Source organism: Synechococcus sp. UW140 (assembly GCF_900474295.1).
GTDB lineage: Bacteria > Cyanobacteriota > Cyanobacteriia > PCC-6307 > Cyanobiaceae > Synechococcus_C.
The window spans coordinates 1-55013 of record NZ_UCOB01000008.1 but is presented as its reverse complement, the minus strand read 5'-3'; the positions used below and the strand labels follow the sequence as shown (position 1 = coordinate 55013).

The following is a 55013-nucleotide window of genomic DNA, read 5'->3' as shown; positions in this document are numbered from 1 at the left end:
CTCAACCCCGAGGAAGCTGCTGAGATGGCAGAACACTTCAGCTGGGGTGAATTTCTACCCCTGGCGGGAGCCTCTGTCGCCATCTCATTAACAGGCATCACCATTGCAGTGCTGGCTTATGCCCTGCATCGCATTGATCTTGGAGAACTGGTGGTAGCCCGTGTGCCGACGCTCAATGCCTTCCTGGCCAACAAATGGTATTTAGACGCCATCAACGAGAAACTCTTCGTTCGCGGCAGCCGCAAAATCGCCAGAGAAGTACTGGAAGTTGACGCCAAGGTTGTGGACGGCGTGGTCAATCTGACCGGCCTCCTGACCCTTGGCAGCGGCGAAGGTCTCAAGTATTTCGAGACAGGCCGAGTCCAGTTCTATGCCCTGATTGTGTTTGGCGGAGTGATCGCGATGGTGGTGCTGTTCGGAGCCCTCGGCGGACCAATGACCTGAGCCTGGCCTCACTTGGACGCACCCGCTTGTCTGACGCTGTGTGTCCCAAAGCAGATGGAAAGCTGCCAAGTGCCCAGACGTTTCTACACTCCACGCAGACCTGAAAAGGCTTGCACGTGCTGGAGTTTGCCGTCAGCCCTCCCTTCGATCCTCAGACGGTGGGCATCCCCGCCACTGCGATCGCAGCGGGGGTTCCCTGGCTGAGCCTTTCGATCCTTTTCCCGATCGTCGGCGCCCTGATCGTTCCTTTCTTCCCCGACCAGGGGGAGGGAAAACAAGTGCGATGGTTCGCGCTGGGCATCGCCCTGATCACGTTTCTGATCACCGTTGCCGCCTATCTGGATGGCTATGACCCAGGGGTCAGCGGCCTGCAGCTGTCCGAACGGGTGAGCTGGTTACCGGATCTGGGCCTCACATGGGCCGTAGGCGCGGACGGACTCTCCATGCCGCTGATCCTGCTCACCAGCTTCATCACCGCATTGGCGGTGCTGGCCGCCTGGCCTGTCACCTTTAAGCCCAAGCTGTTCTTCTTCTTAATCCTGGCGATGGATGGCGGTCAGATCGCCGTTTTCGCTGTGCAGGACATGCTCTTGTTTTTCCTGGCCTGGGAACTGGAGCTCATCCCCGTTTACCTGTTGCTGGCGATCTGGGGTGGGAAGCGGCGTCAATATGCAGCCACAAAATTCATCCTCTACACCGCGGGTAGCTCGCTTTTCATTCTGCTGGCAGCCCTCGCCATGGGCTTCTTCGGCGGTGGCACTCCCAACTTCGAATACAGCGTGCTGGCCCAAAAAGGGTTCGGCACTGGCTTTCAACTGCTCTGTTACGCAGGCTTGCTGATCGCCTTTGGCGTGAAGCTACCGATTGTGCCGCTCCACACCTGGCTCCCGGATGCCCATGGGGAAGCCACGGCACCGGTGCACATGCTGCTTGCGGGCATCCTCCTCAAGATGGGCGGCTACGCCTTGCTGCGCTTCAACGCTGAGATGCTGCCGGAGGCCCACGCTCAGTTCGCCCCTCTGCTTGTGGTGCTTGGCGTGGTGAACATCATCTATGCCGCCCTGACCTCCTTCGCCCAACGCAACCTCAAACGCAAGATCGCTTACAGCTCAATCAGCCACATGGGTTTCGTGCTGATTGGAATCGGCAGCTTCAGCTCCCTCGGCACCAGTGGGGCGATGTTGCAGATGATCAGCCACGGCCTGATTGGCGCCAGTCTGTTCTTCCTTGTTGGAGCCACCTACGACCGCACCCATACCCTCCAATTGGATGAGATGGGTGGTGTGGGGCAGAAGATGCGGGTGATGTTCGCCCTCTGGACTGTGTGCTCCCTGGCATCCCTGGCGCTGCCTGGCATGAGCGGCTTCGTCAGCGAACTAATGGTGTTTGCAGGCTTTGCGACCGACGAGGCCTATAGCCTCACCTTCCGAATCGTGATCGACGGCCTAGCGGCAGTGGGCGTGATCCTGACACCGATCTACCTGCTCTCCATGCTTCGCGAGATCTTTTTCGGCAAGGAGAACAGCGAACTGGTGTCGCACACGAACCTTGTGGATGCTGAGCCCCGCGAGGTGTACGTGATCGGTTGCCTATTGGTACCCATCATCGGTATCGGCCTCTATCCCCGCCTGATGACCGACAGCTACAGCAGCTCAATCGAAGCACTTGTGAACCGGGATGTGGTGGCGATGGAACGGATCACCCAACCAACCGCTCCGCTGATTCGTAGTTCACCCATTGTGTCAACCCTCATCCAGGCTCCAGCCATCCCGCAGGCGTAACGAACTTCGTCCGTTCTGCGATCTGAACGGACGACGACCAACAAGGCTCGTAATTTTCAGACGCGACTGCTTGCTGCCATGCGTCAGATCAACTTCGGCCTGATCTTCGCCTTCGGCCTGGCGATGGTGTTTTTCACGCTTGAGAACACTGCTGCCACGACGGTTCATGTCCTGCCAGGACTCAAATACACCTTGCCACTGGCAGCCCTACTGCTGCTGTCTTCAGGCATCGGCGCCGTTTCCGCCTGGTTCTTCGCCACCTGGAGCGGCATGCTCAACACGGTGATCACCGTGGGCAAAGACGAGGAATATCAAGCCCAGCAGGTTCGAATCCAGGAGCTTGAAACCGATCTCAACCGCTATCGCTCCACGGTGGAAACCCAGCTCGGCCTCCTCCCCTCTGCCAAGGCATCCGCGAACGATGACGAGGACAGTGACGTCGAACAACTCGACGTGAGTGCTTCCTGAGGAGGGCGAATCCGCTGGCGCATCGCTGGCGGAGCGGCTGGGGGCTCGATACCTTGCGTTCAGCAAGTGTGTGATGTTGCCCGAGATCAGCCGAAACCAAAGAGCTGATGCAGGAGCACGCCTCGCCATCCGCCTGCTTCAAGATGCAGCCCAGAGGGGGGATCTCGACCCCTGGGATGTCGACGTGATCGCAGTTGTTGATGGCTTCCTCGACCAGCTGCGTCAAAGAATTGACGTGCCTCGCCAAGTGGCTGCAGCCCTTCAAGGGCAGGGAGGCAGCTATGAGAAAGACCTGGCGGACAGCAGTGAGGCCTTTCTGGCAGCGTCTGTGCTGGTGGGTCTCAAGGCCGAAATTCTCGAGGCGGAAACCTTCCCACCGGAACCGATCTTTGAGGAGGGTTTCGAACCTGAGCTGGGAGATCAGGGTTGGCTTGATCCCGACTTCAACCTGCCACGACGACCAGAACGGCATCTGGAAAGACGACCTGTCGCCCCTCCCCCGCTTCGTCGGCCGGTGACGTTGGGTGAACTGATCGAACAGCTGGAATCGATCGCTGAGCAACTCGAGACCGACGAGCTGGAGATGCGGCGTCGGCAGAAGACAAAACGCTTCAGCAACCGCGAAGCCATCGCCCAAGTTGCAGCGCTTGCACACCGTGAAAAGCTGCCGGAAACAACGGCTGCCCTGGGTCAATTTCTGCAGAGCTGGGAAGACGTTCTGCACTGGATGGACTTTGAACAGCTGGTGCAGCGCTGGGGCGAAGTGGCAGCGCCCGATCTCGACACCGACCGCGTCGGTGTGTTCTGGGCGCTTCTGTTTCTGTCCTCTCAGGGACAAATCGAACTTCATCAGGGAGACTCGCTGCATGGACCGCTGCAGCTCAAACGACTCCTGGCTTCAGGCAGCATGGCTCAACTGCCGATTACGCAGCTCAACGTGCCAGCTGTTGTGCCGGCCGGAGAAGCGGTTGCCGCCTGATCTGGCATTTAAGTTGTCCTATCGATCTGAGGCCTGATGCGTCCATGAAGGCGATGATCCTGGCGGCAGGCAAGGGCACCCGCGTGCAGCCGATCACGCATGTGATCCCTAAACCGATGATTCCGATCCTGCAGAAGCCGGTGATGGAATTTCTACTGGAGCTGCTGAAGGAACACGGCTTCACAGAGGTGATGGTGAACGTGTCTCACCTGGCAGAAGAGATCGAGAACTATTTCCGCGACGGGCAGCGCTTTGGGGTCGAGATTGCCTACAGCTTCGAAGGCCGCATCGAAGACGGTGAACTGATTGGCGATGCGCTGGGTTCAGCTGGTGGTCTCAAGAAGATTCAGGACTTTCAACCCTTCTTTGATGACACCTTTGTGGTGCTCTGTGGTGATGCCCTGATTGACCTTGATCTGAGCGAAGCCGTTCGCCGCCACCGCGAAAAGGGAGCGATCGCCAGCATCGTCACCAAGCGAGTCCCTCGTGACCAGGTGAGCAGCTACGGCGTGGTAGTGACCGATGACGCAGGAAAAATCAATGCCTTCCAAGAAAAGCCCAGCATCGACGAAGCGCTGAGCGACACCATCAACACCGGCATCTACATCTTTGAGCCGGAGATCTTCGAACAGATCCCCTCAAGCCAGCCCTTTGACATTGGCTCGGATCTCTTCCCCAAGCTGGTGTCCCAAGGGGCCCCCTTTTACGCCCTGCCGATGGATTTCGAGTGGGTGGATATCGGCAAGGTCCCCGATTACTGGCAGGCAATTCGCAGTGTGCTGATGGGCGAAGTGCGCCAAGTTGGCATCCCCGGCAAGGAAGTTCGTCCTGGGGTCTACACCGGGCTCAATGTGGCCGCCAACTGGGACAAGATCAACGTCCAGGGACCGATCTACGTGGGTGGCATGACCCAGATCGAAGACGGCGCCACCCTGATTGGCCCCTCCATGATTGGTCCTAGCTGCTCGATCTGCGAAGGCGCAGTGATCGACAACTCCATCATCTTTGACTATTCACGGATCGGTGCAGGGGTGCAGTTGGTCGACAAGCTTGTCTTTGGTCGCTATTGCGTTGGCCGCAATGGCGACCATTTCGACCTTCAGGAAGCTGCACTCGACTGGCTGATCACCGATGCCAGACGAGCGGATCTGATCGAGCCATCACCTCAGCAGAAGGCCATGGCAGAACTGCTCGGCACAGATCTCACACCGACACCGGGCTAACACCCGCCTGTTCAAGCACCAGAGGAATCCGTTCCTCCGCACGCACAGCCATCAAATGCACGCCTTGGGCAATCCCCAGGTAGCGCTTGACCTGCTCCGCCGCGATTGCAATCCCCTCGGCGGCAGGATCCTGGGCAGCCTCCAAGCGGGCGATCAGCGCATCAGGAATGCAGGCTCCAGGCACCATGCGGTTGATGAAGGCGGCATTCTTGGCTGATTTCAGCAGAAACACCCCGGCCAGCACCGGCAGTTCCAGGGGCGCAGCCAGATCTGTGCAGAACCTCTCCAGCACAGCCCCATCCATCACCATCTGGGTTTGAAGGAAGCGTGCACCGGCCTCCCGCTTGCGCTCTAAGCGCCTCAACAGACCACTCTGACTAGAGCAGTGTGGATCAGCAGCAGCACCGGCGAACAAAGCCGTGGGGCCGTCGGCCAAATCACCCTTCACTGGGTCCTCGCCGCGGTTGAAAGCTGTGACCTGATGCAAGAGACGCACTGATTCCAGCTCATTCACCGGACGAACCTTGGGCTGGTCCCCGGCGGTGACTGGATCACCGGTCAGGCAGAGAAGATTGCGAATACCGAGGGCATGGGCGCCGAGCAGATCGGCTTGAAGCGCGATGCGATTACGGTCTCGACAGGCGATCTGCAGCACCGGCTCCATCCCGTGATCGAGCAGCAACCGGCACACCGCCAGGCTGCTCATGCGCATCACAGCACGGCTGCCATCCGTGACATTCACAGCATGCACCCTGCCACGCAAGGTTGCCGCCATCGCCAGGGTATGGCGCACATCACCACCTCGCGGAGGCATCACTTCGGCCGTAATGGTTGGCTGACCAGCGGCAAGACTGTGCTGCAGCGCCGTGCTGTCCATCTCTAATCGTCTTCTCCCAGCCGTCACTATGGGCGATCGGGATCACACCGCCAGAACGTGCCTAGGATGAAGGGACGATGGGGAGACGGGGACGATGAGCAGCGGCAACACCCCGGGCTCAATGCATGTTTCCCTGTCTAGCCGCGAGCTTGAGATCATCGAACTGGTGGCTGAAGGGCTCACCAATCAGGAGATCGCCGAACGTCTCACCATCAGCAAGCGCACGGTGGACAACCACGTGAGCAATGTCTTCACCAAAACAGGGTCCAAGAACCGCGTGGCCCTGCTGAACTGGGCCATGGATCACGGCAAGATCTGCCGGGATGGTTTCAACTGCTGCGTGCTCCCTCCCGACGAGAGCGACGCTTCCTAAACACCTGGGCTGCAGGGCGGGGCATTGGCAGCAAGGAACAGCTGGCGAGGGGAAGAGAGAACAGAGCGGCGTATGCCACACAGGCTTCACGGTCTCCACCCATGAAGCGAAGAATCCCATCGGTGTCATAAAGCCCGTACATCGCCGCGTCTCCTGATCCCAGGGTGCATTCCGCGCCGGAGAGGCACGACACCTTCTCCCCAAATCTAAAGCAAATCGAAAGACGCTTTCAAAGTCTTGGGCCATAGCTTCATGGGCTGCAAGGCCAAGGCAGCGTTGCTCCAACGCTTGTCACCGGTGATTTCCTGTCCACACCAGTCAGGAATCACCACAGACGTCTGCATCGATGGCAGCTCCACCTCCGCCAGAACCAAGGGCGCATTCTCCCCCGTAAAGCAATCCACCACCCAGTCACCACCAGGGAGATCAAGGCCATAGCGGATCTTGGTCAGTCGATGGGGCGCAAGCTCCCAAAGCGCTTCCGCATCATCAAGTGGCAATGGATATTCGAACTCATGGCTGGCGAAGCCATCGGCTGGAGCCTTGAGGGTCAACCACGCTGCCTGCTCTGCTCGAATCCGCATCCTCACGGTGATCCCCTGCTCAGACGTGGCCAAATAGCCCTGTCGAAGCGACTGGGGTGCTCCGGCGAGGGTCCGCCACCCTTCCGATCGGACTAGAAAACGACGTTCGATCTCGAGGGGCATGGGATCGCCTCAGTTGGGGGATGGCTCCGAAGCGATCAGGCTTCCCGCCCAGTGAAGCTTCTGCGCCAGTGTTCGGTAATAGGAGGGCTTTCTGTCCAATTGGAGCATCAAGGCATGGTGGGGGGCACGCTGCACCATGCAGCATTCACCTGACTCCAGAACGGCACCTGCCACTCCATCTTTCCAGAGCTTCACAGGCCGTTCTCCTTCCCCCAGTGGCCAAATCATCAGCCGGGAGCGGGGGGGCACCACGACCGGCCGACTCGACAAACTCATCGGACAAATGGGGCTGACGATGATCGCATCGATCCCTGGATGCAGGATGGGTCCACCTGAGGCCATGGCATAGCCGGTCGAGCCCGTCGGCGTGGCCAGGATCAACCCATCACCGCGCACCTGATCGACCACCTCCCCATCGATCTCCAACTCGAGGATGCAAGTGGGGGCGAGGTCTTCTCGATGGGGGCGCAAGTAAAGATCGTTCAGGGCCCAGTGTCGCTCCAGCGCATCGGATGCATCCGCAGGAACCTGGGAGCGGCTGCCGTCCTCCATTGCACAGCGGAGGTCACGGCCGTGATGGACCGTTGCCTGCAGCATCATGCGCTGCTCCAGAGCGAACTGATCATCAATCAGACGCTGCCAGAGCTCAAGCCCACCCAGCATGGTGGAGTCATGGGTGAGGAAACCCAAGTGCCCCCCCACGTTGAAACAGAGAATCGGCACGTCATGCACCGCCAGATGCCGAGCGGCTCCGAGAACGGTGCCATCGCCTCCGAGCACAACAGCCACATTGGGCAATGTGGGCTCGGAGGCCATCAGACCAGGGAAGGGGTTGGCCTTCGGTCCACTCATGGCCAGAGTGACCTCGGCCCCGAGAGAGGTGAGGTCATCAGCGCAGCGCCTGGCTTCCCGCAAGGCAGCCAAGCTATCTGCTCTATAAATCAACCAGACCCGATCAAGGCGCATGGGGCGTAGGCGCCGGAGATCACCAGCGCAGCAGGTTGAAGCGTTCCATATCCACTGTGACGCGATTGCGATAAAGCGACAGCAGAATCGCAAGACCCACTGCTGCCTCGGCAGCAGCCACGGTGATAACGAAAACAGCGAACACCTGGCCCCGAATCAAATCACCATCCACGTAGGAGGAGAAGGCCATCAGATTGATGTTCACCCCATTGAGCATCAGCTCGATACTCATCAGCACGCGCACTGCATTACGACTGTTGATCAGACCCCAGACACCGGTGCAGAACAACACTGCAGCCAGCAGAAGATACGCCTCAAGAGGTACGGATCCGTTCAGCAGCTCAGACATGGGGTACAGATAAAAGGAAGAGATTCAGAACAGCACCGGTTCAGGCGGGGGGCTGATCCACCAAGAGAGGGGTACGGGACTTTTCAATCAGTCCCTGATCAGCCGACTGCCCCGTGCCCAGATCCGTAGCTTGCACATCTCGACGGGCCAAAACGATCGCGCCGATCATCGCCATCAGCAGAAGAACGGACGCCAGCTCAAAGGGCAGAAGGTAATCGGTGAAGAGGTGCTCACCAATCCGAACGGTTGCGCCCTCACCGACAGCCTCGGGGCCAGGCACGGCCCAAGGGGTCGTGAAAGCAACTCTGACCAGCAAGGCAAACAGACCGGCGCAGACTCCTCCGGAGAGCAAGCGACGCGTTGGCAGGCCCTTGATCGGTTCCAGATCTTCCCGTTTGTTCACGAGCATGATCGCGAACAGGATCAAGACGTTCACCGCTCCGACATAGACCAAGACCTGGGCCGCTGCCACAAAACTGGCATTGAGCAGCAGATACAAGCCAGCCACAGCCATGAAAACGCCACCCAGAAGAAAGGCGGAGTAAACGATGTTGCTCAGCAGCACAACGCCCAGGCCGCCAATCGCGATCACAGCGCCGAGAACGAGGAAGCAGATGAGCTGGGTTGAGGCAGCAATCGTCATCCTGCGTTCTCCTCCTTGGTGGTCGTCGAAGAGGATTCTCCCCCATCCGCTGCCGACTTGGGCATCGAAGCCAGCACCTGATCAGGAAGCTGACCAGCCCTTGGACGGTCAGCCGCCACACCATGGGGATCCATCTCACCCACAGGTAGATAGGCGAGCTCCCGAAGTGGCTGCACGGAGGCGTCAGTGGTGACGCTCGTGGGCAGACGACCAAGAGCGACGTTGTCGAAGTTGAGGCTGTGGCGATCGAAAGCTGCCAACTCGTATTCCTCAGTCATCGACAGACAATTCGTGGGGCAATACTCCACGCAGTTGCCACAGAAAATACAGACACCGAAGTCGATCGAATAGTTGCGCAACTCCTTTTTCTTGGTCTGCTTGTTCATCACCCAGTCGACGACTGGCAGGTTGATGGGACAAACCCGAACGCACACCTCGCAAGCGATGCACTTGTCGAATTCGTAGTGAATCCGGCCGCGATAACGCTCGGACGGGATCAGCTTTTCGTAGGGATATTGCACCGTCACAGGACGACGCTGCATGTGGTCAAAGGTGACTGCCAATCCCTGGGTCAGGTTGCGTGCCGCATCAACGGCATCCCTGGTGTAGTCACCAACCTGCTTGAGGAATCCGAACATGGCCTGGGAGGAAGTGGAACAGTGTGAGAACGAGGGGGGCGGGGCTAGGGCGGATTCAACCGCCGAAAGCCACGGGGAAGGCCAATTTCAGTGCAGCTGTCACCAACAGGTTGACCAACGCAAGCGGAAGAAGGAACTTCCAGCCCAGATTGAGCAGCTGATCGATCCGCACCCGCGGGGTGGTCCAGCGCAACAGGATGGCAAAAAAGACCAGCAGATAAGCCTTGAGCACCGTCATCACGATGCCTACGGTGCCTGTGATCACCTGCACAAGCGGTGCATCCACCGACTGGCCCATCCAGCCTGCCAGCCATTCCACCGGAATCGGGAAGCCCCAGCCGCCGAGATAGAGAACCGACACCAACAGGGCGGAAAGCACCAGGTTGATGTAGCTGCCGAGATAGAAGAGGGCGAACTTCATCCCGGCGTACTCGGTCTGATACCCGGCGACCAGCTCTTCCTCTGCTTCCGGAAGATCGAAAGGAAGACGTTCGCATTCAGCCAGAGCACAGATCCAGAAGATCAGAAAGCCCACGGGCTGACGCCAGATATTCCAGCTGAGCAAACCGGCACCGGTCTGCTGGTCGACGATGTCAATCGTGCTGAGGGAATTGCTCATCATCACGACCGCAAGGACAGCCAGAGCGAGGGGGATCTCGTAGCTGATCGACTGGGCCGCAGCCCGCAATCCCCCCAGCAGGGAGTACTTGTTGTTAGAGGCGTAGCCGCTCATCAGCAGGCCAATCGGCTGAATGCTGCTAAGCGAGATCCAGAGAAAAATGCCAACCCCCACATTGCTCACGAGCAGGTTCTGGCCAAAAGGAACGATCAGCCAAGACAAGATGACCGGCACCACCACGAGCACCGGGCCGAGGGTGAACAGCACGCTGTCGGCACGAGCCGGAATGATGTCCTCTTTCACCAGCAGCTTGAGGCCATCAGCTAGCGGCTGAAGCACCCCAAGGGCACCAGCGTATTCAGGCCCAATGCGCTGCTGAACGGCCGCTGAGATCTTGCGTTCCAGCCAAACCGTGACCAGCACACCCACCACAGCCGCCACAAGCACCAGCAGCATCGGCAGGGGCAGCCAAAGCAGATGAGCGACGTCAGGGGAAAGGCCGAGTCCTTGCAATGCCTGGCTGAAACTGAACTCCAGGTCCAGACCGGGGCTCACCAGGGCCGTCATTGTGGTGGCAAGGGAGGTCACCATGTTCAGGGGTGAGATGGAAGCAACTTAGGCGCCCGCAGTCGGGAGGCGGCTTTCAAGCGGTATCCAGCTGCGCTGGGTACTGCCTGTGTAGATCTGCGAGGGACGGAAAATCCTGTTGGCACCGAGCTGTTCCCGCCAATGGGCCAACCAACCTGCCACCCGGGAAATGGCAAACACTGGTGTGAACAGATCGCGGGGGATCCCCAGCTTCCGATAGACGAGTCCGGAATAGAAATCGACATTGGGATAGATGCCCTTCGGTCCAAGCCGGGTTTCGGCAGCAGCCTCCAGGGCGCGGGCGACGTCATAGAGCTCGTCGTGACCGAAGCGCTCAAACATCTCCTCGACAAGAGCCTGAAGAATCACCGCCCGAGGGTCCTTCACCCTGTACTCCCGGTGGCCGAAGCCCATCACCTTGCGCTTGTTCGCAATCGCGTCATCGAGATAAGCCGCCGCCTGATCAGGGGAGCTGATCTCTTCCAGCATGGCCAGCACATCTTCATTGGCACCGCCGTGGAGAGGACCGGCCAAGGTCCCGACTGCGGACGCAACCACGGCGTAGGGATCGGTAAGAGTGCTCGCTGTGACGCGAGCACTGAAGGTACTGGCATTGAGACTGTGCTCGGCATGAAGCATCAGACAGCGATCAAAGATGCGGGCGGCAAACGGATCAGGTTCCCGCTCCGTGAGCATGTAGAGAAAATTGGCGGAATAAGCCAGATCGTCGCGGGGTTGGATCGGGTCCTGGCCTTTGCGGATCAGCTGGAACGCAGCCACCATCGTGGGGATCTTGGCGATCAGCCGCACCACCGCCGCATAGATGTATTTGGGGTCGTCAATCGCCCGACGGGAATAGAACAATCCAAGGGATGCTGCGCTCGACTGCAGGGCATCCATCGGGTGACCGGTGGCCGGGAAGCACTTCATCATGTCCCGCACCCGGAAGCTCACCCGCCGGTGCATCTGCACCTCATGCTCGAATGCCTTGAGCTGATCAGTGGTGGGCAGCTCTCCCCAAATCAGCAAATAAGCCGTTTCCAGAAAGGTGCTCTCGGCGGCGAGTTCCTCCAGCGGATAGCCGCGATAGGACAAACGCCCCTGCTGTCCATCAATGTCACAGATGGACGACTGGGTAGCAGGCACCCCATCGAGCCCGGGGCGGAAGACGATGCCTGTCCGCTCGTGGCGGATCTCCTCAACTGAAGACTGTGCCACCCCCAACCTGCATCGCCAATGCAACCTAATCGGCGCCGCGCAAGAGCAGCCCTGGACGCAACAACAGCTCCAAGCGCGCGGTCCCGACGACAGGCCCCTCGCTGCTTGGCAATCGCAAATGGCAGAAGCCCGCTTTGCGCATGCGCAAGAGCCCTGGTGGGGCTCCGAGAAGGTCAGCGGCAAAAGCGCTGAGATCAGGTTCATGGCCGACCAACAGGCATCGCCCCTGGAGCTGCGGGAGCAGGGCGTGATGATCGCCACCTGGCTTGAGAAACGATGACAACTCTGGTTCAGGTGCGAAGCCGGCACGGTGAGCCAGCCACGCCGTTTCCAAGGCTCGAGCGAAAGGACTCGAGATCAAGCGATCGGCACGCAAACCAGCCCTCACAAGGCGTGTCAGCACAGCCTCGGTGCGTTGTCGACCCCGCTGCGTCAGCGAGCGGTCGGGGTGATCGCGGCCCGCAAGGCGTTCCACAGCGATCCCATGACGAAGCAGGAAGAGATCAACCCAGGTTGAGCAAGGCACGCAAGCGCAGAGTGTCGCCACCAACAGCCTGATCAGCGAATGAAGCCGTGTCATCCGTGGGGTCCGGCCCCACAGCCAGGGCCAACCCCTGCACCTGATCCAACAGGGAGCGACCCGCCACGGTCTGCACCAATGTCCAGGGACGCCAGCGCTGAAGCTGATCACGACTGAGGGGCGCAGCCAGTGCCAGTTGCTGGGGCAGCGGCAGCTGGTGGTGCTCCAGCGCCTTCAATTGCCGTAAGCGCTGTTGGAGTGGCTTGTCATCACGACGCTGCTGCACCGTGTCAAGACTCTCCCCCCACCACTCCTGACGTCCCTCACGGGCAAGGGCCACCGCCAGTTCAGCCTGCAACGACTCCTGACCATGACTTCGCTTGCGCTGTAAGCGGGTCCAAACCGTGAGCTGACCACGTTCAGCATCAAGTGACGAAGCCCCAAGGCCCTCTTGGCTCAGGGCGGCATCGACGGCGTCAAATCCCGGACGCCCTGCCTCAGTCCCCACCAGCCATCCCTGCGGCTGCAGTTCCCACAGCATCGGGCCGTCATTCCGAGCACTGATGGCATCCAGAGCCGGAGAGGCCAAGGCCTTGAGCTGCCCCCGTAGCAATGGGCCAAGCCATTGCGCTTGGGGATCGTCGTTGGCCACCTGCAATAGGGCAGAGGGATTGGTGAGCAGAGCCAGGGCATCGGCGCTCCCCCCTGCGAACTCCAAGAGAGCCTCACGAGCAGCGGCTGCGTCAGGGTTGGAGGCCTCTGCCGCCACCACTGGAGCGCGGAAGCGCAGCATTCCATCCACCGCCAGATCAGCTCCTTGGACGCCTAGAGCCGCCACCAACCCTTCCAGGTCGGAATGGTTCACCAGCTCAGCAGGCATGCCCAGCCAGGAGCCCAGCGCCTGAGGCGATGCCGTCACCAGGGCCACCCCATCGCCAAGCTGGGTCAAGCGACGCTGAAGATCAAGATCGCCGAGCTGATGTTGATCATCGAGCTGGGACACATCGAGAGCCTGCTCCAGCACGCCTCGACCCGAGGCAATCAGCAGGAGATCGTTGTCGATCAAAGCCGTGGCAAGAGGCTGAGGATCGCGCCCCAGCAAGGCCCCACGGCCACTGATCACGCCCATGCCGCGGTAACTACTGACCTGCAGATCTGTACCGGCCAAACTGCGGGTCTGCCAGAAACGCTGCAAAAACCGCCGCGGTCCATCTTGATCCCGACTGGAAAGAGCCAGCACCCAGCCCAGACGTCCATCATCACCGCCCGAATCGAGCAGGGCGAGACTCACTTCAGGCCCAAGCCAGTCGGCCAACTCATCGCTGTACTCCAGACCTGCCAGAGCAAAAGCCCCATCACGCAGCTCTTGCACCGCCTCACGGGCAGCACGGCGCTGCTTCGAGGGTGCAACGGCCTCTGCATAGGCTGGCAATCGACCGGGATCCATGAGCCAATGCAGGCTCAGAGCCGCCTGGCGCGGAACGAACTGAGCTGCCCGAGGCAGCTCCAGCGGTCGCTGGGCTTGGCGCAGAGGACTCTGTCGAGCCATCGTCCACCAAATCCCCGCAGCCGAGGTGAGCAGGAGCAGCACCGAGGCGGCTACAGCGAGAAGAAAAGAGCGGGCCTTCATGGGCCGGCGATCAAGCCACTTGACGACATCTTTGTCCATTCCGGGGCAGATGCCAGGGGGATTCAGAATGAATCGATGATCAACCCCGATGCCGCAGGCCGGCCCAAACCCCTCTCCGCAGTCAATCTCCAACACCTGCTTGAGGACGCGAACCCTCCAAGGGTTGTCGATGTCAGAGAAGAGCAGGAACTGGCTGTCGCAGCGTTCCCAGGTGATGTCTTGCATCTGCCCCTCAGCGCAGCCGATCGATGGATGGACGATCTTCTGGAGCAATTCAATGCTGATCGAGATGTTGTGGTGGTCTGTCATGCCGGGGTGCGCAGCTGGCAATTCGGCTGCTGGCTGCTGGCGCAACGCCCTGACCTAACCGTCTGGAATCTGGAAGGCGGCATTGATGCCTGGAGCCAGCAGGTGGACCCTGGCGTGCCGCGGTACTAAGCGAACACGCCCCGTACGATCGAGGTGGTGACAGCAACCTCTTGGAACCCCTGCCCAGCCGACAACAGGAAGTGCTGCGAGCCACGGTGCACCACTATGTCGACACCATTGAACCGGTGGGCAGCCGCACCCTCGTGAAGCGCTTTGGGCTCAAGGCCAGCTCAGCCACGGTGCGCTATGCGATGGGAGCCCTTGAGCAGCGCGGACTGCTCACCCAGCCCCACACCTCCGCAGGCAGGGTGCCCAGTGCTCGCGGCTATCGCCATTACGTGGACTGCCTGCTACCACCGCCGGGAGCAGCCGCTCAACATTTGGATCAAGAACTGACCCAACTCAGCCTGCGTTGGGCCGCCCTCGACGACCTGCTTCAACAGATGGCCAGGCGCCTCACCGACTTCACAGGCCTGATGAGCCTGATCACCCACCCGACCCGGCTGCAACCCGCGCTCGAAGCACTCCGCCTGGTGCGCAGCGAGGAGCGTCTTTTGGTGATGCTGGTTCAAAACTCAAGCCAGGCGACCCATCTCAACCTGCGACTTCCCCACGGAAGTGAGCATCAGATCGAAGCGATCGAGCTGTGGGCACGGAGGCAGCTGGAGCACAACGGCAATGGCCAGATCGCTTGGGAGTCGCTGCCGCTGGAACTACAGGACTGCGGTCGAGCCCTGCAGGATGCGATCCATAGCCATCAGCAACTGGAGACGCCGCAAGAGTCCAGAAGTGTGTTTCACGGCGTCTCTCGCTTGATCGCCGAGCCGGAATTCAGCCAAAGCGCTCGGGTCTGGCCGCTACTGGAACTGATGGACGAACAACCCACAGCCCTCGCTCCAAGCGACTGTCATCCCTGCGGTGGTGTCTGGATCGGCCAGGAACATCCCCAGGCAGCCCTCCACCATTGTTCCGTGGTGCAGGCTCCCTATCGCAGCGGAGGCGAGGGAATCGGCCAAGTAGCCCTGGTCGGCCCCATGCGCATGGCTTATGCCACGGCTCTGGCAGCCGTGCAGTCAGTGGCCCGGACCCTGGAACGGCTTCTGTCGTAGAGATCCAAACGATTGAGGATCAAGCACCCAGCTCATTCCCTAGTCGCTCTGCCACTGCGTTCACATCCTTGTCTCCACGACCAGAACAGTTCAGGACAACTTCCGTACCGTCACTGAGAGTGGGACAGAGCTGTTCCAACCAGGCAAAGGCATGGGCCGTCTCGAGCGCGGGGATGATGCCCTCGAGTTGGCTCACGAGCTGCAGAGCTGTCAAAGCCTGCGCATCGGTGACAGCGCCATACTCAGCCCGACCGATCTCCCGCAAATAGCTGTGCTCTGGGCCGACGCCGGGGTAATCGAGGCCTGCGCTGATCGAATGGGCTTCCTGGACCTGACCGTCACCGTCCTGCAGGAGCAGACTCATCGCACCATGGAGCACCCCGACACGCCCTTCGGTGATCGTGGCCGCATGACGCCCGGTCTCCACACCATCACCGGCCGCTTCCACCCCGATCAGGCGTACACCCTTGTCCTGCACAAAGGGATGGAATAGGCCCATGGCGTTTGATCCACCGCCAACGCAGGCGACCAGCACGTCCGGCAGACGCCCGAAGGAATCCTGGCATTGTCGCTTGGCCTCCTCACCGATCACTGCGTGGAAGTCGCGCACGAGCATCGGATACGGATGCGGACCCGCAACCGACCCGAGTATGTAGTGGGTGGTTTCCACATTGGTCACCCAATCGCGGATCGCTTCGCTGGTGGCGTCCTTGAGGGTGGCAGTCCCAGCGGTCACAGGTTGGACAGTGGCACCGAGAAGACGCATGCGGAAGACATTCAGCGCCTGACGGCGCATGTCTTCGGCGCCCATATACACAACACAGTCCAGACCGAATCGGGCACATACCGTGGCTGTAGCAACGCCATGCTGGCCGGCCCCTGTTTCAGCGATGATCCGCTTTTTGCCCATACGCAGGGCGAGAAGGGCCTGACCAAGAGCATTGTTGATCTTGTGGGCACCAGTGTGATTAAGGTCTTCACGCTTCAGCCAGATACGAGGACCACCATCGGCGCGACGGTAATGGGCGGTGAGGCGCTCGGCTTCGTAAAGAGGTGTCTCACGCCCCACATAGCTGCGCAGAAGGCGATTCAACTCAGCAGTGAAAGCGGGATCCTTCCAAGCTTTGGCGGCGGCCAGCTCCAGCTCAGCCAAAGCTGGCATCAGGGTTTCCGGCACATACTGGCCGCCATAGCGCCCAAATCTGCCCCGATCGGAAGGCCTGGCATTCACGGCCAGATCCGCATCGGTGGGCTGGGAAGGCAGGGTGCTGGTCACAGAACAAACGACCGCGCATGCGGACGCTGAAGCGTGGGATCAGCGTAAGCAGGCGATCACGCGATGCCGCGGATCACAAGCACTCACTTCGAGGGCATGGAAGCCAGCGGCATGGAGGGCGGCCTCCATATCGAGCCCGAAATACTGCTCGATATACGGCTCAGTGCTCTTGAGCAGGGTGGCCACTGGAGCCGGCAGGGCCTGCAAGACCGAAGAGGCGGGATCCTGATCCACCATCACCAGCACGCCACCAGGTCGCAGTAAGCGGGCTGCCTCCTTCAGCACGGCATGGGTTGCCGTCTGGGGAAGTTCATGGCAAACGAACTGCAGACTGATCAGATCGATGCACCCAGCCTCCAAGCCGGTGTGTTCAGCAGCCGCATGGCGCCACTCCGCCACGACCCCTTGCGAATCACGAACCCTTGCAACGGAGAGCATTTCGGGGGAGAGGTCCAGCCCCACCACCCGTGGCGAAGCCTTCCCCGCCGCCGCCGCACGACCCGCCAGCCAATCGGCCAGGGCCTGGGTGCTGACACCCACCGAACAACCGAGATCAAGCACCTGCTCCAGTCGACCGCTGAGCATGGGTTCCACTGCCTGATGGATCGCATCCCGCAATCGGGCCTGCGCCTGCCCTGGACTGAGTGCTTCCTCAGGCCAGACCCTCAACGCCATCGCATCAGTGGCCTGCTCAGCCTCTGCCGCGGCCTGCCAGCAGAGATTGCCCTCTTCATAAGCGTGAAAGCGCACGCGGTAATAGTCGGGGGGTGACAGCCCAGGGGTGGTGCTCTGAGCGAGCAGAGGTGTCGCTGCATCCCTGAGTTCAGAACGCCGTCGTCGCCAGGGGATGCCGTTGCGTTCAGCGGTACGGATAATCAGCTGCCGCGCTTGAAAAAACAGGGGCCTACGCAGAGCACCGATGCTGATCAGCCGCTCGATCCAACGACCGAGGCCCTGGCTTGAGTCAGCCCAATGAGGAGCAGAGACGGGGACGGTCATCGCAGGAACGGCAGGATGGAGGTGATGACAGGAGGGCAATGCCAAAGGGAGGCTGGCAGGAATTCAGCAGCGGCGACAGTCTGCAGCGCCCAAGTGGTCCGGCAACAGATCCGACCCCCAAGGCTGAGCAGATCGTGCGGGTACAACCGACCCGTGGTGGCCGGGGCGGCAAAACGGTGACAGTGATCCGCGGCCTCGAGCTCGATGCGGCCGGATTCAAACGTCTTCTCAAGAAACTGAAAAGCCGCATTGGCAGCGGCGGCACCGCCAAGGATGGGGTGGTGGAACTGCAGGGGGATCAAGTGGAACTGACCCTAGAGCTGCTGACCAAAGAGGGATACCGGCCCAAACGGGCAGGAGGTTGAGGCCCAGCACGATGAAGCCGAAAGGCACATCTGGGCATAGCTGATGGACAATGGCGATCCGAAAACGCCAGATCCCATGCCCGCAACGCCCACCTACGGCAATCTCACGAACCAGGGAGCCTCCACCAACATCGCCTGGCACCACGCCTCGGTGGATCGGGCAGCCAGAGCCGAACAGAGGGGGCACCGCAGCACCATCCTCTGGTTCACCGGCCTCAGCGGTGCCGGCAAGAGCACCCTCGCCAATGCCGTAAACCAGGCTCTATTCGAGCGCGGGCTCGCCACATATGTGCTCGATGGCGACAATGTGCGCCATGGCCTCTGCAAGGATCTGGGCTTCTCCGACGCGGATCGCGAGGAGAACATCCGCCGCATCGGCGAGGTGGCCAAGCTGTTTCTCGACGCCGGCGTGATTGTTCTCACCGCCTTCGTGTCCCCTTTCCGCGCCGACCGCGACAAGGCCCGGGCATTGGTGGAGAACGGCGATTTCATCGAGATCTTCTGCTCAGCGGACCTAAGCGTTTGCGAACAACGTGACACCAAGGGGCTTTACGCCAAGGCACGGGCCGGGGAGATCAAGGAGTTCACAGGCATTTCAAGCCCCTACGAAGCACCGGAACACCCGGAGCTGTCAGTCGACACCGGTGCCAGCGATCTGGATGCCTGCGTCAATCAGGTGGTCGGTGCCCTGATCGACCAGGGCATTATTCCGGCCCAGGCCTGACCTCGGACTGCCAGGCATCCACAAACGTTTTGGTGCAACTGGCGACGGGAACAGCCAGCAGCAACCCGAGCAAGGAGCCAAAGCCAAACAGATCGCCTGCCCTTGCCCCCAGGGGCAGGACAATCAGGAGCCAGGCCGGTTGCAGCCCAAGCAAATTGCCCATCAGATGAGGCTGAATCACCTGATCGACGATCTGGCCAACAGCGATCGCGGCAGCAAGGATCTCTAAACCAGTGCGGGGATCCTGAATCGCCAGCAAGGCACTAACCGCCACGATCATCAGGGCGCTGGCATAAGGAATCAACGTGGTGAAACCAATCAGCACGGCGAACAGCACCCCATAAGGAATCCCCAAGACGGTGAACACCACGATCTGACCGAGGCTGAGGATCAGCGCCAATACCACCTGTCCAGCGAAATAGCCGCGGAATGTCGCCGTGATGGTGGTGACCACGAGCTCCCGCCACGACTGCGGCAGCCAACGGGCCAGACCGGCGGTCATCGAATCTCCGCTCAGCAGGAAGAACACTGCCAAGACGAGCACAATCACCGTGTTGATCGTGGTGCCAAGCGTCGCTCCAAGGATGGCGAGCAGGCGCTGGCTGAACTGACTGGCAACACGACTGAGGCGGGTGAGCAGATCACTGCTGAAATCACCGAAATCACTGGGGAGTCCCCGCTGCAGAGACCAGTCCTGCACACGGTTAATCCAGTCTTCTGCTGCCGCAAGCCAGCTGGGCAGGGTATTGATCAGCTGGGCCAGCTGATCAAGCAACAAAGGCACAAGCGTGACGGCAGCGAGCACCAGCCCCGTCGCAGTGAGCACAGTCACCAACAGGATCGCCAGCCAACGGGGCAGTCCGCTGCGCATCAGCCAACGAGTTGGAATGTCGAGCAGAAAGGCGATCAGTGCCGCAGTCAAAAAGAGTGCGGGGAAAGGGGCCAGGGGAAGCAGGAGCTGCCGGCACACGTACAGATTGAGCGTGACCAGCGGCAGGGCCAAAGCCCAGCGCAGCCAGAAGGGCCAGGCCATGGCAACGGGCGAATTGGTTTCATTGTGCGCAGACGCTCAAGTGCGTGGCTGGGCGTCAGCGATCGCTCATGCTCTCGAGATAAACACTCGCCCCAAGCTCCAACAAACGGGCATCCTTCTCCACAACCGTGTCATGGAGACTCTGGCGATAGGTCTGCAACCGAGTCGTGAGGGCAGGATCGGCAATCGCGAGGATCTGCGCCGCCAGCAGGCCAGCATTCAGACCACCGCCAATCGCCACCGTGGCCACAGGGATGCCACCGGGCATCTGCACAATCGAATGGAGGGAATCAACGCCCGAAAGAGCCCGGCTCTGGACCGGCACACCAATCACAGGAAGAGTGGTCAGCGAGGCCACCATTCCCGGCAAATGGGCAGCCCCACCCGCTCCAGCCACGATCACCCGCACACCTCGATCCCTGGCCTGCTGAGCAAAAGCAACCATCTCCAGCGGGGTGCGGTGGGCCGAAAGCACCCGCACCTCCACCGAAACATCCAAGTCTTCGAGAGCCTTCACCGCCGGATGCAGGCTGGGCAAATCGGAATCACTGCCCATGATCACCGCAACCTGGGGCTGATCAGACATCGCTTGTGAGGGGAATGAGGTCAAGGCTCTGACAGGGCGAGTGCGAACTGGCGAGACTGTCATCGTCCCGCACGGACACGTTCCGGTCACCTGCCATGCGACGGATCACCAACGTCCGCCTGCCCCGACGTCCTGACGCTACAGATCCTGCAGCGCCGGACTTCTGGTCAATCGAGGTGGATCAACGCCAACGCATTCACGCTCTGACGCCGATGCAGCCGAGTGCGGCGATGGCCGGCGAAGACTGGCAGGGCGACTGGCTCAGCCCCATGGGCGTGGACCTGCAGATCAACGGCGGTCTTGGCCTGGCCTTCCCTGAGCTCCAGGAAGCTGATCTCCCCCGCCTCCTGAAGCTGCTGGATCAGCTCTGGCAAGACGGAGTGGAAGCGATCAGCCCCACGCTCGTCACCTGCGCGGTGGAACCTCTACGCCGATCCTTAGCAGTCCTGCAGGCTGCCAGGACGAAAAAGCGACCCCAACGCTGTCATCTGCTCGGGGCCCATCTCGAGGGTCCCTTCCTTGCAGAAGCACGACGGGGCGCCCACCCCAGAGAGCATCTCTGTGCCCCAAGCCTTGAAGCACTGGACGCACGCATTGGAGGCTTCGAAGCGGAGATCGCCTTGATGACTCTCGCCCCGGAGCTGGAGGGGGCAGCAGCTGTGATCACCCGGTTGCGGGATCTCAACATCTGCGTCGCACTGGGGCACAGCAGCGCCACAGCCGAACAAGCACTCACTGGCTTCGACCATGGCGTGACGATGCTGACGCATAGCTTCAATGCCATGCCCGGGATGCATCACAGGGGCCCCGGTCCTATCGCTGAAGCCTGTCGCCAGGGCGACATTGCCATGGGGCTGATCGCCGATGGCGTCCATGTCCATCCCACCATGGCGGTACTGCTCCAGCAACTAGCGGGGGATCAGCTGGTCTTAGTCAGTGACGCCTTAGCGCCCTACGGCCTGGCAGATGGTCGCCATCGCTGGGACGAACGGGTGCTTCTGGTGGACAACGGAACCTGCCGACTGGAGGACGGCACCCTGGCAGGGGTCACCCTGCCATTGCTGGACGGCGCCATTCGTCTGGCCTCGTGGGGAAACAGGCCTGAAGCGTCGATCTGGGCCGCCACGTTGGCACCACGAGAGGTGCTGGAACCGAGCGCCACATCGATGCCCGAGTCCCTGCCCGAGGCCCTTCTGGTCGGCAGAAGCCTCCACGAGTTGCTGCGCTGGCACTGGGAGAGCAGCTGTCATCAGCTCAGCTGGAGGCACGCTGCTTAGGATCCCCGCGATCCGCCCCCTCCACCGCCCATGGCTCCCGAGCAGCTGCTGAACACCAAGCAGGTCGAAAAGCAGGAGGTGAAGGGCTACTTCGAAACCACTGGCTTCGATCGCTGGAACCGCATCTACAGCGAAAGCGACGATGTGAACAAGGTGCAGCGCAACATCCGCATCGGCCATCAGAAAACCGTGGATGAAGTCCTCGGCTGGATCAAAACCAGCAACGAACTCACCAACGTGAGCTTCTGCGATGCCGGCTGCGGTGTGGGCAGCCTGAGCCTGCCTCTAGCGGCGATGGGCGCTGGCTCAATCCAAGCCAGCGACATCTCGGAAGCGATGGCAAAGGAGGCCGATCGCCGCGCCCGCGAAGCCGGACTCAACATGGCCAAGCTCAACTTCAGCGCTTCCGACCTGGAAAGCATCCGCGGCTCTTTTCACACCGTCTGCTGTCTAGATGTCTTCATCCATTACCCCCAGCCCGCGGCCGAGGAGATGGTGAAGCACCTCTGCAGCCTCACCGAAGAGCGCCTGATCGTGAGCTTTGCCCCTTACACCCCGCTGCTGGCGCTGCTCAAGGGAATTGGCCAACTCTTCCCCGGCCCCAGCAAAACCACCAGGGCCTACACCCTCAAGGAAGCCGGCATCGTCAAAGCCGCTGAAGCCTGTGGCTTCAAGCTGGTGCGCCGCAGCCTGAATCAGGCCCCCTTCTACTTCTCGCGTCTGATCGAGTTCCGCAAGGCCTGAGGTTGAAGCCGCCCAATGGCTGATTGGCTTAACGCAGGCTCAGGGGGCGCAAGCGTCCTTCCCTCAGAACACCGAGCTGAATCGGCCGCGGCGCCCCGCTCCGCGGCAACGTCACCTCAACCCAAAGTGGATCCGTTGGCGAACGGCGCGACGGATCTTTGACGTCGGGAGGGATGAACAGCGCCAGGGGCTCGGTCAACTCCACCAGGGCTTGGCCGTCCCGACGGATCAACTGACCGGCATAGCGCTCACCGTCTCCATCGTTTTGGGCCACCAGCCGGTCACCTTGCGCCTGCAGAATCACGGACTTGGTCGTTGATTCAGACGTCTCGGCGCCCGACAACGGCACGAGCAAACGCAGGCTGACGTAACGCCCGCGAATGGGGAGGTTGGGATCCACCGGTTGCGCCAGCGCCCAGAGCCGCGGTGAGATGAGGCGCTCCATCCAGAAGGTCAAGCCAACCAGCAGCAACAGTCCGGCTTGAAACAGCGCCAGAGACACACCAGAACGCCGCATCGTCATTGCAGGGTCTCCTTCTGAACAGGCAAAAGCGAGCGACGCAAACGGTTCAAGCCCCAGCCCCCAGCCAGAAACAGCAAACCCAAACCGAGCAGGCTCAACGAGCGCTCCAAGCGCCCCATCACTTCAGCGATGTAGAAGCCCATCAAGGTGATGGCAAACAGGGCGGTGCCGAAATTGATTCGTTCAGCACGGGCCTCCGCCGTCCCCCAAGCCATCAGACCGATGGCACCAAGCCCCCACCACAGAAAGCTGAGCACTGTGAGCTCCTGACCTTGCACCTGCAGGTCCACCAGAATCCAGACCAATGCCAGGGCCAACGGCCAGGCCCGATGGCGGCGCAACAGCCAGGCCAGCAGCATGGGCAGCCCCAGCAGGAGCCCCCAGGCCAGCAGCATGGGCCAGGTCGACGGCAGCGGCATTGGTGGCTTTGAGGACGCCGCCAGCGCCAACACAATCAACCCGGGTGGCAACAAGAGGCCCCCGACCCAGAGCAACACGCGCTGGGCAGGGCCAGCGACAGGGCGCATCGGCGCCGTGAAATAGGTGAGGGCCAACAACACACTGCTCACGACCCAGGGAAGCCCGGCCCAGGAACTGAACTCCGGATCGAACCGCTCCAGCTCCATGGCCAGCAGCGCCCCCAGCCAGCCGGGCAGCAGCAAACTCAGCAGCACCAGCTGTGGCCCCTGACGCAGCAGCCACCAGCCTGCCGCCGCCGCGAGTGACCAGAGCAGCAGTCCCCAACGAAGCGACCAATTGAGCTCGAGGTTGAAACTCTGCGCGCAAAGGAACACCCCACCCCCCAGGCTGATCGTTCCAACTGCATGCAGCCCCTTCGACATCACAGGCAGACGCTGGGCAAACCAGTGGCCACCGAGATGCATCGCCACGGTGCACAACCAGAGCAATCCAAACCGGCTGAGCGGTGAGAGCTGATCCCAATGGGCAGCAACAAACAACAGCACACCAGCCGCAAGCAGCAGCGAGCCCACCAGCACCAACAGCCGCACTGGCCAGGTCAGCGCAGGCTGAGCCCTCGCGGGTTGTCCTTCCAGGCGCTCCTGTTCCCAGGCCACGATCGATGCCGCCGCAGCCTCATCAATCAGACCTGCGTTTCGCCAACGTTGAAGGTGAAGGTCCCAGGCCGGGACGGAAGCAGGCAAAGGCTCCAAGGGATCAACGGTTCAAGGTCACCTGGGGGAACAGACTGATCAACAGCAAGGGCGGACGCCCCGGCTCAAGCTTGGCGGTGCCGATCAAGCCAGCGAAGTCCCCTCCCTGTCCCTGAACCGACGCCGCATGCGGCTCCGGGAACAACGCCCTCAAGCTGAACGCCTGTTCGCCTCGAACGATCGAGGATCGCTCCTGAGGTGTGAATTGGAGTGCGCCCATCGCCATCAGGCGCAAGTTGCCCTCAGGGAGCATCACTGTGCCCTGCATATCGGTCAGGTAGCTGTGCGCTCCGTCCTTGGAGGTTCGCCGCTCCACGATCTCTTCACCGCCATACAAAGTGCCGATCGGTTGAGCGCAGTTGTGTGTGTCCTCAGCCTCAACCTCGGCCACGGGCACGACATAGGAAAGACGATCGCCCACACTCACCATCACATCAGCGTTGTGATCCAAAAACACTCCACTCTTCGGAGCGCACAAGGCCAAGCGCAGCAGCCGGGTCGTGGGCGGTTGACCCTGTTTCTTCGGGCTCTGCACCAAACCGCATCCGGCAGTAGCCGTCAGCAAGAGTGCAACGGAACCAGCAAAAGACAGACGCAAGAGAGATTCAGTCGCTCTTGCCAATGCTGGCAAAGACAGCATTCAAAGCATCAAGGCTGGATCAGGCTTGACCGAAAATCTCAAGTATCGATCTCCTGAGTGATCAGATCCTGTTCTGTGGTGTAAACGGGCGCTGCATCCACATTGGAATGGGCGCGACGCCGTTGAGCAGCCAGCTGGCGTTTGACATCCAGAGAGCCGACGTGGGTCTGCGCCCATGCCGCCCAGCGCTGACGCAGACGGTTGCGAGCCTGGATCACCGCATTGCTCCGCCGCAACACAAGCGCTCGTAACAGCGGCACCCCGAGCAGCAGCAGCGCATAACTGAGACCCAACTCAGCAATGACCACCAGGATGGTCGAAACAGGCAGGCTCCACTGCAGCAGCACCAGCGAAAGGAGCAGCAGGGTTCCGGTCAGAGCGGCATAGCCGAGCCGCTGATCCTGGCTGGCCCGACTGAAGCGAATGCGGCGTTCCCGCAACGGCTGGGCCGGGAAGGGTGTGTCTGCAGATGTGCTGCCCTGCAACGCATGGAAGTGATAGATGAGCTGCCCCTGCTCCGACACCTCCGGCCGACCATCAAAGTGCAGCAACACGGGCAGCATGGCCTGATCGGCCCAGTCGGAGCCGAGCTGACAGTCGGACGGGGGTGCCGGAAGATCCAGCAGAGGGGCCAGATCCTCCGCGATCACCACGCCACCGCGCCGCTGCAGCACTGCCCCGATCCGCTTCCAGCGCCGCTGCTCCAAGCCGCTGTTCGGATCCCCGTCGCCGAACAGAATGGAATACACCGACTCCAGGAATGCGACTCGCTTTGGCGCGGTCTGACCTTCGGCCCTGGGGTAGCTGCCGGGGGAGCCATACCAGAGCTGATCGCTGCACACCGCCACTGCCAGACGGACCAGCAGCTCCAGGCTGCCACCGATGACCGCACCGAGCACATCGCCGGCGTCATCATCCAAACGGGCCAGCATCACCAGCCCAAGCGCCAGCACCAACACACTGACCACGAGCACCAACAGCACCAGCACCACACCGAAGGCGCAGCGGACCAATCGGAACACAAAAGCCCACAACCGCCGCAGTCCCGCCCGCGCTCGCAGGCGCCAGGAACGAGAGTGAAGCAATCGACGCAGATGGGCTGGGAATACATAGCTCACCTCCCCAGCCCCACTGACCCGCAGCTGGGCACCACTCGCGACTGCTAGAGCCAGCAGACGAGGCTCCACCACAGCCAATGGCAGTCCAACATCGACAGCGGCCTCAGCGCTGGTGAGAGCAATACTGCGATCTCCAATCCGTTCGAGCAGCCTTTGGTCAGTGGGCGTTGCTCCCACCTCGGCCATCAACCGTCCCTCCTGCCAAGGCCATCCAGACTGCCACCAATCATGAAGTCCGCGGGTAGCGGTGCCTCCAAACAAAGGCCTCCATCACCCTCAATCGGGAGCCCTTCCAGACGCCAGGCATGCAAGCGATAACCGCCCTCTCCAGGCGTCACAGCGGGGTTGATCTTTAGACCCTCCAGATAGAGAGAATCACCCAACAGAGGACTGCCCAGCTGGGCGAGATGGATACGAATCTGATGAGGACGGCCCGTGGTGATCGCCACCTGGAGGAAATCCCCCTGCTCCCGGCGATCGAGCAGGGTGAGGTGGGAATGCGCCTTCAGCCGCCGTCGCACCGGCTGCTCATCAGGCAACTCCGGACCCCAAACCCAACCGAGCAGGGGATGGGGCCGTTCGATCACGTCGGTCTTGACATCAAGAGTCATGCCCAAGTCGAGATCTTCCAATCGACGGCTCCAGGTCAGATAGAGCTTGCAGGAACCGGCATCGGGGCGGAAGTGACGGGAGAGTGAAGCCCGGGTGCCGGCGCGCCGTGCACACACCTGCAGACCTGATGTGAACCGACCAAGGCGATGCACAGGCCTGGGGGGCCGCGACTCGCCAGCCTCCTGGCTGCGCTGCTCCATCAGCGCCGTCAAGGTGTGCTCAAGAAATCCACCACCTGGCATCACAGGCAGACCCGACGGCTTATTGATCACCAGCAGATCACCGTCATCGTGAATCGTCTCCCACTGATCAGGCACCGCTGCCTCCAGCCAAGGCGGACGCTGCCAGTGAATTTGGTCGCCCGTGGCCATGGCGGCATCAACGAGTAATGGCTCGCCATTGCAGGTCAACTGCCCGGCCTCCAATCTCTGAGACCAAACCGATGCCGGCGAATGGCGATGCCGGGATGCGAGCACGTCACTGACACGATGCCCGGCCTCATCAGCCACAACCTTGTCGCGATAGGTCCATCCTTGATTGAACGCAGCCGGTCGCCATCCCGACGGCACCGCCATCAATCCACCAAACGGTTCTGCAGGGCAAAGCGCACCAGTTCAGTGCGACTGGAAGTGCCGGTCTTAATGAACAGGCGGCTCACGTACTTCTCAACGTTGCGAATCGAGGTTTCCAGTTGGCGGGCGATTTCTTTGTTCATGAGCCCCTCCGCCACGAGCTGAAGAACGCTCGCTTCTCGGGGGGTGAAACTGAGCTGTGGCGTATCAGCGGCAGCGGCGGCCTCAGCTGAACCTGAGAGCATCGAGCGGATCTCGTTGATCTGCCGGGCCATTTGTCCGACGTCGGCATCGGCAAAGCGAGCGGCCTCTGTCAGCAAGCGGTCCTGTCGGCTCACCACATTGCGCACACGGGCCACCAATTCATCCGGATCGAACGGCTTCGGGATGTAGTCATCCACTCCAGCCACATAACCCTGGGTGCGGTCGGCGGTCATGCCCTTAGCGGTTAGGAAGATCACAGGGGTACCCCCGAGGCGCTCGTCGCCACGCATCTTCTCGAGCAAACCGTAGCCGTCACAGCGAGGCATCATCACGTCGCTGATCACCAGATCCGGCATCAGCTGCTGTGCCTTCTCCCAGCCGTCCAGGCCGTCCACCGCAGTGGTCACCTGAAAGCCCTCGTCCTCGAGATAGGCCTGCACCGCTGTGCGAAGTCCGGGCTCATCATCCACCAACAGAAGCCTTGGGGTCGGACGAGAGGACGCTTCAATCGACTGGGAATCTGCATCCCCTGGAGGAGTGGAGGTCATGGCCCTGACAGGTTCTCAACGGAATCTAGGGGTGTTGTCTCTTAGGGGAGACGCAGTGTCTCGATCGATTCGGCAAGAACAGTGGAATAGCCAAGCCCCCGTGCTGTGTCTGTGAGGGTGGATGGATCGATTCCAGCCTGTTCGGGCTGGCAGGCCGCCCACCACACCAGATGGTCCTCTCGGTTGGCTGTGGTGACCAATCCACCAGGATTGAGGCGACGCACATAAATGGCCTCAGCATCACGGGTGACCCGCAACGGGCTCTCAGTGCTGCAGTTGACCGACTCTGTCGGCACCACGAGATCATTGGGGAATTCCTGCCAAAGCTTGTAGCGACGGAGGTCTGGATCAGTCGCGTCAGAGGAAACCGAAAAGATCCCCAGGGTGAAGGTTCCACCGTCGATCGTTCTGGTCTCCAGGATCGTCATCTCCTGCGGACGCATCCGTTTCATCTTTTCGAGCAATTCATCCCGTTCGATCGCGCCAGCGGATTGGCCAATCCAGCCACAACCAACCAGAAGGATCAGACTGAGCGTTCGTTGAACGGCGCGCATCGCATCGGGAGCTGAGGTCACACCATGCTGCCAAGCCCTCCCAAACGCAACGCCAGGGACGAGCAGCCTGTGGCACTGGACTTTCAGGCCACGACACCTTGCGCTCCTGAGGTGGTTGAGGCGATGGAGCCCTGGTGGCAGATCCAATGGGGTAACCCCTCGAGCCGTCAGCATCGGCTGGGTCTAACGGCAGCAGCGGCGGTCAGTGATGCCCGAGACCGCCTCGCTGCCTGCCTGGACGTGGATCCAGAGCAGTTGATCTTTACCAGCGGTGCCACGGAGGCCAACAATCTGGCCCTCCTGGGCCATGCCCGGGCGATGGCAGAGCAAGCGGGCCGCCCGGGCCACCTGATCAGCGTCTGCACCGAACACCACGCTGTTCTTGATCCCCTGAAGCAGCTGCAGAGGGAAGGGTTCCGCCTCACACTCCTAAAACCAGAAGCAGACGGCTTGGTCACCCCCGGCCAAATGGAAGCAGCCCTACAGCCCGACACGATGCTGGTGAGTGTGATGGCTGCCAACAATGAGATCGGCGTCATTCAACCCCTGGAGCAGCTGGTAGGCCTCTGTCATGCACAGGGCGCCAGGCTGCACAGCGACGCCGCCCAGGCCTTCGGACATCTGCCTTTCCACCCCAAGCGCCTTGGCGTGGATCTCGCCAGCATCAGCGGCCACAAGCTTTACGGCCCGAAGGGCATCGGTGCCCTTGTGATCGGAGAAGGGATCAAACTCCAGCCCCTGCAGTTTGGAGGCGGACAGGAGCGGGGTTTGCGGCCGGGAACGTTACCCGTGCCCCTGATCGTGGGCCTGGCCCGCGCGGCAGAGCTCGCCCTTGAGGATCTCAATGCGCGGAGCATCCGGATGGGGGAACTGCGCAACCAGCTTTGGCACGGCCTTCAGGAACAGGTCCCAGGCGTACGGCTCAACGGTGCAATCGAGCCGCGACTGCCCCACAACCTCAACATTCAAGTGACGGGAATCAACGGCAATCGCCTGCAGCAATCCCTTCGGGGCAGGCTGCACTGCAGTAGCGGATCCGCCTGCAGCGCCGGCCACCCCTCCCATGTACTACAAGCTCTTGGCCTCAGCCGGGAGGAAGCCCAGGCCTCTCTCCGACTGAGCCTGGGCAGGATGACCCAGGAGGAGGAGATCAACCGCGCGATCCAAACCATCAGTGACGTGGTGAAGGGTTTGCGACAGGGCCACTGAAAACAACCGTTCAAATCGCTACGTTCCAGCGAGAGTCCTTTTGCTCAACACCAGGGTCATGACCGATTCCAGCGGCAGCTCCAGGCTGCAGGTGATGAAAGCCGTCGAAGACGGCTGGAACGCCTTCACGAAGTCACCCTGGCCCTTCGTGTTGTTTGTCCTTCTTTTTTGGGTCCTTTCGGCACTCTTCCAGGCCATTGCCAACGTGGTCGTGGCCTTCTCCGGCAGCACTTCCACCACGGTTCAAATCATTGGTTTAGTCGTGTCTTGGCTGGGCAGCACGATTATTAGCCTCTGGGGTGTGACCGGGCTGATCCGAGGTGCATGGAAAGCCCTTGATGGCGAGAAGCCCAATTTCTCGGAGTTAATCCGCTTGGACGGAGGAGCCGCCGGTCGACTGTTCATTAACCAGCTCGTGCTGGCGCTCATTCTCGGCATCATCGTCTGGATCAGCCTTTTGATCAGTGGCCAAGTAGCCCAGCTCAATCAGGCCCTGGTCTTCATCCCCGCCATTACAGCCGCCGTCGTGTTCATCTATCTGGCGGTGAACCAGAAGTTTCTGCCCTGGATCGCCCTAATCCAGGATGGCAACCCCTTCGACACGATCCAAAGCGGACGTTCCGGCGTGGATCCTTCCTGGTGGTCGGTGGTGCTTCTTGTCATCATTGAGGCCTTCATCCTGCTCGTCGGGCTGGGACTCTGTTGCGTCGGCCTACTGGCGGCATTCCCTGTGGTGATTTTCATCTCCACAGCCGCCTACCGACAGATCTTTGGCAGTGAGGACAGCACGGGATTCCTCAGCTGATCTGCGTGGGGGGCCGACGACGGGCCAGCCGCAGTTTGGCGCTGCGGCTACGGGGATTCGTCTCCTGTTCCTGCTCATCCGCAGTCAATGGCTTACGCGTGATCCGCTCAAGGCGTTCGTCCTGCAAAAAAGCGGTTTTCACCCGACGGTCCTCCAACGAATGGAAGCTGATGATCGCCAGCACTCCACTGGGCTGAAGCCAATCGGGAGCCAGCTGAAGCAAACGATCCAGCACGCCAAGCTCATCGTTCACGGCAATGCGCAGGGCCTGAAAGGTACGTGTCGCCGGATGAATCCGCCCTCGACGAGCCTTCGGTGGATAGCAACCCGCCACCGCGTAAGCCAGAGCTGCGGTGCCTGCATACGCACCATGGTTAGACAAATCGTTCTTGATCCGACGAGCGATCCGGCGTGACAAACGCTCCTCCCCATAGGCGTAGATCAGATCCGCCAACGCGGCTTCCTCGAGTCGCTGGATTAAGTCAGCCGCGGTTTCCCCGTTTGCCTCCGGATTCATGCGCATGTCGAGCGGGCCATCGAGTCGGAAGCTGAAGCCCCTGGCCGCCACATCCAACTGCGGACTACTCACCCCCAGATCCGCCAACACCAGATCCACAGGTTGGTCAGGCCGGAAATCAGCGAAATTGGTCGCTACCACGGTCGCCCGCTCCCCATAGGGCTGCAGGCGTTCCGAGGCAGCAGCCCGGGCTGTGGCGTCCTGATCGAGGCCGATCAGTTGCAACCCCGGGTAACGATCCAGCAGCAGAGAACTGTGGCCAGCACCCCCCAGGGTGGCGTCGATCAACAGGCCGTGCTGCCAGGGAGCATCGGCACTGGCGGCTAATGCCTGGAGCAGCGGAGCCGCCAACACCGGCACGTGAACGAACCCCTCTCCAGGGAGCTGTGACTGATCGGGCATGGGTCCTTCCTAATATCTCGATGCGTTCGCATTGCCACGGCCCCATGACGCAGCTGGAAACGCGCACGGAGCCGATGGTGGTCAACTTCGGCCCCCATCACCCCTCCATGCACGGGGTATTGAGGCTGGTGGTGACCCTCGACGGTGAAGACGTGGTGGATTGCGAGCCAGTGATCGGCTATCTCCACCGCGGCATGGAGAAGATCGCCGAAAACCGCACGAACGTGATGTTTGTGCCCTATGTGAGCCGCATGGACTATGCGGCAGGCATGTTCTACGAAGCGATCGTGGTCAATGCCCCGGAACGCCTGGCAGACATTCCGGTACCGAAACGGGCCAGCTACATCCGGGTGCTGATGCTTGAGCTGAACCGCATCGCCAACCACCTTCTCTGGCTTGGCCCCTTTTTGGCAGACGTGGGCGCTCAGACCCCGTTCTTCTACATCTTCCGCGAGCGGGAGATGATTTACGACCTCTGGGAAGCAGCGACAGGCCAGCGCCTGATTAACAACAATTATTTCCGAATTGGGGGTGTTGCCGCAGATCTACCTTTTGGCTGGCTGGAAAAGTGCCGCGATTTCTGCGACTGGTTTGGCCCGAAGATCGATGAATACGAAAAGCTGATTACAAACAATCCGATCTTTCGACGCCGCATCGAAGGTTTGGGAGTGATTAGCCGCGATGAAGCCATCAACTGGAGCCTGTCCGGGCCCATGCTGCGTGCATCAGGCGTGCCCTGGGACCTTCGCAAAGTTGATCACTACGAGTGCTACGACGACTTCGACTGGAAGGTCGTCTCAGAGAAAGAAGGTGATTGTTTCGCCCGCTACCGCGTTCGGATCGAGGAAATGCGCCAGTCTCTGCGCATCCTGCGGCAGGCCTGCGAGATGATTCCTGGAGGCCCCACAGAAAACCTGGAAGCCAAACGAATGGCCGAAGGCAAAAAGAGCGAATTCGCTGGATTCGATTACCAGTATGTGGCCAAGAAAGTTGCTCCAACCTTCAAGATTCCCAATGGCGAGCTCTACACACGATTGGAGTCTGGCAAGGGCGAAATCGGAGTCTTCATCCAGGGCAACAACGATGTAACCCCCTGGCGCTTCAAGATCCGCGCTGCTGATAGCAACAACCTGCAGATCCTTCCCCACATCCTCAAAGGCCACAAAGTGGCCGACATCATGGCGATCCTGGGCTCGATCGACGTGATCATGGGATCCGTGGATCGTTGAGAGCGACCACAAAGAACCTTCAGTGATACGAATACATTGATGTGAACACGTTTTTAAGGCGTCTTCAACACGCTGGATTCCTGATCCCGAGCGTGTTGACTGGTTACCTCTGGTTCAAGGGTCATCACCCAGGCCTGCCTGGCTTCAGCTGCCTGCTACAGCGAAGCACAGGCATTCCTTGCCCAACCTGCTATCTCACCCGCGCCACCTGCAGCGCCTTAGCAGGACAGTGGGAGACCTCACTGAAACTTCATGCCTTCGGACCCATCATGGCCGTTGTCCTCGTGGCCTGGGCTCTAATCGCACTGCGCGATCAACGATTTTTCCCAAAAACTCTTGCAACACGCCCATTAATCATTGGCCTACTTACATTGATCAGCTACTGGCTAGCACGCCTTGCAGCTACGGCATGGTGGCCAAATCTTACCTGGCTGCAGTTTCCCTAATCTCCACCGCAGCCTAAGCAAGTTCAAACCCTACTGAGATACCAGTCCTTTGTTGTAGATCAGATTCTGCAAATAGAAGCAGAACATCGGAAACACAATAAAGCCACCAAAGCCGCAGGTGCAAACAGCCACAATCATGGCCAAAATCCCGCCAAGCACCTCAGCGCCCACAAACGACCACCCCTGGCCCTGATAGGTCGCTGAGAAAGATGCTCCGAAGGCATCAAAAACAGGGCGATCAGTATTAAAAATAAGGTTGACATAAACAGGGCCGGTTAGCGCCACAGCAATTCCTGGCACATAGCAAAGAGCACCGCCTAGACCAGAAATGAGAGTAAATACAAATCCTGCCCATAGATACCGCTTAGGACGCTTCATCAGCACACGGACCGCATCGGGGAAAGACACGGGCGTACCACTGGAGAAATACAGAGCAGGAATCGCCATAAACAACACACCGGCGAGGCAGCTCAACACATAAGTGGGGAATGCTCCCAACCCGCCAAAAACGAGACCCAGAAGCGGAGCGGAGTCAGAAGACGCTCCACCGGCAACAGAAAAGAATATAAAGAAGAGGAGATAGAAAATGATGTAACTAATCCCACCCAAAGCCAACAAGGACAAAAACGTCAGCGCAATGGCCCCGCCATGCAAACCCAAGTCACTCCAGGCATCACCAACCGACGCAGGCCGAGACTTAAGGGAATCAGACATCACCAACAAGAAAATGGAATCAATACAATGAAGTTTAAATCCCGATCCAAGCCAACACAGCCATCCGCAACACTCACAAATCAAATACAACCATCGGAGAGCTTGTAAGCCGAATGCACAATCAATGGCACCGCATTGACATCAACGCTCCAGCAGGCTCAACCGACTAACTGACTGACACTGTGCGAACCCCTGACCACTGGCTGAAACTCGAACGTTCCGTGCGCTTTGGGGACACCGATGCTGCCGGTGTGATGCATTTCCACCAACTGTTGCGCTGGTGCCATGAGGCCTGGGAAGAAAGCCTGGAACGCTATGGAGTCGCCGCGGCCGTTGTGTTTCCTGGCTGCCGCGATCAGAAGCACTGTCCTCCAATCGCCCTACCAGTCATTCACTGCGAAGCCGACTTTTTGCGACCCGTGCATGGAGGAGATCAGCTTTGCCTCACACTGCAACCAGAACGAATCAACCCCGGCTGCTTTGAGGTCAAGACAGCATTCACTCTCCTTGGTGAAAAGGTAGGCAATGGACTCATCCGCCATCTTGCAATCGACACAAGCTCTAGGCAGAGGTGCCATCTGCCGGAGCCCATCGATCGCTGGCTGGAAGCCTCCAGCATGGGACAGATCAGCAGTGTCTAATCCCAGCCTGCATTGGATGATTGCTGTGAGCGGTGCCAAGCCCAGAACAGAGCAGCGCACTGCAAAGGAAGCATGCAGCCCATCACCACAAGCAGGTGAAAGCCGTCATGCGTGTGTTCTGACAATGCTGAGGTACTCAACAAAGCCGCCAACAGCAACACAGTGGTGGGCGCAAAACGCCTGACAAGATGGAGCACGATCAGAACCAGGGCTTCTGCTGATCGATATAAGCCTCACGGAACTCATCGGAAGTTTTTGTGAGGTAAATAATGCCCTCAACCATGCCAATAATTGACATCACACCAGTTGCAGCACCGCAAGTGATGACGCCACCAGCAATACTCACCACCAACATGATGATGCCTGCATTGTTGTAACCAAGAACGAACTTGTGAACGCCGAAGGCACCGAGAAAGATCCCCAACAGACCAGCTGAAAGCTTCTTGTTGTTGACATCAGACTCAGACAACGTGCTCATTTTTGAACGTTCAATTGGGCACATTCTTGCAAACGCAGCCAAGCCTGCCAACGGCTTTGTTGCCATTTGCCTGCCGCAGTGGGCTCAAGTTCCTGACACTGATGCCAGGCAATCGGCCGTTCCGCCGGTCGCCAGTGACGGCTGAGCTGCTGCAGTTCTAACTGAAGCGATGGCCAGTCTGGTTCAGTCGCCACTCCCTCATGGCAACGCACCAAAGCCACCAGCCTCTGCCCCCACTCCACTTGCTCCACAGGCAGGAACAGCACCGCTTCCAAGGGCAACTGCCGCTTGTGGGCATCGATCAGCAGTCGTTGCGCCAATTGCTCTGGGAAGACGGTCTCGCCGCCTGAGTGAATCGCCCCATCCAGGCGACCCTGAATCCTGAGTTGCCTGAATCCATCAGCATTGCAGCGCAGGATCGCAGCATCCCCCGAGCACCACCAACCGTCGGCGTCCGTCAATGGCTGAAGCCCACCCTCGCACCAACGACCGATCGCAAGCCGAGCGGTGCGCACCATCAGTGCACCCGTCGCATCCAGGCACAACTCCACATCATCGAGAGGAGCACCACAACCGGACTCGCCTGCCAGAAACTGCTCGGGGGATAGGGCTGCCACCATCGCCGCCGTTTCCGTTGCCCCATAGCAGGGAGACAGCCTCACCCCCAAACGTCGGCAGTGATCAGCCAGATCCTTCGGCAGCGCTGCTCCACCAACCCAGACCACAGCAAACCGTTGCAACCAGCACACCCCTTGGTCATGGGCAAGCAGACGACGCAGCTGGGTGGGGACGAGCGACACCACCATCGGCCTGCAATCCCAATCTCTGATCAACCTGCAGTGCGCCAGAAGCCTCTGCGGATCACGCATCAGCGGCAGCGGCAACAAGACATGCTCAGCCCCCCAGAGATGGCTGCGCCACCAGGGCATCAGGCCACTCATGTGATGCAACGGCAGCGGGTTCAGCACCAAGGCCTGGCTGGGATCGATGTCACACGCCTCCAACCAGCGACCGGTGGCTGCTGCCGAATGGTCCAAATGCGCCAAGGGATGCAGACAGAGGCTGCGCCCCCCCTGGGATCCGCCACCAGCCAGGATGATTCCTGGGCCATCAGGAAGCTTGGAGGCAGCCACTGCAGGCTCGCCATCCCCATCAGCTGGTTGAAGCCAGATCCAACCATTGCCAGCGCTGGCTAGCGCCAACTCCTTCAACACTCCGGCAGACCGGGTCGGCTCCACTCGCACCACCCTGAGACCACTCATGCCATCCCCTCTGAAGCAGCCCAGACCTGTTCCGGATCAGAGCTGAACAAGGGTCCCTGCGGGGACCAACCTGGCGCCAGCCCGGGAGCTGTCGGTGTCGGGCCCTGGACTTGCAAAGCGGCGAGATGGGCAAGCCAGCGCGCACCGATGCCTGTTTCAAACGCCGTGCTCAGCATCAACCGCGGCACTCCCTGCTGCAACTGGCGCAGCAATGGCCTGGGATCTCCCTCAAGAATCGGCCGCCGCACCTGCCAACCGGGCCAGTGCTCTCTCCAGGCTGGGTGCTTGCTCAGACCTTCATCCAGGGCCACAGGCACCCGAGCCAACAAGCTGCGATGCCCTTCCAGATCGTCGACCATCAGGGGCTGCTCCAACCACTCCAAGCGAGGGTCACCCTGAAGACACTCGACCCAGCGCTGAGCTGTCTGGCGACACCAGCCGCCATTGGCATCCAATCGCAACCTGGACTGGCGGGGCAAGGCATCACGCAACCAGTCCAGCAGGCGCCATTCCTCGGCATCCGCAGTCGCAGCCACTTTCCATTTCACAGTCAAGGGATGATCCGGCGCCGGACTCTCCGCCAGGAGCCCCTCCAACGCCGCTGGCATCCCACCGCCCGCCGGCAGCAACTGAGCCGAAGACGGGGCGGGCAACCAGCTCTCTCCAGCCGCTCCACCCACGAGTTCCTGCACTTCCGCCAGAGCAGCACCAAGACCGAAGGCCACTGCACCAGGGCTGACCATCAGATGCTGCTCCAACTCAGCCTCCGTCAGGCTCGGGCTGAACCTGCCAGCGAGCTCAGTCATCGCGCGAGCACAACGCCGTTGTTCGACGGACTCGAGCGGCGACACTTCACCCCAACCGCAGCGACCTGAGGGAGATTCCAAGCGCAGCAACCAACCTCGGCGCTGTTGCCACTCACCGGCTGCGGTACGAAGGGAACGGGTAAGCGCAAAGGAGTAGGGCCTGATCTGCAGCCTCAGCCCCATCGTCATCACCCTGCTGCCTGCTGGCCCCATCCCAGCAGAGGACTGATCGCAAGACCAGCACTGAAACCCAACCCATTCAGGGCCTGAAAGCGCAACGCCAGAAACTTGCTGTGCTGAATGCGCTCGGGCTCATGGTGATGCTGACGCAGTAAGCGGATCAAAGCCGCTCCGGCGGGCAGGCCCAGCGCTCCAAGCAGAGCCGTCAACGGCCATTGCCCCTGCACCACAGGGATCCATTCCAGGGCCAGGGTGCCGGCCACGAAACAAGGGATCAGCGCGGCAGCCCTGGCCGTGCCAAGACGCACCACAGGAGAGCGCTTGCCATGAGCTGCATCTTCCTCCACCTGATGAAAGTGGGAACAAAACAGAACCAGAGAGGTGGCAAGGGCTGGACCAGAGCCCAGCATCAAGGCCGTGCCCCAGGGAATGGGGAGCTGCTCCACACCATTGGCCGCTGGGGCGAGCACCAACAGAGCTGCAGCCGTTGCAAAGGGACCGAAAGCGAGCCAGCAAAGCGGTTCCCCTAAACCCAGATAACCCAGGCGGAATGGAGGACCTTGGTACACATATCCGATCGCGCAGCTGATCGCCACCAAACCAAGCACCGCAACGCTGCTACGCAAGGCCAGAAGCAGCATCAAAAACAGGCCCAGCAGCAATGCCAGCCAAGCCAGAGACCGAACGGGCGGCTTACGTCCAAGCAGAGCCACTACCGAGTGGGGCTTCCCCCTCTCATCCACCCCGGTCTCCGCATCAAAGAGATCGTTGCTGAGGTTTTCCCAGAGCAGCAGCAGCACCGCAGCCACAAGAAAACCGACCGCCTGGCTCCAGCGCACCGAATGGCCTTCCGCCAGTCGCCAGCCGGCGGCCAAAAGCACCGGCATGACAGCCACGGAATACATCGGCCACTTGATCGCGGCCTTCCAGAGGTGCCGCCGATCCGGGTGCGGGGCGTAACGGGATGCAACAGCCTGCGGGTCTGGCATGGACTCAAGCCCTACGGCCCATACGAAGGCCCATACATTTGAGCAGCACGGTGTCTCTCCACGTCGGATGCAGGCCGCTTCCGCCTCCAGCCTGGATGCAGCACGGTTCCCTGACGTGCTGGCCGCTGCATTGCGAATCTGGGAACAGCAGCGCGTCGACGACGGGGTCTTCAGCATGGCCCTTCCCCTGCAGGGAGTGGACCCCTTAGAGCAACTGCCGCTGCTGGAAGCAACCCATCCGTTCCGCTTTCTTTGGGATGGCGCACCTGGCCTCTGCCTGGCCGCCAGCGGACGCTGTCATCACCTCGACCTCGCTGGCCCCAAACGATTTGAGCTGGCGCAACGCTTCAGCGATGCCACCCTGGCCCGCCTCATCGACGCCAGCCCTCACGCACCGGCCCAAGCCCGCAGCCGGGTGCTGTTGGCCTTTTCTTTTTTCTCCCATCCGAACGAACAGCAACGACAAGCCCAGCTGCCAGCCGAAACCACCCCAGCCGTCCAAGCGGTCCTGCCCCGATGGCAACTGAGCCGTCATGGCCGCCAGGGCTGGCTACGGATCCATGGCTTGGCTCACCAAAGCGGCGATGTGCGCGATTTAGTGGAAACACTTTGGGCGATGCATCAACGCCTGCAGGCCCCGACTGCCAGTGCCAACCCTCAGCACTGGCAAGGACCGATTGGTGCCGTGACCACCAACGTGCCCTGGCAGCAGTGCTATGCCCCGGCCCTTGAGCAGGGGATCGAACTGGTCAATCGCGGTGATCTGCACAAACTTGTGCTGGCGGTGCGCCAGAGCATCGCCCTGCGCGACACACTCAATCCCCTTCCGCTGCTGTCCAGGCTGCGCCATGAGCAGGCTGGGAGCTGCCGCTTCCTATGGCAACGGTCCGCTGCTGACGCTTTCTTCGGGGCCTCCCCAGAGCGCCTGCTAAGCCTGCGCGGCGGCCAGCTGCGCAGCGATGCCCTGGCTGGAACCGCAGGACAGGGGGACAGCGGCGAAGCTCTGCTGCAATCCGATAAGGACCGGCGCGAGCATGAGCTCGTGGTGCAAGCGATCACTGAGCACCTGCAGCAACAGGGCCTCAGCCCACGGCGGCCACGGCGCCCTCAGCTGGCACGACACGGACATCTGGTGCATCTCCACACCCCGATCACCGCGGCAGCCAGCGGCCATCAACCCCTCACCCTCGCCGGTGCACTCCACCCCACTCCTGCCGTGGCTGGTTTGCCCCGGCGAGAGGCGATGACGTGGCTGCGCAGTCTGGAGCCGTTTGAACGCGGCGGCTATGCCGCACCAGTGGGCTGGATCGACAGCGCTGGCGATGCGGAACTACGGGTGGCGATCCGCTGCGGCCATGCCCGCGGCCATCGCCTCGACCTGACCGCAGGGGCCGGCCTCGTGCGTGGATCACTGGCTGAGAAAGAACTTCAGGAGGTAGCTCTGAAGCTGGCCGTCCTAGCCGACCAGCTCGACCTGCGCTCAGGGGGTCGGCAACGAACGCAGACGCCAGTCCATTGAGGACTGGTTGAGAACCTCCCCAAAGGGTTCTGCCCTGCCACCAATGTGTTGCTGCAGGAATGCTTCGACAAGAGCCGTCATCGCGAGCGCATTGCGGGGATTGGCAAGCCCATGGCCTTCATCGGGGAACACCACAAAATCAATGGGCAGCCCCCGTTCCGCCATGGCAGCTGCAATCACTTCGCTTTCCTGAAGCTTCACGCGCGGATCGTTGGCACCATGCCCCAGCAACAAGGGGCGCTTGATCTGATCCACATGCTGAATCGGCGAGATCGCATCAAGGTCGACGCTGCCCACTCCAATCATCCGTTCGAAAATGACCCGGCCTGATTCCCAGTAGGGAGGAATCGAAGCAAGCAACGTGCGCAGATTGGAGGGGCCCACTTCGGCCACGGCAGCAGCGAACAGCTCAGGGTCGCGAGTCAGACCAGCCAGGGCTGCATAGCCCCCATAGGAGGCGCCCATGATCACGAGCCGATCAGGATCAGCAAAGCCCTCGGCAACGGCCCAGTTCACGGCATCCACCAAGTCGTCCTGCATCCGGCCGTACCACTCCCCTTCTCCAGCCAGGAGGTGCGCCTTGCCAAAGCCAGTGGATCCCCTGTAATTCACGCTCAACACGTGGTAACCACGATTGGCCAGTAACTGATGGGTGGAATTCAGCCCCCAGTAATCCCTTGCCTGAGGTCCGCCATGGACAAGAAGCACCAAGGGCTGTGGGACAGAGGCGGCCAGAGGGGTGCGGGTGAGATAAGCGGGCAGACGTCTTCCATCCCGGGCTCTCAGATCAAGGCTCTCCATCGGCGCCAGGGTGTAAGCCTCCAGCTGGGGCCTCACGGTGAACAACTTGCGTTGCTGGCGACGGCTCCGATCCCACAACCAGTACTCCTCACCTTTCTGATCCGAACCGATCACCACCAGCCAAAGCCGATCGCGCAGATCTCGACCGACGATGCCGAAGTCATTGCCGGCAGCCAAAGTCTTGAGTGCAGCGAGATCGGCCTTCAGCGAGGCGTCGAGAACAACACGGCGGCTGCGCAAATCCACCTCCTGCAACAGGGTTGGCTCACCCGTGTCGATATCGGTGAGAGACACCCCTAAAGCACCACTGCTGGAACGATGCACCACGTCTGGCTGGCAAACGGTGCCACAGCTACTGAGCTCCTCCCGACTCCAGCGCACCAACCGAGGTAGATCTTCGCCGGTGCTGAGAGTGCCGTAGAGCCAGCGACCATCACGCGTAAATCCGCCCGGAGAGGAACCACTAATCGTGTCCTCGAAGCCGAAGCGCAAAAACGGCCGCCAATCAGCGTCACCAGGAAGTTTCAACTCGTAGGCGCTGCCACCATCTGCGAGCACCTCAGAGCGGAGCACTGGATGCCACGCACCATCCAGCCATTCCACCGAGACTTGCCTGCCGTCATCGGTGGAGCGATAGAGCAGACGACGCTCCCCGCTATCCACCTGAATCACATAGAGATCGTGATAACGAGGGTCGCGATCGTTGAGGCCCACCACCAATTCGTTGGGAGCCTCGCGATCACTGGCCACCACCTGGGCCTGCACCCCGGACGCAGGGGTGAGATCACGCATGTCGCCTGTGTCTGGATCGATGCGAACCAGCACGGTATTTTCGTCGCCTTCGCTATCCCGCGTGGAAATCAAATAGCGACCATCAGCCGTCCAGGCAGCACCACGCTGGGGACGATCCCGCTGACGAGTCAGGAGCCGCGGAACGCTGTCGTCACTCAGATCCCGCACCCAGAGATTGAGCACCCCCTGATCCGGAGCCAAATAGGCCAGGCGCTCACCCTTGGGGCTGAGGCTGACGCTGGAGATCTCCGGGTTGCCGAACAGCACCTCGCGAGGAATCAGAGCAGGGGGTTCAGCCGCCCGTACTGGATACCCCATGCAGAGCTCGCTCAAACACAGACCCGTCAGCAGAAGTCCCCCCAGCAGCAGAATGCGGCGACGCATCGCAGTTGTCTCAGATCACCACTTGATTGTGGCGAGGCGTGTCAGCGCGAAGCCTTCAGGCGAGAAATCACTTGATCAGCCAGGGGAACCTGCATCAGGCGTTCCACCTCGCGGATCCCTGTGGGGCTGGTGACATTGATCTCGCTAAGCATGCCGCCGATCACATCGATGCCAACGAAGAAAAGGCCCTCGGCACGCAGCGCTGGTGCCAAGGCTGCGCAGATCTGACGCTCACGGTCACTGAGCTCGGTGGCCTCCGGATGCCCGCCCACTGCCAGGTTGCTGCGGAACTCACCCTCCTTCGGTTTGCGATTCACAGCTCCGAGAGGTTCCCCATCCACCAGCAGGATGCGCTTGTCGCCATCGGTTACAGAGGGCAGAAAGCGTTGGGCCATCACTGGCAACCGCCCTTGCTCCGTCACCAGCTCCAGCAAGGCGCCCAAGCCTGGAGCCTGAGCTGACACCCGCACCACACCAAGACCGGCACGGCCTCCGAGAGGTTTGAGCACGACCTCGCCCTGTGCATGGGCAAAGGCCTCCAACTCGGAGATCCGACCGGCCACAAGCGTCGGGGCCATCCAACGGCTGAAACGCAGCGCTCCGAGCTTTTCGTTCCAGCTGCGCAACGAGGAAGGACGGTTGAGGACCAGTGCCCCAGCCCGCTCGGCCACCTCCAACAAATGGGTTGCATAGAGATAGGCCTCATCAACAGGCGGGTCCTTGCGCATCCAAATCGCATCAAAGATCTGGAGCTGCTGTCGCTGCGGCTCGCCAATCGTGAGCCAGGGCTCAGCCTGAACAGGCACCGCAACGACAAGCGGTTCATCACCCAAGGCGATGAGATCAGCAGGGGTCGACGCCCACACTTCATGACCGGCCCTCTGGGCAGCCTGCATCAGGGCAGCCGTGGAGTCTTTGACCGGATTAATCCGCTCCAGCGGATCCATCACAAACAACTGGCGCATCGGAATCTCCGATCAGACCTGCGCCAGAAGCGCATCAAGGTCACCGGCACGCTCCAGCGCATGCAGCTCATCACAGCCACCAATGTGACGGTCGTTGATGAAGATCTGGGGAACACTGCGCCGGCCATTGCCCCTATCAGCCATGGCATCACGGGCAGGCTCGTCACCATCCACGGAAATCTCGTTAAAGCTCACTCCCTTGCGATCCAGCAATGCCTTTGCGCGCACGCAAAAAGGGCAGGTGCGCCAGGTGTAGATCTCAACCTTGGCCATGGTGTGCGGAACGGGTGAGGTGGAATCTTATGCAGGCCAACCACGCTGATAGCGTCAGATCAATGGAAACGCCCTCAACGTTGCTCGACCTCACTGACTTCAAGCGCGACCTCTCCGAGCTCACTGACCGCCTGGGCCATGCCCAGGACTGTCTTTGACGTTCCTGCACTGAAGGCCAGGCAGCAGGACCTCGAACAACTCGCAGCCCAACCGGGTTTCTGGGACGACCAACAAAACGCCCAGAAGCAAATGCGTCGCCTCGATGAGGTGAAAGCTCAACTGGAAAAGCTCGTGCAGTGGCGGCGTGCTGTGGACGATGCGGACGCAACCCTTGAGCTCTACGAGTTGGAGCCAGACGACGACATGCTCGCTGAGGCCCAGTCCGGTCTGACCAAGCTGCGTAGCGAACTGGATCGCTGGGAGCTGGAGAGGCTACTGAGTGGGGAATACGACAAGGAAGGAGCCGTTCTCTCGATCAATGCCGGTGCCGGCGGCACCGATGCCCAGGACTGGGCTCAGATGCTTCTGCGCATGTATACACGCTGGGCAGAAGACCATGGGATGAAGGTGAGCGTGGACGAACTCTCCGAAGGCGAAGAAGCAGGTATCAAGAGCGCCACAATCGAAATCGAGGGCCGTTATGCCTATGGCTATCTGCATAACGAAAAAGGCACCCACCGGCTGGTGCGGATCTCACCGTTTAACGCCAACGACAAGCGTCAAACCAGCTTCGCTGGCGTGGAGGTCATGCCCATGCTGGACGAGGACGTCGACATCGATATCCCAGAGAAGGATCTGGAAGTCACCACCAGCCGATCCGGTGGCGCTGGTGGCCAGAACGTCAACAAGGTGGAAACCGCCGTTCGCATCCTGCATATCCCCACGGGCTTGGCCGTGCGCTGCACGCAAGAGCGCTCCCAGCTTCAAAACAAGGAAAAGGCGATGGCTCTGCTCAAGGCCAAGCTGCTGGTCATCGCCCAGGAACAGCGGGCTGCAGAAATCGCCGACATCCGCGGCGACATTGTTGAAGCAGCCTGGGGAAACCAGATTCGCAATTATGTGTTCCACCCCTATCAGATGGTCAAGGATCTAAGAACCCAGGAGGAGACCACTGACGTGCAAGGGGTGATGGACGGTGATCTCGACCCCTTCATCCAGGCTCTGTTGCGCCAAGGTGTTGACAGCCCTGGCCGTGAGGACGAGAGCTGACGCATGAATGAAACGGAGAACGACAACGCCCCCAGCTTCGTCAAGCAGGCCATGCGCAACATGGTGCGCAAGGGCAGCAAAAGCCTGCTGCACTTTGGCCTCACCGGCGTCGGTTTCCTCGCCTTCATTGTTCTAGTGGCCTGGCTCGGCCGTCCAAACCTGCCTCAATGACCAGGTCTGCATTCGAGCTGGATCTCGCCTTTGATCCAGCACCGACAATCCTCCACGCTGACGCGGATTCCAGCGCAGAACACAATCGCCTAACCGCTGCAGAGGACTGGTTCAAGGAGCTCACTGCTTGGCTGCAGACGATGAGAACCTTGGAGCCGCCGTCCTGTCCTGCATCGGTACGACGGGCAAGGGGATTCAGCCTGGGCCTTCAACTCACCGATGATGCGACCATCGCCGACCTCAACGGCCGCTGGCGCAACAAACCGGACTCCACTGATGTGCTCTCGTTTGCCGCCCTTGACGACGCACCACCGCTGATCAACGCACCATGTCTGGAGCTGGGGGACATCATTGTGTCCGTGCCGACAGCCCGCAAACAGGCCAGCGACCACGGCCATGATCTGCTTTGGGAATTGCGCTGGCTGGTCAGCCACGGTTTTCTCCACCTGCTCGGCTGGGATCACCCCAACGAGGCACTGCTATCAGCGATGCTCCACTGCCAGGAGCAACTTCTTGGCAACAGCGGTAAGGTTCAGGGCCAAAGGGAGGGTGGTTGTGACGCGACTTCAGAACTCACTACTGCACCCTGAGAGCGCATCCACCGTGCCTGAGGATCTGAGCCAAACCAGTCCAACCCAGGCCCGGCGCACAGCACGTCATGCAGCCCACAGAGGGGCCTGGACGATCGCGGGCGATCTGCCTTCCAGCTTCCGTTATGCCGCTCAGGGACTGGGTTACAGCTTCATCAGCCAACGCAACTTTCGCATCCACGTTGTGATTGGGGCCGTGGTGTTCAGCCTTGGGATCGGGCTGCAACTCCCTGCCCTGCAGATGGCTGTTCTGGTGCTCACCATTGCAGCGGTGCTGGTGTTGGAACTGCTCAATACCGCGATGGAAGCGGTTGTTGATCTGGCGATCGGACGGCGCTTCCACCCCCTCGCTCGTATCGCCAAGGATTGTGCCGCCGCTGCCGTACTCGTGGCCGCAATCAGCTCAATGCTGATCGCCATGCTCCTGCTGCTGCCGCCACTGGTGGAGCGCCTTCAGGGATAATCAGAGCCATGCTTCTGGTGATCGACAACTACGACAGCTTCACCTTCAATCTGGTGCAGTATCTCGGTGAGCTGGCGTGCGATCACCCGGTCGCTGCCGATCTGCGGGTCGAGCGGAATGACGCCCTCAGCATTGACGAGATCCGCAGCCTCAATCCAGAGGCAATCCTCCTGTCACCAGGCCCGGGTGACCCGGACCAATCGGGCGTGTGCCTCGACGTGCTTCGCGAACTGTCCCCAACGATTCCCACCCTGGGGGTCTGCCTCGGCCATCAGGCCCTGGCCCAGGTCTATGGCGGTCGTGTGGTGCGTGCCCCTGAACTGATGCATGGCAAGACCTCACCCGTGCTCCACAAGGGGGACGGTGTGTTTGCCGGGCTACCCCAACCCATCACGGCCACCAGATATCACAGCCTTGTGGCAGACCGCGACAGTCTCCCCTCCTGCCTAGAGGTGACCGCCTGGCTGGAGGACGGCATGGTGATGGGTTTGCAACACCGTGACTATCCCCACCTGCAGGGCGTGCAATTTCACCCTGAAAGTGTGCTCACCGAAGCCGGTCACCAGCTGCTGGCCAACTTCCTTCGTCAGGCGGAGTCAGGAGCGCACCACTGCTAGTTTCCAAGCCCAGTCGGATCCACTCCATGCCCGCTCGCAAGCAGACCACGGCAGTCCGATCCGCAGCCCTGTTGCTCGGTGCATCCATCACGCTGGGAGGCAGCCTGAGCGCCCAGGCCGGTGGCGTCACCATCACCAACTATGGCCACAGCGCCCTACTGATCAATGGTGGTGGCCAGTCGGTGCTGATCAACCCGTTCCAAGCCGTGGGCTGCGCTAAGGGTCTGGCGGAACCACGGGTGACGGCCAATGTGATCCTGGCCAGTTCCGAACTTCCCGATGAAGGGGCCCGCATCGCCAATGGCACCTTTCTTTCCCAACCTGGTTCCTTCCGGGTAGGCGGCCTGAAGCTGGAGGGTTTCTCCGCCCCTCATGACCGCATCGGTGGTCGCCGTTACGGCCAATCCACCCTGTGGCGTTGGCAGCAGGGTGGACTGAGCTTTGCCCACCTTGGCGGCACCGCCGCCAAGCTCAGCGGCGAAGACAAGGTGCTGCTGGGACGCCCTGATGTGCTGATCATCGGCGTGGGCGGCGGCGGCAAGGTATACAACGGCAAGGAAGCTGCGGAGGTCGTGAAGGCTCTCAACCCCCGCCGTGTAATTCCAGTGCAATACGTGAGCGGCGAAGCACCCGTCGGTTGCGATCAGACTGGCGTTCAGCCCTTTCTGGATTCCTTAGGCGGCACCAAAGTGCAGCGCGTGGGCACCACGCTCACGCTTCCGAGTCGCCTGGGCGACAGCACGGTGATCGACGTGATGCGCTGATCGGCTCAAACCGCAGCCATGTCAGGCCACAGTCATGCTCTGCAGCGCAAGCAAACGCTGCAATGCAAAGCGATCAAGACCTGCGATCAAAGCAAGCAAGAGCAACACCCTCGCCTTCTGAGGATTGAGGTTGCCGGCTGGCAACAGCCCCAGTTGCGGGTCATCAGCATGACCATGCACCGGCCCTGCACCACAGCGGTTCGAGCGCAGTATCAAGGGCAGGGAACCGCTCCAGCCTTCCAAGGCCCTGCGCTCTAACGCGGACAGCTGACCTGCACCGGTCCCGGTGAATACCAGCCCCTCGACCCCTGCAATCAGAAGGGCTTCGATCAAGGCCGTAGATGGATTCACGCAACCATGGAGGATCGCCACCTCCGGCCACAGTTCCGGCAGCTGCAGAGCCGCAAAAGGGACCTCTCGCTGGGTTCTCGCCGCAGGCAGATGCACGCCAGCATCATCCAGCCAACCCAGGGGGCCAGCACCAGGGCTTGCAAAAGCACCCACCCCCTGCGTCGCTACCTTGCTGACAGAGCGGGCACTGTGGATCTCACCATCCATCACCACCAGCACCCCTAGCCCCCTGGCCTTCAGGCTGACCGCCACCTGCACAGCCTGAAACAGATTAAGTGGGCCGTCAGCGCTCAAAGCCGTTGCTGGACGCATCGCTCCCACCAACACCACCGGGCGCGGATCGTCGATCAACAGCTCCAGCAACCAGGCGGTTTCCTCCAAGGTATTGGTGCCATGGGTGATCACGACTCCAACAAGATTCGGATCAGCCGCCAAGGCCGCACGAATGCGCAACACCAAATGATTCCAGTGGGCAAACTGCAAATCCGCACTGTCAATGTTGGCAATGGCCTCAACTTGAAAGGTGGCCAATTGATGCAGCTCAGGCACTGCCGCCAGCAGCTCCTCAGCGCTGAGAGCACCAGCGGCATAGCTGTTCAAGCGGGTGCTGGCATCACCGCGTCCAGCGATCGTGCCCCCAGTACTCAGCAACAACACAGAGGGGAGCATCTTCGGCGACAGCGTCATCAGGTGCAGCCAAAGCGGAGTGCCAGTTCGTCCAATAAAGCCTCATCAACGCCATAACGACGCAGGGCCGCCAACACGGCCCGAGGCTGATCCGTTTTGGAGAGGTCTCGCACCTGCTCGAACACCGTCAGGCCGATCGGACCGATCAGTTCGGTGAGATGGGCACGCAGCTGGTCATCCTCAATCACAGCAGGAGCTGCAGATTCCTCTTCAGCCCTTAAGACAACCGCGGGGGGTGCATTCGCAGCAGGAGCCGATGACGCTTCACGATCAGAGGCTGACAAGTGGGTGGCAACGGTTGCCGCCTGCTCCAGCAGTTCGTCGATCACTGCAACCGGAACGGAAGTGTTCTGCAATTGGCTGCGGAGAAAGGCTGGATCATGCTGCGCCGCTTCGCAAAGCTCGGCGGTCCAGATGAAATCCGCAATCGGCCCCACACGATCGCGAAGCAGGGCAAGCAAGGCAGCGTGAAGACCTGGGTCAGCTGGAGCAGCTTGCGGCTGTGGCACAACCGCTGGCGGCTCAGGAGGAGCCATGGTTTCGATGTCTCCGCCAACAGGCGCATCAGGCGCTTTCAACTGGGCTTTTCGCATCGCCTCCTCCACATCAGCGAGGGCGAGTCCTGCACCCACCAATCGCTCCTGAAGTAAGGGCAGCTGATGGGGTTCCACCGTGGAGGGCGTCGACTCCAACAGCAACGCAACCATCGGGCCATAAATCACCACCAGATGGTCATGCAAAGCGACTTTGCTGACCGGTTGCCGAGGCCCATCCACCGCTGAGCGGGTCGGAAGCGGCGACTGCGGAGCGGCATGGCTCACCACCACCGACGATGGCTGATCCAGTAACTGAAGGGCATCAGCCGCATGCTTTAACCGTCTGGCAGGCTGATCCTCAAGCAGGGGAGCAAGCCAGCGCTGTACCTCCAGATCGAGCCCTTCAAGCTTCCAACAAGCCAGCGTCTCGTCGTAAAGAGTCGACGGCTCTCCACCGCAATAGAGCAGCAGAGCCGACACCCCGAGGGCATAGAGATCAGCAGCCGGCGTAATCCGACCAAAACGTGCTCGTTCAGGTGCGGTGAAATAAGGCCGACCCAACTCCGACAAGCTTGGCTCGCCCCCATCCGGCTGCTGACGCTTGGCTTCCGTGCGCGCCCGCAAGAGTGAGAAGTCCACCAGAAAAGGTGCGCTGTCACTGTCCGGGAGGATGAGGTTGGCGGGATGAATGTCGCCATGCACAAGACCTGCGGCATGCACCACCTCAAGCACCTGCAGCACCTGACGCAACAACTCTGCAAGCCGCTGCTTGCGCCGCAACAGGTCGAGGGACCCGTGCAGGGATGGTCCAGCGATGTGCTCCTGGATGAAACAGAAGATTCCCCCCTGGGCATAGACATCCAGCACCCTGGGGATTCGAGGATGGCGCAGGCGGTCGAGGCAGGCCGACTCCACACGCAACGCCTCTTCCAAGGCCGCATCGGCGGGAATCAACTTGAGCACCGCCTGACGATCACGCTGACGTTCCTGGAGCAGCAGGGTGTTGCGTTCCTTGGAGCGACTTAGGGGGCGTACGACCGAATAAGGGGTGTCTTGCAGCAGCGCATCCACGTTCAGCCCCGTATCGAACGGAGCGCGACCGAAGCGCAGCAGCTCCTCGGGACCAAGACAGTAAAGATCCATCCGCTCTGGCAGCCCCTTCAACTCCACATCAGCCATCCCCCAGGCCAGCTGACGGAAACGGGGATCGATCAGCTCATAGGTGGAACGGGTGAAAGCCACGCCGTTAGCGGGGCTGACGGTCTGCAGCCGAGAGGCGAGATGGACTCCCTGGCCAAGGATGTCATCGCCATCGGCATAAATTTCACCGGTGTGCAGCCCGAAGCGATGGGCGAGCGACTGACGTCCGCGCGCACGGAGAGCCTGCACGGCCGACTGAATGAACTGGAGCGCCTGGGTTGGTCCATCGAAGGTCACCAACAGGCCATCCCCGAGGGATTTGACCAGCAGTCCGCCATGACTCTGTACCGCGTCGCGAATTAATGCAAGGTCTTCCTTAATGCGCTGAATCGCGATCAATTCATCGGCAAAGATCTTCACCGAGGAATCGACAACATCACTGAAGACGATGGCGCGGAGATGACGAGCTTGTTCCGGCATCAGCGCTTGCCTCCCTGGCCAGCGATGGTTGCCGACTTCGCTCCATAAACGGTGTAGGCCTGACCACCCTGCGGCAGAGACCAACCCTCAACAGCGGCCACAATCGCCCTGAGTTCCTGCAGTGCATAAGGCTCAGGGAGGACTCCGCTGGCGTAGCCCAGCGATCTCGGCAGCTGCGTGACGTTCTCGTCGAGTTGATGCAGAAACGGTTGGTGATCCGCCTGCAACAGGGGCTGACTAAGCGCTAGGGCCCCAAGGGGAATCAGATGGGAGTCCTCATGCAGCACCTCAAAGCCCTCCATGCCGTGGGGGATCGCCCCATCCCAGGCGATCACATCAACCTTGTCGTCGTTAAGCATCTCGCGCAGGCGGGCAAAGCTCAGGGCGTACTGCACTTCCGAAAAGCGCAAGCCGTGGAGGTTGAACAGGGGCAAGTAAAACCCACTCAACGAGCCTCGCGGCAGCAAGCCGAGACGCTGACCGCGCAGATCAGCCCTACTCGTCAAACCACGGCTGGCTTTCACCAGCAGCTGTGACTTGGAATTGCCCCGCCGCCCCAGCTGACGCACAAGCCCGTAACCTCCGTTCTGCTCGAGCGCAAAAGCCGTGAGCCCCGGAGGCAGAAAAGCCAAATCCCAACCTCCGCTCTTCAAGCGCAGCCTGGCCTGCTCCGGACTCACCACGGGCTCTAACTGCACTTCACACCGGCTGGCCACCGTGAGCAGCTCGCGCAAGCGGAACTGTTCACGATCAGCGAGAACACCCGCAGCTGACTCGAGCTGTCCCTCCTGGGCACCGACCAGACCAACCCTCAGCCGACCACCAGGGCCACATAAGGACACATCAGAACGGGGCGCCCCCCCACAGGCGGAGGTGAGCAACAGGGCCAATAACGAGAGCCAGCGATTCATCCCCCCTGACCCTTCCGATCCTTGAGCATCTGCATCGAGATCGCCAGGCTCTGCTTCATGCGCTCAAAGCTGCGAGCAAGCAGACCAATCTCGTCACGACGCTCCCTCTCCTCAAAATTCACGGTGGCAGGAATCACACTCGCTTCCTCCGCCTTGCGACTGATCTCACGCATCGGCCTGAGGATCAACTGATTGAGAACCAGATTGGTGATGACTCCCACTCCCGCAAAAGCCAGCGTCATTAGCACTGCGGTGGCGATCAGGGAGCGATCCTTCGCCGCAAATACTGCTTTCTGGGGCACGGTGACGATCTGGGTGCCAACAATTTCATTCAACTTCCAGCCAAAGCCACTGCTGTCTCCATAAGCCAAGAGCTGACTGGTAGGCGCTCTCTGAGGCGTGGAATGGCAAACCAAGCAGCTTTCTTTGGAGACCTTGATCGGCTGAGCAACGAAATGGACCACCCCTAACGGCGTTGCCTTACTGCCGGACTGGCGCTTGAGGGAAGGATCGCGCCGAAACTTCTCGATGATTCCGGTTTCAAACGAATCGGCCTTATCGCGCAGATTGGTGGGATTAAGAGCCGCTTCTCGATAGGAATATTCGCGGTAGTCGGGATTGTCCTTGAGCAAGCCCGCCACCGTTTGAGCGGAAAAACTGGGCACTGCCTCAGGCCGGAACAATCCGGCACCTTGATTGAGGGGCGCCACAATTGGGTTCACTTTTTTGCTGGTGTAGGCACGCACCGACAACATTGCGTCCATAAAAAACGCAGCCCGCTGATCAATCAGCTCCCGTGCCTGCCAGCCGAATAGCAAATTAAGTAAAAGTACGGCTACGAGAATCGACAGCGTCAGGATGGCGGTGAGCGTGATCGCAAGCTGCTGACGCAACGGACGCCGCCCTGGCTCTGGGAACAACCGCTTGATCGGTGACATCAACCCAAACGACAGCTCTTTTGTTCACAAACTAGTAGGCAAACCAGGTTTTCACAGGTCATTCCTGCAGACCGTCAATCAGCCGATACGTCTCCCAGAATCGCTGCATCTGCTCAGTGCTGCCAAGACTCACTCGGAGTGATCCATCGATCTGGGGCTTACCAGCCATCGAGCGCACCAGGATGCCGGCAGCGCGTAGTTCGGTCTCCACAGCAGAGGCATGACGGCAGGGCCAAAGCAGTAGATAGTTGCCTCCATCCACATGGAAACGCACCCGAGCTTGCTCCAGTGCAGACACGACAAACTCACGGGCTCGTAACACTTCTGCGACGTAGGAATCGACATAATCTTGATCCGCCAGCGCAGCAAAGGCGGCCGTCACCGCCAAGCTATTGACGTCGTAAGGACCGGTCACCCGCGAAACACGATCCACCACCTCGGCATGGCCGATGGCGAAACCGATGCGGAGACCCGCGAGACCAGCAGTTTTCGCCAGAGAACGCAACACCAGCAGATTCGGCGTTGCGTTGAAATCGATGATGGGCAGCACACTGTCACCGGTGAATGCCTCATACAGCTCGTCCACAACCACGAGGGTGTTAGGTGCCGCCGCAGCAAGAGCCAGCACCCGATGGGCGTCCAGGCGCGTGCCTGTGGGATTGTTTGGATTGCAAAGCATCAACACCCGAGGGGAGCGCGTCAGAGCAGCCATCACCGCTTCGAACGGGAAGCCATATCCAGGCATCTGATGCGGCACAGCCTCGATCGCCATCCCCTGCATGCCGGCGCATGGGGCGTAGTAACCGAACGTGGGGCTGGTTGTGAGCAGAGTGTCACCTGCCCCCCCATAGGCCTGCAAAACAGCATGAATGGCCGCATCCACACCGTTGAACACCCCGACGCAAGCGGGGGCAAGATCATGCGCTAGACCCGCTGGCATCGCAGCCAGATTGGCCACGACCGCCTCCCTGAGGCCGTCGTACTCGGGATAGATCGCCAACTGCTCGGCTGGGATCGAACGCAGTGCCTCCACCACCTTGGGACTGGGTCCCAAGGTGTTTTCATTGAAATCGAGACGCAACATCCCCCGCCTTCCCTCCAGGGGAGCGCTGTAAGCCTTGAGACGCTCCACATCACTGCGGGCACGGATCACGCCATCCGCTGAGCGTGGCTGCGTCATCACATCTCCAGAAAGCGAGGATCACTGCCATTGTCGGTGGCGATCCACCATTCATCACATCCGGGATGGCGACGGCTGCAACACAGTGATCGCCAGACCCGCCACGATCATGTAGTGAACGGCAGCCATGACCCACACCTCCTCCAAGAAGGCGGCAGCTCTGATCGCCAGCGTTGAAGATCTAGCGCAACACGCTGATTACTCGCTGATCCATGCCCTGACGCCCGACCCAGACAGCAGGGAAGACGGCAACGACCACCTAGCCCGTGAGGTGCGCTCAGGCCATTACGTGCCCGTGACTCCCACCCCACTTCCCGATCCGCAGTACGTCAGCCACAGCGTCCCCTTCTTTCGAGAGCTCGGGCTCCAGGACGATTTGGCACACGATCACGACTTTCGCCGCCTCTTCTCTGGCGACCTCTCAGTCGCCCAGCAACCGATGCGCAAGGTTGGATGGGCCACCGGTTACGCCCTCTCGATCTATGGCACGGAATACGTGCAGCAGTGCCCGTTCGGCAATGGCAACGGCTACGGCGATGGACGGGCCATCTCCGTGTTCGAAGGCCTGTTCAAGGGTCAACGCTGGGAAATGCAGCTGAAGGGAGGCGGTCCCACGCCGTATTGCCGAGGCGCCGATGGCCGAGCCGTGTTGCGTTCCAGCGTGCGCGAGTTCCTGGCCCAGGAGTTCATGCATGCCCTTGGGATTCCCACGTCCCGCTCGCTGACGCTTTATGTCTCCCACGACGAGAACGTGCGTCGCCCCTGGTATTCGGGCACATCGCCATCGATGGACCCCGACATCCTGGTCGACAATGCGGCCGCGATCACCACGCGCGTGGCGCCATCCTTTCTGCGGGTGGGCCAGCTGGAGCTATTCGCACGGCGCGCCCGTAGCGAAGCTCATCCCGAGGTCCACCAGGAACTGCAGATGATCGTGCAGCATCTGATCGAGCGGAACTATCGCGAGGAGATTGACGACTCCCTGCCGTTCCCGGCGCAGGTGGTGCAGCTGGCGCGATTGTTCCGGAAACGCTTAATCAACCTGGTTTGCCACTGGATGCGCGTGGGCTACTGCCAGGGCAACTTCAACAGCGACAATTGCGCCGCCGGCGGCTTCACCCTCGACTACGGACCATTCGGCTTCTGCGAACTGTTCGACCCCCGCTTTCAACCCTGGACCGGCGGCGGGATTCATTTCTCCTTTTTGAATCAACCCAAAGCGGCGGAAACCAACTACCGGATGTTCTGGTCAGCGCTCAAAACGCTGCTGAAAGATCACCCAGCCGAAACGGCCGAACTCGACACGCTGCATGAGTCGTTCAGCGATGCCATGAAAGCCGAACTAGAGGCCATGTGGGCACGCAAGCTCGGACTGACCAGCGTTGCTCCGGAGCTGATCGGCGATCTGCTGCAGCTGATGGTGGCGTCGAAGGCGGATTACACGATTGTTTTCCGCGAATTGGCATCACTGCCGAGGGAGGTCACGCCTCTGAAGCGGGGCTTCTACGTGCCTAGCGATGCACAGCTCGACGCACAATGGAACACCTGGCTAACGCGTTGGCACCAGCAGCTCTGCGGCAGTGGAGAGTCCGAAAAGATCACCGCATCAATGCAGCGCACCAATCCCGCTATCACCTGGCGCGAATGGCTAATTGCACCGGCCTATGAGCAGGCGGCTCGAGGTGAGTACAGCCTGGTGCACGAACTTCAGACCGTGTTCCGCAACCCCTACGAACCGCTCTCGCCTGAACTCGCAGCTCGCTACGACCAGCTGAGACCACGGGAGTTCTTCGGCGCCGGAGGCATCTCCCACTACAGCTGCTCGTCTTAAGCCAGGCCCATGGAGATGGTCATCAGAAGCTGAATAACGGCAAAACTGAAACTGCCTACTTCAACTTTCATCAACAGCCAAAGCGGTGCAATGTGCTGAGCGATCGTCTGTTGAGTCCAATGCAGCGTTCCGTACGCCTGTCGCTATCGCTAAGCGGCATCGCTGCACTGGCACTCTCTAACGCGGCCCTGCTGCCCGCTGCTGCTCAAGAGGCAGGCAGCGCAGATGATCTCGGGGTGATGGAGATCAACCTCAAGGATGCCATCAAGTTCAACTGGGGGTTTC

At 60.6% G+C, this 55013-nt stretch carries 61 protein-coding genes and 1 pseudogene (1 of these 62 running past the window's edge); 26 read left to right on the top strand and 36 right to left on the bottom strand.

The genetic code is table 11. The features are described from left to right. From DXY10_RS03525 to DXY10_RS03505, 5 genes are all read left to right on the top strand, one after another. Positions 1 to 444, top strand: the 3' end of a protein-coding gene (locus tag DXY10_RS03525; protein WP_115016288.1) for an NAD(P)H-quinone oxidoreductase subunit 5. 1569 nt of this gene lie to the left of the window's left edge; only the last 444 of its 2013 coding nucleotides appear in the window; its start codon lies beyond the left edge, outside the window; the stop codon is at positions 442 to 444. A 116-nt stretch (positions 445 to 560) separates the two neighbouring features. After that, positions 561 to 2225: an NAD(P)H-quinone oxidoreductase subunit 4 gene (locus DXY10_RS03520; protein ID WP_115016286.1), complete on the top strand. Its 1665-nt coding sequence runs from the start codon at positions 561 to 563 to the stop codon at positions 2223 to 2225. A 78-nt stretch (positions 2226 to 2303) separates the two neighbouring features. Beyond that, positions 2304 to 2693: a lipopolysaccharide assembly protein LapA domain-containing protein gene (locus DXY10_RS03515; protein ID WP_115016284.1), complete on the top strand. Its 390-nt coding sequence runs from the start codon at positions 2304 to 2306 to the stop codon at positions 2691 to 2693. Between the two features lie 73 nt (positions 2694 to 2766). Then, complete coding sequence (locus DXY10_RS03510; RefSeq protein ID WP_115016340.1) at positions 2767 to 3672, top strand: segregation/condensation protein A; 906 nt, start codon at positions 2767 to 2769, stop codon at positions 3670 to 3672. Between the two features lie 44 nt (positions 3673 to 3716). After that, entirely contained in the window at positions 3717 to 4895 is a 1179-nt protein-coding gene (locus DXY10_RS03505) for an NDP-sugar synthase (protein WP_115016282.1), read from the top strand. On the opposite strand, the gene DXY10_RS03500 is transcribed toward DXY10_RS03505, so the two are convergent. Then, positions 4876 to 5772, bottom strand: a complete 897-nt coding sequence (locus tag DXY10_RS03500) for a methylenetetrahydrofolate reductase (RefSeq protein ID WP_115016280.1) — start codon at positions 5770 to 5772, stop codon at positions 4876 to 4878. The genes DXY10_RS03505 and DXY10_RS03500 overlap by 20 nt on opposite strands. Before the next feature lie 121 nt (positions 5773 to 5893). Between DXY10_RS03500 and DXY10_RS03495 the strand changes: the two genes are divergently transcribed. Then, the gene (locus tag DXY10_RS03495) at positions 5894 to 6145 is read left to right on the top strand and encodes a LuxR C-terminal-related transcriptional regulator (RefSeq protein ID WP_371411111.1); all 252 of its coding nucleotides are present in this window, start codon (positions 5894 to 5896) and stop codon (positions 6143 to 6145) included. Here the strand turns inward: DXY10_RS03495 and DXY10_RS03490 are convergent. From DXY10_RS03490 to DXY10_RS03445, 10 genes are read right to left on the bottom strand one after another with little or no spacing between them, the layout of a single operon-like run. Then, positions 6102 to 6338 carry a hypothetical protein gene (locus tag DXY10_RS03490; protein ID WP_244281915.1) on the bottom strand — a complete coding sequence of 79 codons (237 nt, stop codon included), beginning with the start codon at positions 6336 to 6338 and terminating at the stop codon, positions 6102 to 6104. The genes DXY10_RS03495 and DXY10_RS03490 overlap by 44 nt on opposite strands. 13 nt (positions 6339 to 6351) lie before the next feature. After that, positions 6352 to 6852 (bottom strand): CYTH domain-containing protein, encoded by a 501-nt coding sequence (locus DXY10_RS03485; RefSeq protein WP_115016274.1) that lies wholly within the window; start codon positions 6850 to 6852, stop codon positions 6352 to 6354. 9 nt (positions 6853 to 6861) lie between these two features. Beyond that, entirely contained in the window at positions 6862 to 7818 is a 957-nt protein-coding gene (locus DXY10_RS03480) for an NAD(+) kinase (RefSeq protein WP_115016272.1), read from the bottom strand. Positions 7819 to 7837: 19 nt separating this feature from the next. Continuing rightward, positions 7838 to 8167, bottom strand: a complete 330-nt coding sequence (gene nuoK / locus DXY10_RS03475; protein WP_115016271.1) for an NADH-quinone oxidoreductase subunit NuoK — start codon at positions 8165 to 8167, stop codon at positions 7838 to 7840. Between the two features lie 40 nt (positions 8168 to 8207). After that, on the bottom strand, positions 8208 to 8810 hold the full coding sequence (locus DXY10_RS03470; RefSeq protein WP_115016268.1) for an NADH-quinone oxidoreductase subunit J: 603 nt from the start codon (positions 8808 to 8810) through the stop codon (positions 8208 to 8210). Continuing rightward, the gene (gene ndhI, locus DXY10_RS03465; protein ID WP_115016267.1) at positions 8807 to 9448 is read right to left on the bottom strand and encodes an NAD(P)H-quinone oxidoreductase subunit I; all 642 of its coding nucleotides are present in this window, start codon (positions 9446 to 9448) and stop codon (positions 8807 to 8809) included. The genes DXY10_RS03470 and ndhI overlap by 4 nt, the downstream gene beginning before the upstream one ends. A gap of 55 nt (positions 9449 to 9503) precedes the next feature. Continuing rightward, the gene (gene nuoH, locus DXY10_RS03460; protein ID WP_170953937.1) at positions 9504 to 10622 is read right to left on the bottom strand and encodes an NADH-quinone oxidoreductase subunit NuoH; all 1119 of its coding nucleotides are present in this window, start codon (positions 10620 to 10622) and stop codon (positions 9504 to 9506) included. 60 nt (positions 10623 to 10682) lie between these two features. Then, a complete protein-coding gene (locus DXY10_RS03455) occupies positions 10683 to 11879 on the bottom strand; it encodes a citrate synthase (protein WP_170955686.1) in 1197 nt (398 codons plus the stop codon). 19 nt (positions 11880 to 11898) lie between these two features. After that, complete coding sequence (locus tag DXY10_RS03450) at positions 11899 to 12399, bottom strand: histidine phosphatase family protein (RefSeq protein ID WP_244281914.1); 501 nt, start codon at positions 12397 to 12399, stop codon at positions 11899 to 11901. Next, positions 12377 to 14023: a DUF3352 domain-containing protein gene (locus DXY10_RS03445; protein WP_115016338.1), complete on the bottom strand. Its 1647-nt coding sequence runs from the start codon at positions 14021 to 14023 to the stop codon at positions 12377 to 12379. Before DXY10_RS03445 ends, DXY10_RS03450 begins: the two co-directional genes overlap by 23 nt. Positions 14024 to 14098: 75 nt before the next feature. Between DXY10_RS03445 and DXY10_RS03440 the strand changes: the two genes are divergently transcribed. Together DXY10_RS03440 and hrcA are read left to right on the top strand one after the other, a co-directional pair. Then, positions 14099 to 14461: a rhodanese-like domain-containing protein gene (locus tag DXY10_RS03440; protein WP_115016260.1), complete on the top strand. Its 363-nt coding sequence runs from the start codon at positions 14099 to 14101 to the stop codon at positions 14459 to 14461. A gap of 41 nt (positions 14462 to 14502) precedes the next feature. Then, positions 14503 to 15501 (top strand): heat-inducible transcriptional repressor HrcA, encoded by a 999-nt coding sequence (gene hrcA, locus DXY10_RS03435; RefSeq protein WP_115016258.1) that lies wholly within the window; start codon positions 14503 to 14505, stop codon positions 15499 to 15501. Positions 15502 to 15520: 19 nt separating this feature from the next. Here hrcA and trpB read toward each other — a convergent pair whose 3' ends face one another. Both trpB and DXY10_RS03425 read right to left on the bottom strand, forming a co-directional pair. Continuing rightward, entirely contained in the window at positions 15521 to 16777 is a 1257-nt protein-coding gene (gene trpB / locus DXY10_RS03430; protein WP_115016256.1) for a tryptophan synthase subunit beta, read from the bottom strand. A gap of 39 nt (positions 16778 to 16816) precedes the next feature. Continuing rightward, positions 16817 to 17776: a class I SAM-dependent methyltransferase gene (locus DXY10_RS03425; protein ID WP_115016254.1), complete on the bottom strand. Its 960-nt coding sequence runs from the start codon at positions 17774 to 17776 to the stop codon at positions 16817 to 16819. Between the two features lie 38 nt (positions 17777 to 17814). Between DXY10_RS03425 and DXY10_RS03420 the strand changes: the two genes are divergently transcribed. Next, complete coding sequence (locus DXY10_RS03420) at positions 17815 to 18141, top strand: translation initiation factor (RefSeq protein ID WP_115016252.1); 327 nt, start codon at positions 17815 to 17817, stop codon at positions 18139 to 18141. A 76-nt stretch (positions 18142 to 18217) separates the two neighbouring features. Further along, complete coding sequence (cysC, locus tag DXY10_RS03415; protein WP_115016336.1) at positions 18218 to 18865, top strand: adenylyl-sulfate kinase; 648 nt, start codon at positions 18218 to 18220, stop codon at positions 18863 to 18865. Here cysC and DXY10_RS03410 read toward each other — a convergent pair. After that, positions 18846 to 19898, bottom strand: coding sequence for an AI-2E family transporter (locus DXY10_RS03410; RefSeq protein WP_115016250.1), 1053 nt, complete (start codon positions 19896 to 19898; stop codon positions 18846 to 18848). The two genes, cysC and DXY10_RS03410, sit on opposite strands and share 20 nt — an antisense overlap. Before the next feature lie 55 nt (positions 19899 to 19953). Further along, on the bottom strand, positions 19954 to 20484 hold the full coding sequence (purE, locus tag DXY10_RS03405) for a 5-(carboxyamino)imidazole ribonucleotide mutase (protein ID WP_244281913.1): 531 nt from the start codon (positions 20482 to 20484) through the stop codon (positions 19954 to 19956). Between the two features lie 95 nt (positions 20485 to 20579). Between purE and DXY10_RS03400 the strand changes: the two genes are divergently transcribed. Together DXY10_RS03400 and bchM are read left to right on the top strand one after the other, a co-directional pair. Continuing rightward, positions 20580 to 21761 carry an N-acetylglucosamine-6-phosphate deacetylase gene (locus DXY10_RS03400; protein ID WP_115016248.1) on the top strand — a complete coding sequence of 394 codons (1182 nt, stop codon included), beginning with the start codon at positions 20580 to 20582 and terminating at the stop codon, positions 21759 to 21761. A 30-nt stretch (positions 21762 to 21791) separates the two neighbouring features. Further along, positions 21792 to 22505 (top strand): magnesium protoporphyrin IX methyltransferase, encoded by a 714-nt coding sequence (gene bchM, locus DXY10_RS03395; protein WP_115016246.1) that lies wholly within the window; start codon positions 21792 to 21794, stop codon positions 22503 to 22505. 28 nt (positions 22506 to 22533) lie between these two features. Here bchM and DXY10_RS03390 read toward each other — a convergent pair whose 3' ends face one another. Genes DXY10_RS03390 through DXY10_RS03360 form a run of 7 tightly spaced genes read right to left on the bottom strand, consistent with a single transcriptional unit; the run spans position 22534 to position 28469 of the window. Further along, positions 22534 to 23028, bottom strand: coding sequence for a hypothetical protein (locus tag DXY10_RS03390; RefSeq protein WP_115016244.1), 495 nt, complete (start codon positions 23026 to 23028; stop codon positions 22534 to 22536). Then, positions 23025 to 24200, bottom strand: coding sequence for a DUF2157 domain-containing protein (locus DXY10_RS03385; RefSeq protein ID WP_115016206.1), 1176 nt, complete (start codon positions 24198 to 24200; stop codon positions 23025 to 23027). Before DXY10_RS03385 ends, DXY10_RS03390 begins: the two co-directional genes overlap by 4 nt. A 4-nt stretch (positions 24201 to 24204) precedes the next feature. Further along, complete coding sequence (locus DXY10_RS03380) at positions 24205 to 24840, bottom strand: hypothetical protein (RefSeq protein ID WP_115016204.1); 636 nt, start codon at positions 24838 to 24840, stop codon at positions 24205 to 24207. Between the two features lie 38 nt (positions 24841 to 24878). After that, positions 24879 to 26135 carry a hypothetical protein gene (locus DXY10_RS03375; protein WP_170955683.1) on the bottom strand — a complete coding sequence of 419 codons (1257 nt, stop codon included), beginning with the start codon at positions 26133 to 26135 and terminating at the stop codon, positions 24879 to 24881. 8 nt (positions 26136 to 26143) lie between these two features. Continuing rightward, positions 26144 to 27145: an RluA family pseudouridine synthase gene (locus DXY10_RS03370; protein ID WP_115016201.1), complete on the bottom strand. Its 1002-nt coding sequence runs from the start codon at positions 27143 to 27145 to the stop codon at positions 26144 to 26146. Next, on the bottom strand, positions 27145 to 27894 hold the full coding sequence (locus DXY10_RS03365; protein WP_244281912.1) for a response regulator transcription factor: 750 nt from the start codon (positions 27892 to 27894) through the stop codon (positions 27145 to 27147). The genes DXY10_RS03370 and DXY10_RS03365 overlap by 1 nt, the downstream gene beginning before the upstream one ends. A 41-nt stretch (positions 27895 to 27935) precedes the next feature. Further along, positions 27936 to 28469, bottom strand: a complete 534-nt coding sequence (locus DXY10_RS03360) for a hypothetical protein (protein ID WP_115016199.1) — start codon at positions 28467 to 28469, stop codon at positions 27936 to 27938. A gap of 3 nt (positions 28470 to 28472) precedes the next feature. Between DXY10_RS03360 and DXY10_RS03355 the strand changes: the two genes are divergently transcribed. Together DXY10_RS03355 and DXY10_RS03350 are read left to right on the top strand one after the other, a co-directional pair. Beyond that, the gene (locus DXY10_RS03355) at positions 28473 to 29657 is read left to right on the top strand and encodes a cysteine desulfurase family protein (protein ID WP_115016197.1); all 1185 of its coding nucleotides are present in this window, start codon (positions 28473 to 28475) and stop codon (positions 29655 to 29657) included. Positions 29658 to 29715: 58 nt separating this feature from the next. Then, positions 29716 to 30462, top strand: coding sequence for a hypothetical protein (locus DXY10_RS03350; RefSeq protein ID WP_115016196.1), 747 nt, complete (start codon positions 29716 to 29718; stop codon positions 30460 to 30462). On the opposite strand, the gene rsmH is transcribed toward DXY10_RS03350, so the two are convergent. Next, positions 30455 to 31381 (bottom strand): 16S rRNA (cytosine(1402)-N(4))-methyltransferase RsmH, encoded by a 927-nt coding sequence (gene rsmH, locus DXY10_RS03345; protein WP_115016194.1) that lies wholly within the window; start codon positions 31379 to 31381, stop codon positions 30455 to 30457. The two genes, DXY10_RS03350 and rsmH, sit on opposite strands and share 8 nt — an antisense overlap. A 44-nt stretch (positions 31382 to 31425) precedes the next feature. Here rsmH and DXY10_RS03340 point away from each other — a divergent pair, with 44 nt between their 5' ends. Continuing rightward, entirely contained in the window at positions 31426 to 32610 is a 1185-nt protein-coding gene (locus DXY10_RS03340; RefSeq protein ID WP_115016192.1) for an NAD(P)H-quinone oxidoreductase subunit H, read from the top strand. 41 nt (positions 32611 to 32651) lie between these two features. Next, the gene (locus DXY10_RS03335) at positions 32652 to 33056 is read left to right on the top strand and encodes a DUF2752 domain-containing protein (RefSeq protein ID WP_115016189.1); all 405 of its coding nucleotides are present in this window, start codon (positions 32652 to 32654) and stop codon (positions 33054 to 33056) included. A gap of 30 nt (positions 33057 to 33086) precedes the next feature. Here the strand turns inward: DXY10_RS03335 and DXY10_RS03330 are convergent, their stop codons facing one another. Further along, a complete protein-coding gene (locus DXY10_RS03330) occupies positions 33087 to 33770 on the bottom strand; it encodes a hypothetical protein (protein ID WP_115016188.1) in 684 nt (227 codons plus the stop codon). A gap of 182 nt (positions 33771 to 33952) precedes the next feature. Here DXY10_RS03330 and DXY10_RS03325 point away from each other — a divergent pair, with 182 nt between their 5' ends. Beyond that, positions 33953 to 34411 carry a thioesterase family protein gene (locus DXY10_RS03325; protein WP_115016186.1) on the top strand — a complete coding sequence of 153 codons (459 nt, stop codon included), beginning with the start codon at positions 33953 to 33955 and terminating at the stop codon, positions 34409 to 34411. 199 nt (positions 34412 to 34610) lie between these two features. Here the strand turns inward: DXY10_RS03325 and DXY10_RS03315 are convergent, their stop codons facing one another. From DXY10_RS03315 to menA, 4 genes are read right to left on the bottom strand one after another with little or no spacing between them, the layout of a single operon-like run. Beyond that, on the bottom strand, positions 34611 to 34889 hold the full coding sequence (locus DXY10_RS03315; protein ID WP_115016182.1) for a TM2 domain-containing protein: 279 nt from the start codon (positions 34887 to 34889) through the stop codon (positions 34611 to 34613). Beyond that, positions 34886 to 36151: an AMP-binding protein gene (locus DXY10_RS03310; protein WP_115016181.1), complete on the bottom strand. Its 1266-nt coding sequence runs from the start codon at positions 36149 to 36151 to the stop codon at positions 34886 to 34888. Before DXY10_RS03310 ends, DXY10_RS03315 begins: the two co-directional genes overlap by 4 nt. Next, entirely contained in the window at positions 36148 to 37140 is a 993-nt protein-coding gene (locus tag DXY10_RS03305) for an o-succinylbenzoate synthase (protein ID WP_115016331.1), read from the bottom strand. Before DXY10_RS03305 ends, DXY10_RS03310 begins: the two co-directional genes overlap by 4 nt. Positions 37141 to 37145: 5 nt before the next feature. Continuing rightward, on the bottom strand, positions 37146 to 38126 hold the full coding sequence (gene menA, locus DXY10_RS03300) for a 2-carboxy-1,4-naphthoquinone phytyltransferase (protein WP_115016179.1): 981 nt from the start codon (positions 38124 to 38126) through the stop codon (positions 37146 to 37148). Between the two features lie 67 nt (positions 38127 to 38193). Here menA and DXY10_RS03295 point away from each other — a divergent pair, with 67 nt between their 5' ends. Continuing rightward, positions 38194 to 39645, top strand: a complete 1452-nt coding sequence (locus DXY10_RS03295; RefSeq protein WP_115016177.1) for an isochorismate synthase MenF — start codon at positions 38194 to 38196, stop codon at positions 39643 to 39645. Here the strand turns inward: DXY10_RS03295 and DXY10_RS03290 are convergent. From DXY10_RS03290 to grxC, 3 genes are read right to left on the bottom strand one after another with little or no spacing between them, the layout of a single operon-like run. Next, a complete protein-coding gene (locus DXY10_RS03290) occupies positions 39607 to 41622 on the bottom strand; it encodes a S9 family peptidase (RefSeq protein WP_115016176.1) in 2016 nt (671 codons plus the stop codon). The two genes, DXY10_RS03295 and DXY10_RS03290, sit on opposite strands and share 39 nt — an antisense overlap. Before the next feature lie 41 nt (positions 41623 to 41663). Further along, positions 41664 to 42587, bottom strand: coding sequence for a glutathione synthase (gshB, locus tag DXY10_RS03285; RefSeq protein ID WP_115016174.1), 924 nt, complete (start codon positions 42585 to 42587; stop codon positions 41664 to 41666). A 12-nt stretch (positions 42588 to 42599) separates the two neighbouring features. After that, entirely contained in the window at positions 42600 to 42860 is a 261-nt protein-coding gene (grxC, locus tag DXY10_RS03280) for a glutaredoxin 3 (protein ID WP_115016173.1), read from the bottom strand. A gap of 80 nt (positions 42861 to 42940) precedes the next feature. On the opposite strand from grxC, the gene prfB reads away from it, so the two are divergent. From prfB to DXY10_RS03250, 6 genes are all read left to right on the top strand, one after another. Then, positions 42941 to 44069, top strand: a protein-coding gene (gene prfB / locus DXY10_RS03275; RefSeq protein WP_115016329.1) for a peptide chain release factor 2 whose coding sequence is annotated in 2 segments (ribosomal slippage) — positions 42941 to 43015 and positions 43017 to 44069 — 1128 coding nt in all. Because the reading frame shifts where the segments join, the coding sequence is not laid out codon by codon here. Between the two features lie 3 nt (positions 44070 to 44072). Further along, positions 44073 to 44240, top strand: coding sequence for a DUF3285 domain-containing protein (locus DXY10_RS03270; protein WP_115016171.1), 168 nt, complete (start codon positions 44073 to 44075; stop codon positions 44238 to 44240). Then, the gene (gene ybeY / locus DXY10_RS03265) at positions 44237 to 44830 is read left to right on the top strand and encodes an rRNA maturation RNase YbeY (RefSeq protein WP_115016169.1); all 594 of its coding nucleotides are present in this window, start codon (positions 44237 to 44239) and stop codon (positions 44828 to 44830) included. The genes DXY10_RS03270 and ybeY overlap by 4 nt, the downstream gene beginning before the upstream one ends. 25 nt (positions 44831 to 44855) lie before the next feature. Next, a complete protein-coding gene (locus DXY10_RS03260) occupies positions 44856 to 45293 on the top strand; it encodes a diacylglycerol kinase family protein (protein ID WP_244281916.1) in 438 nt (145 codons plus the stop codon). A gap of 8 nt (positions 45294 to 45301) precedes the next feature. Beyond that, complete coding sequence (locus DXY10_RS03255; RefSeq protein WP_115016166.1) at positions 45302 to 45910, top strand: aminodeoxychorismate/anthranilate synthase component II; 609 nt, start codon at positions 45302 to 45304, stop codon at positions 45908 to 45910. Positions 45911 to 45936: 26 nt separating this feature from the next. Further along, positions 45937 to 46674 carry an MBL fold metallo-hydrolase gene (locus DXY10_RS03250; RefSeq protein WP_115016164.1) on the top strand — a complete coding sequence of 246 codons (738 nt, stop codon included), beginning with the start codon at positions 45937 to 45939 and terminating at the stop codon, positions 46672 to 46674. A 21-nt stretch (positions 46675 to 46695) separates the two neighbouring features. Here the strand turns inward: DXY10_RS03250 and DXY10_RS03245 are convergent, their stop codons facing one another. The 5 genes from DXY10_RS03245 to DXY10_RS03225 are packed head-to-tail and all read right to left on the bottom strand — an operon-like array spanning position 46696 to position 52897. Next, positions 46696 to 47712 (bottom strand): asparaginase, encoded by a 1017-nt coding sequence (locus DXY10_RS03245; protein WP_244281910.1) that lies wholly within the window; start codon positions 47710 to 47712, stop codon positions 46696 to 46698. Then, positions 47712 to 49868, bottom strand: a complete 2157-nt coding sequence (locus DXY10_RS03240; RefSeq protein WP_115016161.1) for a protein kinase — start codon at positions 49866 to 49868, stop codon at positions 47712 to 47714. Before DXY10_RS03240 ends, DXY10_RS03245 begins: the two co-directional genes overlap by 1 nt. After that, positions 49868 to 50779, bottom strand: coding sequence for a phosphate/phosphite/phosphonate ABC transporter substrate-binding protein (locus tag DXY10_RS03235; protein WP_115016159.1), 912 nt, complete (start codon positions 50777 to 50779; stop codon positions 49868 to 49870). Before DXY10_RS03235 ends, DXY10_RS03240 begins: the two co-directional genes overlap by 1 nt. Then, entirely contained in the window at positions 50776 to 51717 is a 942-nt protein-coding gene (locus tag DXY10_RS03230; RefSeq protein ID WP_115016158.1) for a DUF3365 domain-containing protein, read from the bottom strand. Before DXY10_RS03230 ends, DXY10_RS03235 begins: the two co-directional genes overlap by 4 nt. A gap of 58 nt (positions 51718 to 51775) precedes the next feature. Beyond that, positions 51776 to 52897, bottom strand: coding sequence for a histidinol-phosphate transaminase (locus tag DXY10_RS03225; RefSeq protein WP_115016156.1), 1122 nt, complete (start codon positions 52895 to 52897; stop codon positions 51776 to 51778). 127 nt (positions 52898 to 53024) lie between these two features. Between DXY10_RS03225 and DXY10_RS03220 the strand changes: the two genes are divergently transcribed. Beyond that, a complete protein-coding gene (locus DXY10_RS03220; protein ID WP_115016154.1) occupies positions 53025 to 54728 on the top strand; it encodes a protein adenylyltransferase SelO family protein in 1704 nt (567 codons plus the stop codon). Positions 54729 to 54847: 119 nt separating this feature from the next. Beyond that, positions 54848 to 55013, top strand: a pseudogene (locus DXY10_RS14805) (carbamoyl-phosphate synthase); the annotation flags it as partial.

Excerpts from the sequence above, each read along its gene's own strand:
- DXY10_RS03255 (WP_115016166.1), top strand. The coding sequence starts at position 45,302 with ATGCTTCTGGTGATCGACAACTACGACAGCTTCACCTTCAATCTGGTG.
- DXY10_RS03340 (WP_115016192.1), top strand. The coding sequence starts at position 31,426 with ATGACGCAGCTGGAAACGCGCACGGAGCCGATGGTGGTCAACTTCGGC.
- ndhI (WP_115016267.1), bottom strand. The coding sequence starts at position 9,448 with ATGTTCGGATTCCTCAAGCAGGTTGGTGACTACACCAGGGATGCCGTT.
- DXY10_RS03330 (WP_115016188.1), bottom strand. The coding sequence starts at position 33,770 with ATGTCTGATTCCCTTAAGTCTCGGCCTGCGTCGGTTGGTGATGCCTGG.
- DXY10_RS03485 (WP_115016274.1), bottom strand. The coding sequence starts at position 6,852 with ATGCCCCTCGAGATCGAACGTCGTTTTCTAGTCCGATCGGAAGGGTGG.
- DXY10_RS03220 (WP_115016154.1), top strand. The coding sequence starts at position 53,025 with ATGACCCACACCTCCTCCAAGAAGGCGGCAGCTCTGATCGCCAGCGTT.
- cysC (WP_115016336.1), top strand. The coding sequence starts at position 18,218 with ATGCCCGCAACGCCCACCTACGGCAATCTCACGAACCAGGGAGCCTCC.
- grxC (WP_115016173.1), bottom strand. The coding sequence starts at position 42,860 with ATGGCCAAGGTTGAGATCTACACCTGGCGCACCTGCCCTTTTTGCGTG.
- DXY10_RS03425 (WP_115016254.1), bottom strand. The coding sequence starts at position 17,776 with ATGACCGTCCCCGTCTCTGCTCCTCATTGGGCTGACTCAAGCCAGGGC.
- nuoK (WP_115016271.1), bottom strand. The coding sequence starts at position 8,167 with ATGTCTGAGCTGCTGAACGGATCCGTACCTCTTGAGGCGTATCTTCTG.
- DXY10_RS03310 (WP_115016181.1), bottom strand. The coding sequence starts at position 36,151 with ATGAGTGGTCTCAGGGTGGTGCGAGTGGAGCCGACCCGGTCTGCCGGA.
- DXY10_RS03380 (WP_115016204.1), bottom strand. The coding sequence starts at position 24,840 with ATGCTGTCTTTGCCAGCATTGGCAAGAGCGACTGAATCTCTCTTGCGT.
- DXY10_RS03245 (WP_244281910.1), bottom strand. The coding sequence starts at position 47,712 with ATGACGCTGTCGCCGAAGATGCTCCCCTCTGTGTTGTTGCTGAGTACT.
- DXY10_RS03370 (WP_115016201.1), bottom strand. The coding sequence starts at position 27,145 with ATGGCGGTGCCGTCGGGATGGCGACCGGCTGCGTTCAATCAAGGATGG.
- DXY10_RS03420 (WP_115016252.1), top strand. The coding sequence starts at position 17,815 with ATGCCAAAGGGAGGCTGGCAGGAATTCAGCAGCGGCGACAGTCTGCAG.
- DXY10_RS03235 (WP_115016159.1), bottom strand. The coding sequence starts at position 50,779 with ATGAATCGCTGGCTCTCGTTATTGGCCCTGTTGCTCACCTCCGCCTGT.
- DXY10_RS03305 (WP_115016331.1), bottom strand. The coding sequence starts at position 37,140 with ATGGGGCTGAGGCTGCAGATCAGGCCCTACTCCTTTGCGCTTACCCGT.
- DXY10_RS03295 (WP_115016177.1), top strand. The coding sequence starts at position 38,194 with ATGCAGGCCGCTTCCGCCTCCAGCCTGGATGCAGCACGGTTCCCTGAC.
- DXY10_RS03400 (WP_115016248.1), top strand. The coding sequence starts at position 20,580 with ATGCGACGGATCACCAACGTCCGCCTGCCCCGACGTCCTGACGCTACA.
- DXY10_RS03445 (WP_115016338.1), bottom strand. The coding sequence starts at position 14,023 with ATGAAGGCCCGCTCTTTTCTTCTCGCTGTAGCCGCCTCGGTGCTGCTC.
- DXY10_RS03250 (WP_115016164.1), top strand. The coding sequence starts at position 45,937 with ATGCCCGCTCGCAAGCAGACCACGGCAGTCCGATCCGCAGCCCTGTTG.
- DXY10_RS03315 (WP_115016182.1), bottom strand. The coding sequence starts at position 34,889 with ATGAGCACGTTGTCTGAGTCTGATGTCAACAACAAGAAGCTTTCAGCT.
- rsmH (WP_115016194.1), bottom strand. The coding sequence starts at position 31,381 with ATGCCCGATCAGTCACAGCTCCCTGGAGAGGGGTTCGTTCACGTGCCG.
- DXY10_RS03270 (WP_115016171.1), top strand. The coding sequence starts at position 44,073 with ATGAATGAAACGGAGAACGACAACGCCCCCAGCTTCGTCAAGCAGGCC.
- bchM (WP_115016246.1), top strand. The coding sequence starts at position 21,792 with ATGGCTCCCGAGCAGCTGCTGAACACCAAGCAGGTCGAAAAGCAGGAG.
- menA (WP_115016179.1), bottom strand. The coding sequence starts at position 38,126 with ATGCCAGACCCGCAGGCTGTTGCATCCCGTTACGCCCCGCACCCGGAT.
- gshB (WP_115016174.1), bottom strand. The coding sequence starts at position 42,587 with ATGCGCCAGTTGTTTGTGATGGATCCGCTGGAGCGGATTAATCCGGTC.
- DXY10_RS03290 (WP_115016176.1), bottom strand. The coding sequence starts at position 41,622 with ATGCGTCGCCGCATTCTGCTGCTGGGGGGACTTCTGCTGACGGGTCTG.
- ybeY (WP_115016169.1), top strand. The coding sequence starts at position 44,237 with ATGACCAGGTCTGCATTCGAGCTGGATCTCGCCTTTGATCCAGCACCG.
- DXY10_RS03495 (WP_371411111.1), top strand. The coding sequence starts at position 5,894 with ATGCATGTTTCCCTGTCTAGCCGCGAGCTTGAGATCATCGAACTGGTG.
- DXY10_RS03355 (WP_115016197.1), top strand. The coding sequence starts at position 28,473 with ATGCTGCCAAGCCCTCCCAAACGCAACGCCAGGGACGAGCAGCCTGTG.
- DXY10_RS03480 (WP_115016272.1), bottom strand. The coding sequence starts at position 7,818 with ATGCGCCTTGATCGGGTCTGGTTGATTTATAGAGCAGATAGCTTGGCT.
- DXY10_RS03515 (WP_115016284.1), top strand. The coding sequence starts at position 2,304 with ATGCGTCAGATCAACTTCGGCCTGATCTTCGCCTTCGGCCTGGCGATG.
- DXY10_RS03365 (WP_244281912.1), bottom strand. The coding sequence starts at position 27,894 with ATGACCTCCACTCCTCCAGGGGATGCAGATTCCCAGTCGATTGAAGCG.
- DXY10_RS03230 (WP_115016158.1), bottom strand. The coding sequence starts at position 51,717 with ATGTCACCGATCAAGCGGTTGTTCCCAGAGCCAGGGCGGCGTCCGTTG.
- DXY10_RS03240 (WP_115016161.1), bottom strand. The coding sequence starts at position 49,868 with ATGCCGGAACAAGCTCGTCATCTCCGCGCCATCGTCTTCAGTGATGTT.
- DXY10_RS03440 (WP_115016260.1), top strand. The coding sequence starts at position 14,099 with ATGATCAACCCCGATGCCGCAGGCCGGCCCAAACCCCTCTCCGCAGTC.
- DXY10_RS03510 (WP_115016340.1), top strand. The coding sequence starts at position 2,767 with ATGTTGCCCGAGATCAGCCGAAACCAAAGAGCTGATGCAGGAGCACGC.
- DXY10_RS03505 (WP_115016282.1), top strand. The coding sequence starts at position 3,717 with ATGAAGGCGATGATCCTGGCGGCAGGCAAGGGCACCCGCGTGCAGCCG.
- DXY10_RS03225 (WP_115016156.1), bottom strand. The coding sequence starts at position 52,897 with ATGACGCAGCCACGCTCAGCGGATGGCGTGATCCGTGCCCGCAGTGAT.
- purE (WP_244281913.1), bottom strand. The coding sequence starts at position 20,484 with ATGTCTGATCAGCCCCAGGTTGCGGTGATCATGGGCAGTGATTCCGAT.
- DXY10_RS03500 (WP_115016280.1), bottom strand. The coding sequence starts at position 5,772 with ATGGACAGCACGGCGCTGCAGCACAGTCTTGCCGCTGGTCAGCCAACC.
- DXY10_RS03390 (WP_115016244.1), bottom strand. The coding sequence starts at position 23,028 with ATGACGATGCGGCGTTCTGGTGTGTCTCTGGCGCTGTTTCAAGCCGGA.
- DXY10_RS03350 (WP_115016196.1), top strand. The coding sequence starts at position 29,716 with ATGACCGATTCCAGCGGCAGCTCCAGGCTGCAGGTGATGAAAGCCGTC.
- DXY10_RS03470 (WP_115016268.1), bottom strand. The coding sequence starts at position 8,810 with ATGACGATTGCTGCCTCAACCCAGCTCATCTGCTTCCTCGTTCTCGGC.
- DXY10_RS03410 (WP_115016250.1), bottom strand. The coding sequence starts at position 19,898 with ATGGCCTGGCCCTTCTGGCTGCGCTGGGCTTTGGCCCTGCCGCTGGTC.